Below are 55,064 nucleotides of genomic sequence, written 5' to 3'. Positions count from 1 at the left end.
AAACAAATAACAGGCTTATTTGACGTAGGAGATAGTTAAGAAATATGAATCTTAATAGGTACTGGTTCGGGGGCGTTGTAATCATTCCTTTTGCCTACATGATGCTTTTAAAGCCTTGGATTGATGGAAGGGGGGACTGGCAATATGTTCAAGCTGTATGGATGGATTGGCAGAGTCTAAATACTGGCGTTTTTGCTTTGATTGCAAGCTTCACTGCACTGTATGTGACTTCATACCGGCAGCGGCATGAGGATGAAAAGAATAAAAGGCTTGCAAAAGCATTGCTAGTAAACATTGCTGAAAATGTCTATGAGTTCTGCCTACTTAATGCCTCTATTTTGCTGAATGCACGAGAAAGTGGTGATGAAGATAAGGGGTATAGCACAGATAAATATGCATCGAAAGCATCTAGGGAATTACTCGAAGATTTAAGGTTCTCACTGACACATCTTGATGATAAAAATACAGATTTATTATCTGATTTAATTGGTCAAATTACGAACGCAACATTCAAAATAAACCAACTCTACCGTCCTAACAAGTATGCACAAAAATCTCTTGCGAAAACTTGGCCAGAGGATATTGATCACGCTTTTAAAGAGCTCGGTTATCTATTGATCATCGTAGATAAAATGTTTCAGTTTGTACGTGGTGAAATCGACATTTTAACGATGCCTATTCCTAATGAACACGAAAAAATAAGTGCCCTACGCGATCTTACAGACATGCATTCCGTTGCAGATGAGATGCTGAGAAGACGAGTTAAGAATGAAGAAATATCTAGTAAAATGAAACAGTATTTGGACGGAATAAAGGTACTAGAAGGGACAAAACCAAAATTTTGAGTTAACAGGCTAGTTCTAAGTTATTGTCGTTAGTTATGTGAATCATTAGTTTTAATTTATTAAATTTTATATTGAGAATTTAGATCTGGTTTTTTAAAGCTACAGATTATGCTGATGCTCGAAAGGCAAACCATGGTGATTGGCGAGACGACCGTCCGCCCCATGGACGGGGCGGTCGAGCATCCAAGGATGGACTGGCTGCGTGTCGTCGAGCCTGTACCATGGTTGGCCTCACTCCCACGGCAAATACATCAGTTCTATGAAAGGGTTGAGGCTATTTCAGATGGTTTTGTGGTAGTTGTGGCTGGCCTAACAGGGCAACGATGAGGATGAAGTCGTCTTCTTTTGTGAAGTAGGCGGTGTGTTTACCAATAGGAAAGTAGAAACCGTTGGGGTAAATATCGTTGCAGCTTCTGCCTAATCCGGGGTTATTGGCTAACATTTGCAAACCGGATATTAGGCTTTGTTTGTATTTGTGCCACTGCGACTCAGAAAAGTATTGAAGGGTGTAGTCTTTAATCTTTAGTAAGTGAGTCTGAGCTAACTTACTCAGTTTATAGCGTTTATTTTTCATGTAAGTTGCTACAGGGCGTTAAGAAAATCTTCACCATCAACAATATTACCTTTCGCTAAGTCTTCTTTAGCAGCGTTGAAGCAGTGTTTAAGGTAATCCGCTTTCATCGCCTCAAGTTGTTCGAAGTCGTGAATAGACATCACAACAACCGCATCTTTACTGTTTTTGCTGATCTTGATGGGTTCACGTTGAGCGTTTAGCAGTAACTCACCGAAATTTCGTTTGGCGTCATTGGCTGTTAATGTTTGCACGATTAAGTCCTCTTATTTGGAAATACAGTGGCAGTATAGTGTATTGTGCGAAACGCTCAAAACGATTAAATCGTGCGATATTTTCCGAAAACAAGCGCGTCATAAATTGTTGTCGCCAGTAAAAGGCACAGGCTACAAGATCAACCACGTTGTGCGGCATTCTGCGGGGAGCTCTCTAAGCCACCCACTATAAATTTTTCCTTCCCATACTCAACATTATGCAAGCCAATATAAAAATGGCCGAGGATAAGCTCGGCCATGATTTGTTTTATTAAGCGTTAAACGGGCAGGTTTAGTAGAATTTCTTCAGGTAGCTTGCCGCATATTTTTGCAGTTTTCGGTTTGAGCTTGTGGTCGCAATATTCTCAATCACGTCGCGGTAATCTGCGTTGCCTGAACTGGCTAGGGCTTTTGCCATGTTGGCATAGGTATCGATGGCGAGTTTGTCATCGGCCATTAAGCGTGGCGTTTTCAATTCGTTACTGAGTACGGCTAGGATAAAGTCATCGTACTGACGACCATCCATGATGCGTTTAGCCGCCAGGCGCATTAACTCTAAATCATCGCTGCGTAGGGCATTGGCAAAGGCATTATTTTGCTGACTTTGGTCGGCAGCATATTGGCTTTTATCCCCAAGAATGGTATTCCACTTTTTATATTGCGCTAGATTTTCATTGGCTTGAGATGCGTATTTTTTGAGTTTTTTGTGATAGTTGCCATTCACAATGCTGTTGATGGTTTCGCTGTACTTGTCGTTACCCGAGTAGGCTAAGCCTTTGACTAACCAAGCACTGTAGTCGATGGCATTTTTTTCAGTCGCTTGGGGTAAAGAGGCAAGCAGTTTAGCTTCGAGCACGTCGTAAATTGCAGGATCGGATAAGCCTGCAAGGCTTAACGATTCGATGGCTTGCTTCTGCTTAAATTCGTTGTCGCCCTTAAAGACTTCTTGGTAGGTTTCTACCGTGTATTCTTTGGCAAACAGTGGTGCGGTTAATAAACTGATGCTCAGCAGCATCCCTGCAAACAGTGGTTTCATTGCTATGTCCTTATGTGGGTTTTAGGTGTTATCTAGTCCAGCGTTTAAAAATCAGCGAGGTATTAATGCCGCCAAAGGCGAAATTATTACTCATCACATAATCTGTGTCGATTGGGCGCAGTTCGTTGCGGATATAGTCCAAATCGGCGCATTGTGGGTCGATACTTTCAAGATTGAGTGTCGGCGCAAACCAGCCCGCATTCATCATCTCAATACTCACCCAAGCTTCTAGTGCACCGCATGCGCCTAAGGTGTGGCCCGTGTAGCTTTTAAGGGATGAAATTGGCGTATCTGCGCCAAACACCGCGTGAGTCGCGTGACTCTCGGCGATATCACCACGGTCGGTGGCTGTGCCGTGGGCGTTCACATAACCTATGGCGCTAGGCTCAAGCTGCGCATCTTTGAGGGCTAATCTGATGGCTATTTCCATGGTCTGCGCATTCGGTTGGGTGACATGTTGACCGTCGGAATTTGTGCCAAAACCGACTAACTCAGCATAAATTTTTGCGCCACGCGCCTTGGCGTGTTCGAGCTCTTCGAGCACCAAGGTACAGGCGCCTTCGCCAATGACGAGGCCATCACGATCCGCATCAAAGGGGCGCGGCGTGAGTTCGGGCGTCGAGTTTTTAGTGCTGGTGGCAAACAGGGTATCGAACACGACGGCTTCGGTGGGACAGAGTTCTTCGCCGCCGCCCGCCAACATTAAGGTTTGCTGACCGTATTTGATGGCTTCATAGGCATAACCTATGCCTTGGCTACCCGAAGTGCACGCGCTGCTGGTGGTGTGAATTCGGCCCTTTAAGCCGAAGAATACGCCGACGTTCACCGCTGTGGTGTGCGCCATCATGCGGATATAACTCGTTGCGGTGATGCCCGACATATCGCCCGTTTTCAGCATATCGCCAAAGGCGGTAATAGGATCGGTACTGCCCGTGGATGAACCGTAGGCGATGCCCATTTCACCCGAGGACACGATAGGGTCATCCAGTAATCCCGCATCGAGTAAAGCCAGTTCACTGGCCCGGGTTGCCATAATGGAAACCTTGCCCATGGAACGAATTTTCTTGCGCGAATAATGGCTTGGCACTTCAAAGTCTGTAATTGGTGCGGCTAAACGGGTATTGAGTCCGTCGTATCTATCCCAGTCACTCATAGTGACGACGCAGTTTTTCTGCGCCTTAAGGTTCGCCGCAATGGTCGGCCAATCATGACCTAGGGCGGTAATCCCGCCAATGCCTGTGATGACCACTCGTTTACAGCGTGTTTGATTTGTCGCCTCGCTCATTTAGATCATACCTCCATTGACCGATATCACTTGGCGAGTGATATAGGCGGCATCGTCAGACATTAAAAATGCGGCTAAGGCTGCGATTTCATTGGGTTTACCCATACGGCGCATCGGCACTAATTGCTCGACCATGTCCTTAGGGATATTGGCCACCATGTCGGTTTCAATCAAGCCCGGGGCGATACAGTTGACGGTGATTTTGCGTTTTGCCAGTTCTAATGACAGTGCCTTAGTCGCGCCGATAATACCCGCTTTGGAGGCGCTGTAATTCACTTGGCCACGGTTGCCCGCGATCCCAGATACCGAGGCTAAAGTGATGATACGTCCACCTTTTCGGCCTTGTACCATAGGCATCACGCAGGGATGGATCACATTATAAAAACCGTCCAAGTTAGTGTGAATGACGCTGTCCCATTCGCTTTCTGTCATGGCGGGAAAGGCGGTATCGCGGTTGATACCGGCATTGAGGATCACGCCGTAATAGGCACCATTGGCCTCGATATCGGCTTCGATGGCGGCTTTAACGGCCGCGCGTTCAGCAACATCAAATTTCAGCAGGCTCACATTGACGTCAAGCGCGCGGATTTGCGCCGCAGTGTCATCGGCCGCCGTTTGGTTACTGTGGTAATGCAGGGCGATATCTAAGCCTGCAGCGGCAAGTTTTAGGGCGATGGCTTTGCCAATGCCGCGGCTCGAACCTGTGACTAATACTCTGTTATTCATCTGTTTTCTCCACCCCATTTTATCGTTATGCGTCGGTATGGGGCTGCATGTATTTATGGTAAAAAGCTGCTTGCTAATGCGCTTAATGTAACGTTTTTTATCGACAGGCTAATTCAGTTTGCTGCGATTGCATGGTCTCAGCATGCTCTCTGCATGGCCTCGATATTTGTGTCTAAGTTAGTGCCCAAGGCTTCTATTGGCTAGGTCTTGATTGCCAGCAAGGTAGGCTTGCGTGTCCTGAGGTTGGAACACGTTCACATTGGCTGTAGCCACTAAGATTTTTTCTTGATCGCTTCCGGCCTCGGGTAGCAGATAAATCTGGCAGTCAAATACTGCTAACCCCGACTCCTCTTGATAGAGGCGGCTGACTTGGGTGCGATAGGTGCGGCCGAGTTCATATTGCTTGGCATGGAGCGCTAATTTACGCGAGCCCAATAGAAAACCCACGCGGATTTTATCATTGCGCAGCTTTGCTTCTACTCCGGCCAGTGCAGCAATACTTTGGGCCATATATTCGATGCCGACATAATTGGGTACGGCTTGATGTTTATCATCAAAATAAGGGCTCTGGGTTGTGATAGTGACTTCGGTCTCTAGGTTATCACGGCGATAGCCAATGACTTTATCGAGCAAAATCATTGGTGCCCTATGGGGGATAAAGTCGGCAATATCTTGTTCGGCAAAGGGTTGGTTAATTTTAAGTAACTGCATGGTACTAGGCCTCGTTACGGCAAAAAATCAGGCTGGCATTGCTGCCGCCAAAGGCGAAGGAATTACTCATCACATAATTAAGTGTGCCTTTTGCGGCGACTTGATGGCGTTCGACTAAGGCAATGGACGGGTCCTGTGGATCGACTTGTCCGTCCCATTGATGGGGCGGCAGGGTTTGGCCGTGATTATGTGCCGAAAGCAATAAATAGCAGAAGGCGGCTTCGATTGCGCCAGCGGCACCTAAGGTATGGCCGACTAAGGGCTTTGTCGAGCTGCAGGGCGGGGTGTTGACGCCAAAGACTTTAACCACAGCGCGGCTTTCCATCGCATCATTTTTGGGTGTCGCTGTGCCGTGTAAGTTAATGTAACCAATATCTTGTGCCGCAATATTCGCATCTTGCAAAGCCGCTTGCATGGCGGTGATTGCGCCAGCGCCTTCGGGGTGTGGCGCCGAAATATGATGGGCATCGCTCGACTCGCCAATGCCAGCCAGCATCACATCGGACTCGCCCGCCGTCAGCACGAATAAGGCCGCGCCTTCGCCGATATTGATGCCATCACGGTTGATACTAAAGGGATTGCAGTGGCCTTTTGACACAGATTCCAAAGCATTAAAACCATTGACTGTCAGTTGGCACAAACTGTCGACACCGCCAACAATCACCATGTCGCAGAGGTTAGCGCTGAGTAAACGCTTGGCACTGGCAAAGACTTTTGCGCTGGAGGAACAGGCGGTTGAAATCGTATAGCAAGGGCCATCTAGCTCAAAATATTGGCGCAAAAAGTCGCTAGTGCTGCCGAGCTCCTGCTGGAAATAGTGGTAATCCGCCGGAAAGTGGCCGTGTTGATTGCGATAGCTCAGGGCCGCTTCACCTTTAGAAATCCCCGAGGTGCTCGTGCCTAGCACAACGCCAATGCGAGCATGGCCCAAATCCCGTTTCGCTTGTTCAATCGTGGCGGTAATTTGCTGCGCCGCGCATAGGAGTAACTGGTTATTGCGGCAATCGAACTGAATGAGCTTTGCAGGAATCGCCGGCAGCGCAGCCGTTACTGGCGCAACTAAGGTTGGGTGCTCGAACAGGAGTGTGTCACTGCGCTGCATCGCGCTGGTATCACCCGCGATCAGGCGGTCTAAAACCTGCTGGGGATCTTGCCCTAGCGGGGTACACAATCCAATCTGTGTAATGGCTACTCTGTTCATCATAGCGTATCGTTTTTTTACCATGGCACAGCGAAGTGCGGGTGTTAAAAGGTTAAATAGGTTCGATTTCTAGCTCAAACTTGGCCTGTGGCATAGTTAAGCTGATGTGGGCTTGCCATAGGGCGTCGCCGACATTTTGTTGATAACGGATTTGCACCACATGGGTTTGCAGGGCGCTTTTACTGATCAAGGTATCTTGGCTATAGATCTGGCGACAGGGGATTGTAATTACTCGGGTATCGACAAGCGTGTCGCTCTGATTTCCCCCAACCGTATCGCAAAGACCAGTCACTAAATGGCCACCTTCCAAATGGGCGCGAATACTCTGCTCAGGCCAATAGATCAGTTGCATCATCGCCATTAAATACTCGGCTTTAAAATTGTCGCCCAGCAGCACGCTTTGCTCACTGCTGAGTGTATTCCCATCATAAACCAAGGTAAACAAAGCCTGTCCGAGTGGCGCTAAACCCACGAGCGTTATGCGCTCGCCCTCTAACTCCAATTGAGTGAGCAGTTCGTGGGACTCTTTCCCCACTTTAATACTGACTTTTTGGCTAAAGGACTGGGGTGAAGATACGCCAGTATTGCTGTCGGTTTGCTGACTCGCCATGATGGCGGGCTTAGTTGTAGACTCAGTCGCGGGCTGTATCCTAGGCTGAGTCAACGGCTTATCGGTCGCGGGAGCAAAGTCATGGGGCAGTGGAGCCAAACAATAACGCATATCCTTAGTGAGCCCGACACAGGTCTGCCTGAACAGCAGTTCACTACAGCCCGTCAGCCCAAGGCTTGCGAGCAGCAGGGCGGTGATCACTAACCATTTAGCGTTAAGGTTTAGCGGCATGCGGTTAGACCTCTGCGAATGCTGGAGTGGCGGCTGGGTTTCTGCACAGTTCGACTATCATGTTCAGGCGGCGCTCCGAGTCTTTAACGAAGGGATTATTCGTATCCCAAGCATAGCCCGCCAGAATAGAACAAATCATCTGCTTGATACGCTCGTTCGGTTCTTCATAGAAGATCACGTCCTGAAAGCGGCCATCATACCAAGCTTGCACATAGGTACGAAAGGCATTCACGCCCTGCATCAAAGGCGTTGAGTAATCGGCTTGCCAGTCAACCGTTTCGCCATTGAGTTGTTTCGTCAGGCATTTTGCTGCCATAGACGCCGATTGCATGGCGATAGTCACACCGGAGGAAAACACAGGATCGAGGAACTCGCCCGCATTACCCAGTAGGGCGAACTTGTCGGTCGCAAGGCGTGACACATTGGCGGAATAACCTTTGAGCGTGGCGCATTCCTGCACCACTTTAGCGTTTGCCAGCAGGGCTTTTAGCCCTGGTTCTTCATTGACTATGCTCATCAATTGTTGCTCAAGCGAACCTTGTAAACGCTCAAGTAACTGCGGCTCAGCCACCACGCCGAGTGAACAGCGGCCATTGCTAAAGGGAATGAGCCAATACCAAATATCTTTATGTTCAGGGTGGACGCTGATCAAAATCTTATTACGATCGAAGCTAGCATCGCTGATGTTGTCTTCCACATGCGTAAAGATGGCGCTGCGCGGAGGCAGGCAAGATGGACTTTCTAAGTTGAGCAAGCGGGGTAATACGCGACCAAAACCGCTGGCGTCGAGCACATATTGGGCATTGATTTGATAAAGCTCGCCCTGTTCATTGCGCACCGTTAAGCGTGGGTTCTCGGTTAAATCGATCGCCTCGACCGTTTCGCCGTAGCGGATGTCGACCCCTTGGCTTTGGGCGGTATCGGCTAACAGTTTATCAAAACTGGCGCGCTGCACTTGAAACGTGGTGCCCGGCCCAGGAGTAAATTTATCGGTAAAATCGAAGGTGGTGTAAGTTCCATTGCGACGAAAGGCGGCGCCATTTTTATGTTGGAATCCAGCGGCATTGAGCGCATCTAACATGCCCGCTTCTTCGATAAACTGCATGCAGCAGGGCAGTAAACTTTCGCCGATGGAGAAGCGAGGAAAATGCTGTTTCTCTAACACAAGCACGCGCTTGCCTTGCTGGTGTAGCAGGCTGGCAGCGATGGCGCCCGAAGGCCCTGCGCCGATAATGGCCACATCGACATCAAGTGAATTTGGTATAGCTGATAAATCGTGAACCTGTGTAGACATGTAAAATACGTTCCTTGTAGTCATCAGGACTTTTTTGTCGTTAGAAGCTGATTGGTGGTTAAAGCCAGTGTTGTGGTCAAAATCAACGGCGAAAGTAAAAAGGTAAACCCTATGCCCAGCGACAGGGTTAAACCAAAGTAGTGAATCGCTTGGGTCTGGCTAAAGGCAAGTAAACCAAAGGCCAATAGGGTCGAGCAGGCGGACATAAACACCGCCATCATCACTGCCTTGCCGTGGTTCTGGGCTGAGGCAAAAAACAAGCTATAGTCTATCCCAATCCCGAAAACTAAAATGAGCGCGAGTGCATGGAACAGACTCAGTGGTGAGCCCGTTAAGCCTAAGGTTGCAAGCGTGAGCAAGGCCGCAAGGGCCGGCACGGCAACCACAACCGCCGCTTTTTTAAAGCCGAAATTCAGGCTAAACAACAAGAGTGCGATACCAAGTGCAAGGGCTAACAGCTTTAGGGTTAACAATCGGTAATGGCCCATGACGGCTGAAATGTCCGCCACCTTGTCGATAAGCTGCACGCTTTCATCATGGGCAAAACGCGCCTTAAGGGCATCGATTTGCTGAATGCCGCCAAGGAGGACTATGGCTCCATAATCGGCACCCTGATCCGCGCTCGCCCTACCATCATTTAGCGCGCCATTGCTGACTGGACTATTAGCCTCATTTGGCGCGAGCCACAGCGGCGCGAGTTGCTTGCCTGCCCCTAGCGTAAAGAATGCTGCTGGCGTGATGTACTCTGTTTTTGCGGCCAAATAGGCGGCTTGCAGTTCTGGCTTTAGATTTTCATCCAACCCAAGGCTTGTAAGCACTAGCTCTAGCTGAGTTTGATAAATTTTGCCCTGTAAGCGGTAAGCCGTGTCTTGTTTTTGATGACTAGGCAGATAACGGCTGAGGCTGACATAGTTGCCTAACTCTTGGTTTGTTATGGCGGCATCAAGCATGGGTGACACTCGCTCAAGCTGTTGCAGCAGCGCTTCTTCGCTCGGTGCGCGCACCAATAAGAATTGATTGTCTGTGCCGCCACTGAGTAACTGGCGTAGCTGGTTTTCTGGCTCAGTCACGCTCGCAGGGCTTTGTTGCAAATGGCGAATATCGTCATCGACGGTTAACTTTGTTACGCCAACCAGACACCAGACTAGTATCACCAAAGCAAACATGCCCATGCCTAACGGCGTGGTAAATCGTTTCGATAACTGAGTGAGACAGGCAAGGTAAGTCCCCGCGAGCGCTAACGGGCGGGAGCCTTCAGGCAAACGACTTCCTGCTAACAGTGGATAGGCGAGAATGAGGGTGAGATAGGCCCCGAGCAGCCCCGCGGCGCAGAAAATCGCGACTTGCTGCATACCGGGAAACGGCGCTAAACCTATACCGACGTAAGCCAAGGCGCTGGTGATAAAGGCGAGCGTCACCGTTGGGAAGATATACGCCACTGTGGCCTTTGCGCTCCGCTCGCTATCGCTTAAGCGCTCGCAGTAAAAATGAAAGCTGTAGTCGATGGCAATGCCTATCAAGCTAGTGCCAAACACTAAGGTGAGTAAATGCAGCTCGCCAAACACACTTAAGGTAAAAGTCACGGCCAGCAACAGCCCGCTGGAAATAGTCACGATTGCCAGCAGTAGCGGCATCACTGAGCGAAACGCCAACCAAACTAAGGCTATCACCCCAAGTAAGGATGCTAGGCCGAGGATCGATATTTCACTCTTAGCCGTTTGCGTTGCCGCAAGGGCATGAAACAGGGCGCCAGCTTTGAGCACGGTAATATCTGGGTAGCTTTGTTTAACGGCATCCAATCCTTGGGTTAATGCCGTCATCTGCGCTAATTGCGCATTGGGATTAAAAGCACTTTCTCGTCCCTTTGCCATGACGACCGCGGCAACATTATCGCCTTGATTCGCAAGCAGTATCCCTTGGCTGGCTCTGACTTTTGAACTCGGTGCGAGGGTGAGTAAATTGGCTGGGAATAACAGTAGCGGATCTTGGGCGAGCAAGTTGCTATTGGCGTAACTGAAGGCGTTGTAAAGCTGCGCTGTGGCCGCCTCAATCAGACTTCCAATATCTTGATTTGCTAATGCCTTCGCTTGTGGTTCTGTCAGTAATTTAAATCTGTGGGGGAAATAGAATTGTCCTAGCGCTTCGCCGAGCTGCATATCGGCGCTGCGGATATCCGTTAGCGCGCCTTGCTTACCCCTTGCCACAAGGTCAGCTTCAAGCTTTTGCATCAAAAGCTTAGCCGCAGCGATTGCCGTGGTTTCATCCTTGGCGACGAGCGCAATATAGACTTGGTCAGCGAGCGTGGCTTCTACTTGGTTAAGGGCGCGCTCTGTGAGTTTATCCTGCTGTAAATGCGGCAACATGGCGAGAATATCGCTCTGCACCCGTGCGCCGTTTTGCCAAAGTTGCAGCGTCCACAAGCTTGCTGACAGCATCAATAGCAACCAAACGACGAGGCGCCACTTAGGGGAAGATTGCATCAAAGCTTGATTGGCGCGCGCGGCGAAGTTGGAGGCCATGGCTAAGGTTTACTCGCCTCGAGTGCCAACGCATACTGCGCCAATTCGGTTTCGCTGAGTGTGCCTTGGGAAAGCGCACTAAAGTCGATACGGGTCATATCCTGTGGTGTCACATTCGGCGCGGCGCTCAGCAGCACTAAGGATTGCAACACATCGCTACCCTCTAATACCATATTGGCGATGGCTTTTTTCATTAAGGGATCTTTGGGCGTCAGGCCTAATTGCCATTGGCCGTCTTGGCTCAAGCTTTCTGGGCTTAACTTTTCTGTGTTTAACTTGTCTGTAATGAGAAAGTGCAGTTCGAAGTTTTCGCTTAAACCGGAAATATTCCCGCCCAGCATAGCGCGCACTAGGCTGGGTAATAAATCGCCCATAACGGCAGCGCTCGCCGAGGCATCGGCCTTGCTGATCTGCACTCGACCTTGGCTATCACGCTGAATCAGTTGCTTATCCTTTAAAATCAGTAGGGATTCGAAGGGTTTTATCTGTTGCCAGATCAGCCCTTGCTCTTTGTCGAAGATAAACTGACCTTGGCTTATTAACGGCTTTTTGAGCACCTTTAACTGCCGAGATTGCACAAAGTGACCTCGCACCGTTTCGCCCAAGTTAAGTTTTTGGCTTAAGGCCACAAGCTGCGCGGTATCTGCACTTTGGCTAAAGAGTGTTTGATAAGCGCCGGGCGCGGCTAAGGTTTCAGCCTTGAGTGGCAGGCTTATCAAAGCAAAAGCTAAGCAGAGAAATAATGCACACTTTGTCAGCGCAGAGCTCTTGGCGAGTACAGAGTTCATTAGTCTTCCACCTTAGCGAGCAGGGTAGCGATTTTGTCACGGAACACCTCTGGGGTAACAAAGCACAATTCTTGGGTGCTCATATCGACCGCCGCCTGAATGGTATAACCCTTAGTGATGCGCGCACCGGTTTCGACATCGCGAATTTGATAATTGATCTTTAAGCGGTTTTCCCACTCAACTAACTCGGCGCGCACTGTGATTTTTTGCTCGAAGGTGCTGGCTTTGACGTATTTAATCTGCAAATCGATAATCGGCCAAGCATAGTTAGATGCTTGCATTTGGCGGTAGTTGTAGCCCAACTCATCGAGCAGTTTACAGCGGGCTATTTCGAAATAGCGCAGGTAATTGCCATGCCAAGTGATCCCCATAGAATCCACATCGTGGAAGGGAATTTGCATTTCCATATCGATAGTGAGCAATGATTTCATCGGCACACTTCCCATTCGCCCGCTTGGATTTTAGCTATGGTTTGGCGCAGCACGGCTTCGAGCGGCCTATCTTCAATTAAGGTTTCAAAATCGGCGCGCACTTGAGCGAGGGTTTTCGCCAATGAGGGTGTGAGCGAGGCTTCGCTCAGTTCATTCTGTGCGATACGCAGGCCAATACCTTGGGTCATGGCAAGTAATGCAGCCGCTGCGACTTGTTCGGTCAATTGCAGCACGCGCATACAGTCGCGGGCGGCGATAGTGCCCATGCTGACTTTGTCTTGATTGTGGCATTCGGTTGAGCGTGAGAACACGCTGGCGGGCATAGTGTGTTTGAGCGCTTCTGCCGTCCAAGCCGACACGCCAATTTGCACCGCTTTAAAACCATGATTAATCGCGCGGCGCGGACCGGTTGAGCCGGATAAGTTGGCAGGTAAGCCATTGTTAAACTTAGGGTCCATCACTAGCGCCATTTGGCGATCGATAAGATCGGCTAAGTTGGCCACAGTATTTTTCAGTGAATCCATCGCAAAGGCGATATGACCGCCGTAGAAATGACCACCGTGGAGAATATGCTCGCCTTCGCCGTCGACAATCGGGTTGTCGTTGGCGCTGTTGACTTCGGTTTCGATAAACTGACGCATAAACGGCAGAGCATCCTGCAACACGCCGATAATGTGCGGTGCGCAGCGGATGGAATATCTGTCCTGCAGACGATCAGAATTACGTGGATGTTCGTGGTGATTCAAATCTTCACGGATCCAAGTGGCGATTTGGTTTTGCCCTGGATGCGGTTTGGCGGTAAATAAGATTTCATCAAAATGGTTCGAGTTGCCTTTTAGGGTTAACGAAGCCATAGCGGTAATGCGGCTACTTAAGCGAGCAAGATATTGCGCGCGATCGAAGGCTAAACAGGCCAAGGCCGTCATCACAGCCGTGCCGTTCATCAAGGCTAGGCCTTCTTTTGGACGCAGAACATGTGGGATGATGTTGAGCTTAGCGTACACATCTTGAGTCGCTTGGCGCTCACCTTGGTAAATCACTTCGCGCTCACCGACTAATACAGCGGCTAAATACGACAGCGGCGTTAAATCACCACTGGCGCCGACCGAACCTTCCTCTGGGATCACTGGCACTATGTTAAGATTCAGCAAGGTTTCGATGCGCTTTAATAGCTCATAGGTCACGCCAGATTTGCCAATGGCTAAGGAGTTTAAACGGCAAGCCATCACAGCGCGTGCCTGCATTATGCTTAAGGTCTCGCCTAAACCGCAGCCGTGGAAGCGGGTTAAATGCAGTGGTAACTCGTGGACCAGATCTAAGCTCACATTGACTGTGCAAGAGTCGCCATAACCTGTGGTTACGCCATAGACCACGCCTTCTTCGTGCAGCAGGCTATCGATAAAGCGCGCACCTTTTTGGATATATTCTTGATAATCCGCATCGTCACAGAGCTTGACTGGCGCGCCCTTGGCGACGGCAACCACTTGTTCTAATGTGAGATATTGACGGCCGAACTCAACAGTCTGTAGGTCTGATTGACTCTCGGAGTCGGCTGCTTTGGTGTGGCTCATGAATGCTGTGTCCTGTCTGTCTTGTGATCCTGCTCTGGGATCGGCGATGATGCTGAAGTTGTCGGTAACGGATTAGGCGGTACTAAATGCGATGGGGTGCGTTGTAGCTCGCTGTCTTTGCGCCAAAAATCGAAGAAGTTAAACCATTGCAAAGGCTCGCGTCTGGCAAAGTATTCTAAACGTTCGCTGTAGCGGTTCACGGCCTGCTGTAATCTGTCCATTCTGCCCGCTCTTGGGCCTTTCAGCGTTTCGGCGAAGCGTTCTAAATGCACCCGATAACGCCCTTGTTCCCGCAGGCAAAACATTAAAAATACGGGACAATCGAGTAAGCCCGCCAAAATAAACGGCCCCTGTGGAAACGCGGCATCTTGGCCCATAAAGGGCGCATACATGACGCGGCCTTGGGTATTGGATGAGGTTCTATCGCCCGCGATCACCACCAGTTCACCGTCTTCTATCTTTTGCTGCAACAGCATAGACGTTGCAGGATTCAGCTCGGTCACTTGAATAAGATTGAGCGTGCTATCTGGGTTTAACTGTTTGAGCACCTTATTGAAGTTTTCCGCATGGCTAGTTAGCACCATGACGTTCACTTTGACTTTGCGCTGGTGGATTGAAATGGCGCGGCAAAGTTCTAAATTACCCAGGTGCGACACTAATAACACCGCGCCTTTGCCGCTTTCGAGCTGGTCGGCCAGCACTTGGCGGTCGGGGAAATCCACTTGGCTCAATTGGATGCGATCGCACCAGGCATCGATTCTATCGAGTGCGGCATTGCCAAAGGCTAAAAAGTGATTCAGGCTATCGCGCCAGCCTACAGGCTGATTGAGCTTAGGGTGTTGCGGCTCAAGTTTTTGCACGCGGCGCAAAAAATCTAACGAGGCTTCACGGGTGACTTTACCTGTGAGGAAAAAATAGCAAATCACCGGATACATAATGGCGCGGCACAACCAATGGCCGCCAAAGCGATAGCTCTCGGCTAACAGTTTGATGCCCCAGTAACTGCCGCGCTCCTTCATGCCAGACCAATGGGTAGCTGAAGTTGATGATGTTGCTGAAATCGATTGTGTTGCTGACGAGCAATGGGAAGTTTGCACGGCTTGTTGCTGCGATTTACGCTGTGATTTACGCTTCAATAGCCAAGGCAGGCGTTTGAGCATGCCGAAAAATAACTTAGTGTGCAGCTTAGTGATGCGCACATTATCGGCCACACCTTGAAAGTGACTGACGCCGCCTTCGGGATAAATCACCTTAGTCGGCTGGAATAGAATCTCTACCCCTTGCCAGTAGAGTTTAACCAGGATTTCGATATCAAAATCCATTCGTTCCGTTAAGGCTTGCTGGCACAGTAATCGCTCGGTGGCGGCCAGCGGATAAACGCGAAAGCCACACATAGAATCTTGAATATCAAAGCTTAAGGTTTCGACCCATACCCAAAAATGGGTTAGATAACGGCCATAGAGCCTGCCCTTAGGCACGGATTCATCGTACTCAGGCTTACCCGAAATCAGCGCATCGGGTTTAGCTTGTGCCCTTGCTAACATAGCCGGAATATCAGCGAGATTATGTTGACCATCGGCATCGACCTGCAGCGCATGACTAAAGCCATCGCGGTAGGCACGGCGCAGCCCTGTCATCACGGCGGCGCCTTTACCACGGTTGTAGGGATGCAGCAGCAGCGTCACCCAAGGATAGGTTTGGGCTAAGGATTGCAGCAGATAACGGGTTTCATCATTGCTGCCATCATCAATTAAATAACAGGGCAGATTAAATTGGGCGAGTTCGGCCAAGGTCTGGGCAATCGCGGCGCTGTGATTGTAATTGGGGATCACTAAGGCGAGCTTGATGGGCGCCGACTCAACGAGGTCGCTGGGAGGCGTTAGCACTGACTTGCCTCATCGCCATTGTTGGTAGCAGATTTGCTGTTAACGGGCGTGCTATCAAAGGCGATACGGCCTGAAGCGTAACGGTTTTCACCATCGCAATAGGCGAAGGTGAGTTTTCCCTTAGCGGCATTATTGCTAATGCTTAAGGTGACTTCTTGGCCAGGCAGTATGAGTTGCTGAAACTTAAGCACTTCTAAGTTAGCGACCGCCTCTGAATAACCGAAATGTTGGCAGCCTAAACGCACCGCCCAATCTAATTGAGTCACGCCCGGCAACACGGCTTGTTCGGGGAAATGGCCGTTAAAATACTCAAGGTCGGCCGCCACTAACAGACGTAATTCAATGTTATCAATGCCGATATCGGAATGCAGGATCGGCGGTAAACTCGATTTAATCATGATCAAATAACTCGACTAACTGGGCAGTGACACGCTTACCCTGAGTGTTAAGCGGTAAAATATCCGGATAACGCCAGCGGCGTGGCAGCGTGACGCGCTCAAATTGGGTCAGTAAATGTGCTTTTAGGGCATTGTTAATACTGAGTTTACCCTGTTCTTGCAGCACGTTTTTACCGAGTTCAGACAAGGTCACCACTGCGCCAAGTTGGGATTTAAACTGTGGTAGCACTACCAGAGCGGCTTGCTCAACGTAGGCGTGGCTGCACATGAGGGTTTCCATTTGCGCCAGTGACAGGCGTTTCTCTTCAATCTTAACGATGCGATCGAGTCGGCCCTTGAGTCTAAATTGACCATTTTCGGTTGGTTCTATTTTATCTTCGCAGCGCAGCCATTCATCGTCGGCCAAATAGGGCGATTTTAGCAGCAGGGCGCCGTCGGTCGGATCTTGATCTATTGAGATGCGGTCAAACACTTGCCAAGGTTCATCGGCCTCATGCTGACGGCGATAGGCGATGCCGCCGGTTTCGGTGCTACCAAAAATTTCGATGGGCAGGTGACCATAGCACTGGTTGACGCCTTTGGCCGCGACAAAACTTAATGGGCCGCCAGAGCTAAATACTAAGCTCGGTGAGCGCAGTTGCCGCTCGTGCTCTAGCGCTTTAGGCAGGCGCGATAACTGGGCTGGGCTACTGATCAAGCACAGGTTTGGCAGCAAGGCAGTGTAATAACTTAGGGTTTCTGGATATTCAATTTGTTCGCTTAAAAACGGTCGACTGGCGGCGAGCGGCCACAAAATCTTGAATAACAGACCGTAAATATGCTGGTGGGAAACCGTGGATACCACGCTGCAATGGGGCAAATGCTCGGCAAAAGTATGTTCGAGCACAGACACTTCGACATCTAACTGTTCGAGTGTTTTACGGATCGCCTTAGGTTCGCCGCTGCTTCCTGAGGTAAAGAGCACTAACTCACCGATAGCCTCGCTTGCGGGCCAAGGTTTGTTGGGCAGGCTCAGTTCTTTTTTCAGCAGCACAAAAGCTTGGCATTCGCACAAAGGCTTGTCTGACAATATGCCATCAAACTGGTGCGTTAACTCGCTCAAGGTGCCGGTTTGGGTGTTGGGAGGCAGGATAATTTCTTTGCCCGCTAACAGCGCGGCACATAATCCGACGGCAAACAGATCGCTGGTATCACTTGCGAGCAGCCATTTTTTCTCGGGCGCGGCGAGCAGTTGCTCGTAAAAATACGCCACCTGATTGGTAAATAATGCACCTGTGACTATGTCGTGGTGATTAAAGCTGATCAGTTGTTGGGCAAATGGCCCTTGGGTTAACCAGTTTTTGAGTAGCTGTGTCATGTTTTCTTCAACCAAAAGCTGCGATATAACCATTCCCCACCGAGGAGCAGTCCCATGAGTACGTATGCAATCAAACCGTTATACAAGGTCCAGGTTGCTAAACTAGTAAAGCCAGCGGTATAAGCCGCCATTGAGCCATTTAAGATAAATAAGCCGCACCAAAGTAGGGTGACTTTTTTAAGATACGGAATGGCTTCATCCGGTAAATCGGGTTCTTTCAAGCGGGCTAAACGCTCTATCATGCATGGGCCAGTGTGCAGTGAATAACTGAACAGAGCCAGCATAGTCAGATTTATTACCACTGGGTAATACAAAAGCCAGTCGCTGCGCTTGGCAAGATAACTGCCTGCCGTAAGCGCAATACCTACCAACAGGGGCAATACTAACGTCTTAACCTTTTGCTTTTGTAGCATTAACCGCACAATCAGCAATACACACAGCACGAGCGCTATGGTGCCAGTAGGCAAATAATTCAGCCCGAAATACACGGCAACCGGATAGGCCAGCAATGTGAGGGCGGTTAAGACTTGTAGCAAGGCGCGCATTAGTCTTTAACTAAACCTTCGATGGCATTCACAACATCGTTGACTGTGCGAACTGATTTAAATTCATCGGGTTGGATCTTTTTACCCGTCAGTTGCTGCAGCTTGATCACTAAGTCGACGGCATCAATACTGTCGAGATCGAGCTCTTCATACAGGTTGGCCTCAGGCGTAATCGCCTCGGCCTCAATTTCGAATTCGTCCACTAAAATAGTGGTCAGCATAGCGAGGATTTGTTCACGATTTTGCATATTCCTCTCCTATGGACGCTGTGATTCGATAAAGCTAGCTAAGCTGGCAACACTGTGGAAATGGGCCTTAGTGGCATCCGAATTAGCTTCGATTTTGACATCAAATTTTTTCTTGATGGCTAAGCCGAGTTCGAGGGCGTCGATAGAATCTAAGCCTAGACCTTCGCCAAAGAGCGGCGCATCGGTTTCAATATCATCAATACTGACGTCTTCAAGATCGAGACAGTCGATGATTAACTGCTTTATTTCATTGTTTAAGTTCATAATTATTTTCGAGTTGTTGTTTATAGTAGTGTTCAAGATCCCGCGTCAGCTGCCGGGCCATTTTTGCATGCTCACCTAAAGCCGCTTGGTACTTCTGGTAAGAAACTGTTGCGCCGATTTCAACGGCCATCCCCATGGTTTGCCTTGGGATCTCATACCAAGGTTGCTCCTTTGTCAAACCACGGACATTGGTACGCAGCACCACAGGTAAAATATCTGCTTCGGCCCTTAAGGCAATGTTGGCGGCGCCGCGGGCAAAGTCGTTAATGGTCGCGCCGACAACCGTGCGTGTGCCCTCGGGGAAGATAATTAAATTGGTGCCCCTCGCGAGCACTTCGCGGCAATCCTCTAGCATAAGTTCGGCGCCGCGATTGGGAATATAACCCGCGCAGGACACGACACCACGCAAAAACGGATTACGCCATAAACCTTGTTTGACTATGCAGCCCGCATTGGGCATGAGGCTTATCAACACGACCACATCCACTAAACTGGGATGATTGGCGATAACGATAACGCCTCTGGCGTCATGCAGTTGTTGTGCTCTGTGGGTACTAACGTGGATCACGCCCGCCCAAGTGAGCATGGCGACAAAGCCTTTGAACATCAGATGCACTGCCTTTTGGACTCGAATAATCCGCGCCTCGGGTGTACCAGGCCAAAAACGTAGCAAAGGTAAAATGGTCAAGGAGCTTAATAAGCCGCCTAAGCCAAAGGCGATATAACAACTCACGCCGCCTAACCAACGTGACACATAATTCAGCCCAGCGCGGCGAATCTCCGGCGGGCTATAAGCGGCATTGTGCATTGAATCTTCATAACCCTTGGTGGCGTCATGGCTGTGGGCAGTATTAAACATGCTCAAGCTTCCAATGCCATTGGGATAAGTAGCCTGAAATATTTTGCGCTGTCGCGAGTGCGTGGAGCAAGGCGCCATAGGTCAAAGGATTTAATGCGCTTGACTCTGAGATGCGGCTCACTGTGAGCTTGACCGAAGCGGGCGCATCGAAGGGCGCGAGCTGTAGACCTAGGGCCAAAGGCAATTCAAATTCTTGGGTAAACTCGTCGTACACAGGTGGCACAGGATCATCACCGAAGACTAGCAGCAAGGGCTCTGGCGACTGGTGTAACTGGGCGAAGGCTTCAACCATAGCTTGTGACAGGGTTTCGGTACCTGCCGCAACTGAGGTCGATGGCGCGGTATTGGCCGCCACTATGCCAAAAATGCCGCTGGCGGTGTTGTGCACCGACTGACTAAACCCTAATGGCGATAAGGGCTGTTTGGCGATAATGTCTTCGAGCAGTCCTATGGTGCGCTGCAACTCTCCGTGGCGCGAGGCAAAAATAGAGCGGCAGTTCGCCGGCATATCGCACTGAAAACTCACTTCTAACATCATCTTAGTTAAGCGACTAAAACGGCGGCGTTGCATGGCGGGAATGTGTTTAAGTGCGGGAGCGGTCGTATCAGACTGTGGTGTGTCGAGATTTAATTCAGCCGAATTTTTGCACCAAGTTTGCCAACTTTGCGGGTGCTGATATTGAGGGGCCCAAGCGCCCCAAGAGAGAATGCTGAATGTTAGTTGCACTACTTTGCCTCGACACTAAATTTAAGCTGTCTTAGTTATCCCTAACTAAGTTAGAACATTGATGGATTGTCATACCATAGTGAGGTTTAAACGCGTTTGATGAATGACGCTGGAATGACCTCTACAGCGGGGTCATTCTACACTATGCCCCGCGTTTTTATGAAGCCATTTGCATTGTATGGGTTAATGCAATGGGATCAAGTGCTGCGATTTTCGGCAGTTAGATCGAATTTGTGTAACAAATATCGCAATGGCATTCTCATTCGACAGGCTTTTTTATCCTAGCGATTTACGGTCAAAATGAAAAAGGCGCACCGAGCGCCTTTTGTCTTCACCACGGCAAGGTTTTACTGCGCCAGTTGGTTCTCGAGTTTGCGTAGGGCTACTTTTAGCTTGCGGGTATTTTCTGGCCCCATACGGATCAGCAGTTTTTGCGCGCTGGGTAGTGCCTCTAAGTGAGGGTCAACAAATTGATAGTTAACGCTAATAGAGCTCAGCTCAATCGGATCTTCAATGATAGGCGCCGCGAGCAGTATTTTAATCGCTTGCAGCATTCTGTCGTTGAATTTGGCATTGCTGTAGCCGAGTTCGCTAAAGGCTTCCTCTAGCATAGGCGTCATTTGCTTATAGGTGGCCATTAACGTCTGTTCGTCCATTTTGGCAATCGAATCAACATAGGCATCGTATCGATGGAAACCTTCTGGATTTAAATACACTTTGTTGGTGATTTCAGAAACCGAGAATAGCTTTTCAGGCCCTTTGAGTGGGCTCACTTTGCGGGTTAATTCACCTTGAGCTAAGTTGTCGACAAACACCACAAATTGGCGTGCGAGATCTTGCTGTACTAGTGAGGAACTCAGCACATTGTTATTGATAATGGCGAGGGCTTTTCGTTGCACAAATGCATCACTTTCAGCCAGCGCGGGTACAGGTTCAACCACCACTTCTGGCTCAGTTACCGCAGGGGTTTCTGGGCTGTTATTGTCCGTTTCAGGGGCCACGGGGGTCGTCTCTGTGGTCTCTGGTTCTGGCGCACTTTCGAGCGTCATAGGCTCAGAGGGCGGTGTTTCAGGCAATACAATTGGCGCGTTAGGGATGAGTTTAGGTGAATCTGAGTCACCGCTGTAGTAATAATATCCTCCGACAGAAAGCAGCACGACGAGCACGATCGCAAAAAGCGCAAAGCGATTACTGCTAGAAGAAGTCTCTTGAGGTGTTATTCTATCATCTTGATTAACTTGCATTTTACATCCTTCGCTTGAGTGTCAAGGTAACGTGGTGAATACATGCAGCTAACATTAAAAGTGCAAGAGCGGACGATTGGGATGCCGCTGGTTCATTTTGCAAGTTTCCATGCGCTTGTCTATAGCGCTTAGCTGAACATAAACAATTTATTTTGAGTATCGAGGCAGATGTCACTCCTCGGCCTTTCCCCTTTACAGCCTAAGCCTGCACATAGTGCTGCTTGTGCCCCAGCCAACGTAAGATAATCGCATCGACTTTTTCGGGGGCCTGCGCCATCACGTGATTTGCCAGTTTTTGAATATGCGGGATCAAAGCTTGATCGCGCACTAAGTCGGCAATTTTCAGTTCGGCCAGTCCCGTTTGCTTAGTGCCAAGCACTTCACCCGGGCCACGAATTTCTAAATCTTTCTGCGCTATGATGAAACCGTCATTACTTTGTCTGAGTACACTCAGTCTTTGAGTGGCGGTATGGCTCAATGGCGCCTTGTAGAGTAACACACAATGACTTGCGATGGCGCCTCGGCCGACTCGTCCGCGTAGTTGGTGTAATTGCGCTAAGCCTAAACGTTCAGGGTTTTCAATGATCATCAGGCTGGAATTAGGCACGTCTACGCCGACTTCAATCACTGTCGTTGCCACAAGAAGATGAATGATGCCCGCCTTAAAATCGGCCATGATTTGTTGTTTCTCAGCGCTCTTTAATCTGCCATGCACGAGACCGATATTGAGCTCGGGTAGGGCGAGGCGCAGTTCTTCGGCCGTGTCTTCGGCGGCTTGGCATTCGAGCACTTCGGATTCTTCAATCAGAGTACACACCCAATAGGCCTGACGTTTATCTGTGATGACGGCGTTACGCACCCGTTCAAGCACTTCGTTGCGGCGTGAATCGGCAATCGCCACTGTGGTTACTGGAGTTCGTCCCGGCGGCAATTCATCGATAATAGAAGTGTCGAGATCCGCATAGGCTGTCATCGCTAGCGTGCGCGGGATCGGCGTTGCCGTCATGATCAATTGATGCGGATGGAAACCTTGGCTCACGCCCTTTTCCCGCAGACCTAAGCGTTGGTGTACGCCGAATCTGTGCTGCTCATCTATGATAATTAACGCGAGTTTATTAAAGACCACATGCTGCTGAAAGATGGCATGGGTGCCAATCACCATTTGGGCTGCGCCGGATTCAATATCCGCAAGGGATTGCGCTCTTGCCTTGCCTTTAAGTTTACCCGCTAGCCAACCGACTTTAAGCCCGAGTGGTTCAAACCAAGCGGCAAAGTTAGTTGCATGCTGTTCGGCCAATAGCTCTGTTGGCGCCATCATGGCAACTTGATAACCGTTTTCAATCGCTTGCAGCGCAGCCATCGCCGCGACTAAGGTTTTACCCGAGCCCACATCCCCTTGCACTAAGCGCATCATAGGGTGCGGCTTTTCTAAATCTTTGCCTATATCGGCCACCACTCTTTGCTGGGCGCCTGTGGGCTTAAAGGGCAAAGCGGCAAGGAAGGGATTGAGCAACTGCCCCGTGGCCTGCATGGTCACTGCTGCATCTAAATTACTGCGCTGCCTTAGGCGTAGCATGCTGAGATTATGGGCGAGCAACTCTTCCTGCACCAGTCGCTGCTGGGCTGGGTGTTGGCCTAACTCTAAATCGAACTGAGAGATCCCCGCAGGAGGTCGATGTAGCGTCTGCAGCGCTTGTTTAAGGCTGATGTTATTCGGTTGCAACTGCGGTGGTAGCAGCTCAGTTAAACCGCCATTTTCCAGTAATGCCAAAGCTTGCTCGGTCAGCTTTAGCCAACTCGCCTGTTTTAAGCCCTCAGTTGTGGGATAAATCGGCGTTAGGGTATCGCTCAGGTGAACATCTTCACCGGGATAGACGACTTTGTATTCTGGATGCACTATCTCGGCTTGGTGACCACCACGGCGCACTTCACCGTAGGCTCGGATCATTAAACCATTTTGCATGGCATTACGCTGGGCGACGGAAAAGTTAAAGAAGCGCAGGCTCAAGCTACCCGTATCGTCCCGCACATTGCAGACCAGCATACGCTTGCGGCCTTGGATGATTTGCGTCGATTGGATTTCAGCTTCTATGGTGCCGTAACTGCCGGGCATAAGGGCGGCAATCGGATAGATTTGGGTTCTGTCTTCGTAGCGCAGGGGTAAGTGAAACAGCAGATCTTGTACTGTTGTGATGCCGAGCTTTGCGAGTTTCTCCGCGACCTTTTTGGCGACGCCTTTGAGGTCGGTGATCGGAACAAGATCCAATTGCTGCAAGTCGTTAGCACTCAATCACTGTGAATTTATACATATATTAACAGAGAATAAGCGTAAGGCAATCTCAAGCAGAATGAGGGACTTATTTGCTAGCCTAACTAACGTCAGTTTGCGGCCCTTAGGTTTTAGCTAAGGGGCGCAAAAATTGTCGATATGAACGAAAGAGCGGTTAACCGTTAATCTGATTACAACCAGCCCTTTTGTTTGGCGATGCGTGCTGCATCGATTCGGTTGCTAGCATTGAGTTTGGCTATGGCTTCGGAGAGGTAGTTGCGCACTGTGCCTTCGGCGATAAAGAGGGTTTCGGCGATGTCGGCGGTGGATTTGCCTTCACTGGCGAGGCGAAGGGCTCGGCGTTCTTTATCGTTGAGTGGGTCGACGTCACCAATTGCCATCATGGCCAGTTCAGGATCAATTATCCGTTTACCCGCCATCACTTGTTGAATCGCGTTGACTAAGGTTTCCGAGGGGGCATCTTTAAGCAGAAACCCGCCGACACCGGCTTCGATGGCGCGTTTGATATAGCCCGCGCGGCCGAAGGTAGTAATGACCACAACTTTAGTTTGGCTATGTTGCTCCTTTACCCAAGTTGCCAGCTCAAGGCCTGTGCGCCCGGGCATTTCGATATCTGTTAGCAAGAGATCAAAATTTTGCTGTTTGAGTAGGCCTAGGGCCTCGTCGCCGTCACTCGCTTGGGTGATATTAAAGCCTCCCGCAAGCGTGAGGAGTGCGGCGAGCGCGCCTCGCACCATGGCTTGGTCTTCCGCCAATAAAATCTTCATTAATCTGTTGCTCCCTGCAAAGGTAAACTGACGGTAAATGCATATCCCTGTTCGAGATTATAGCTCAAGCTGCCACCTAAGCTGTCGAGACGTTCGCGTATCCCCGTGAGGCCATTGCCTTCGGCGATAGGTTTACTTGGACCGTTATCTTTGACCTCAACGACTAGCTTATCTGGTTGCTGAATAAAGTCGATAATACATTGGCTTGCGCCGCTATGGCGTAAAATATTATTCACCAGTTCAGTGACAATTAATCCCAGCTGGCTCTCCATTCTGGCGGGCAGTTTAGGGATATTGCCTGTCAGCTCGACACTGACTCCTTTTTCCCTCAATAGTTTACACAGTTGTGTCACGCTATCCGCGAGTCCTTTATGTTTGTAATCCGATACAGTATGGCGAATTTGGCTGAGGCTCTCGCGGGCGATTTGACCGAGTTCATTAAGCTGGATAGTGGCTAGTTGGTATTCTTGTTTTTCCAGCAGTTTTTCGGCCAGTTCCGCCTTAAGCGCAATCGAAGATAAGCTGTGGCCCATAATGTCGTGTAGATCGCGCGCGATACGCTCACGCTCAAGCATAGTGGCCAAGGTGGTAATTTCTTGGGCACTTTGCTGTTCTTTTAATTTATGCCGATAACGTCTGCGTTCGGCGACACCAAACATACCCACGCCGAGCACTAACCCCGAGCCGTAAAGCGGAAAGTAGTAACTGTTAAAGTGGTAAATCTCATTGAGGGCAAACAGTAGTCCGATGATGGCAGCAAGCGCCAATAGACAGGTCCTTAGAGGGTAAAAAAAGCCAATGAAAAAAGCCGCAAAGGTGAATAGTGAGATAGATCCTGGGTTGATTGGGGTGATCGCTATTGCTATCGCCACCATAATCAGAATGGGCCGATAGGCGCTACGGTTATTGCACTTATAGGTCCAAAAATAGCTGGCAATAAAAGGGATTAACACAGCAAAACTGAGGGCGATTTTCCAGCTTGGATAGGGATTTATGGCTAGAGGGATAAGATAAAACACTAAGTTTATCAAATACACCCAAGCAAGTTTTCGTTCGAGCTGAAGGGGAGTGCTCATCATGATGCCTCTGTGAAACTGTGTTGATTGTTCATAGTTGCCCCTTGAATGCTAAAGGAGGCATCTGCCTTGATTTATTCTGTTTAGGGGTTGGCGCTGGGGTCAGCGCCATCAGTCCCTGTTAACAATGGGATCTAGTTTGCACTTAATTGCTGATTTTGTTGAAGCAAAAATTTTGCCCAACCGTAATCTGCTTGCACTTTGATCGCCTGTTGCCAATCTTCAATCGCGCCTTGGGTATCGCCTAATTCCTGTTTAGCGAGTCCGCGCCAGGTATAAGCTTCGGCTTCGCCCCAACAAATGTCGTCGCAAGGTTGGGCGAATCTTTCTATGGCGGTAGTGGCGAGCGTCTTAGCATTTTGCATGCTGCCGCCAAACATAGCTGGGGTGTTATAGGCGGCGATGGCTTTCACCAATGCGACCCGCGGATTGTGAGGTGCTAATTGTTCGGCGTTGGCAATGGCATTGGCTGATTTCATCCCGAGCGTTGCGCCTTTGCTATTGTCTAAAGCGATTTGCATGCCATAAACCGACGATAACAGCGCTAGGGATTCGGCGTCAGCTTGGCTGGTTTCTAAGGCTTCCAGAGCCGTTTGCGCATTGGTCAGAGCACTACTGGCGAGGGCTTTTTGCCCCATGACATTGGCGCTGATGGCTAAGCGATAGTTCGCATAGGCTTTGTCGTAATCTTGGGTGCTGGCACTCAGTTGTTGCAGCTGCGCTAGGTTCATCGAGTTTGAGGCTGCATCTATGTTAGTGATGTTAGCGTTAGAGGGCGACGCTGCAAACGCGTGGCTGCTGATAAGCGCTAAGCTTGAGACGAGTAGAAATGTTTTCATGGTATTTCCTTATTGAGTGAGTTTCCCAGTGCTTGGGTACGGACTCATTATCAGAAATTCGTTAGGAGAAATGCAGACACAAAGGTCATGGCTTTCGCATGACAAATGTCATTAGTTGAAGGGTGTTAAACTTGTCTTTTTTAAAAAGTGCGAAACTCAGATAGCAAAACACCGGAGAGGCTCCGGTGTTTTAAGTGGGGATTACCGCTGAGTGTTATACCAAAGCTTGAGCGCTCGCTTGGTTGATCAGGTAACCCATATAGCCTAAATAGCTCAGTAGTAGTACAGAGCCTTCGCGGCGGCCGATGCGCAATCCCGTCCATGCAAAAGGCAGAATCACAACGGCTAAGGCTAGCATCACCATAAAGTCGAAGGGTTGGAAGCCGAGTGATGACACTGGATGCACTATGGCAGTAACGCCTAAAATGCCCAAAATATTGAACAGGTTAGAACCAACAACGTTGCCGATAGCGATATCGCTTTGGCCTTTTAATGCCGCAATCACTGAGGTCACTAACTCTGGCATACTGGTACCAATCGCCACGATCGTTAAGCCGATAATGACTTCGCTCACGCCGAAGGTTTTTGCTAAATCTACTGCGCCGTTTACAAACAGAATACCGCCGCCAACTAGCATGCTGATGCCGACTAGGATGAACAAGCCAGAAAGTAGTGGGTTATTCGGCCCCGCTTCAATTTCTTCCTCATCATTGCTGTTTTTCGAGCTGATGTAGCTAAAGGTTAAATAACCAAACAGCAGTGAAAGCAGTATTACACCGTCAATTAGGCTGAGTTCACCGTCTAATAAGAGCCCCCAGAACAGCATAGAAGCCAATATCATCAAAGGGATATCGCGCTTCACCACTTGGGATTGCACTTGGATAGGGCGGATTAGTGCCGTGATCGCTAGGATTAAACCTATGTTGGCAATGTTAGAGCCGATAACGTTACCTAAGGCGATACCACTGTTTCCGGCGAGGGCAGATTTGACACTCACAGCCAGTTCTGGTGCGCTAGTACCAAAGGCAACAATAGTTAAGCCTATGATAAGTGGCGTAATACCTAAGCGTAGGGCGATAGAACTCGCGCCACGGACTAGGGCTTCGGCGCCTAAGGTTAAAATAATAAAACCGCCAATAATCGAGAGTGTAATTAGCATCACGGGACTTTGTTAAACCTATATTGAATGGGAAAGTACAAGGGAATCATCCCTTAGCCGACAGACGCACATGATACGTGGTTTTATCGAAATTTGACAGAATATGTCATAAAAAAGCACGCCGAGGCGTGCTAGATTTGAGCCGATAACTACATTGGCTATCTCTATGTTTTGCTGAGTTATTTCTGTGTTAACTCATCTTCCCAGCGAACTTGAGCGCCACGAATACCATCAACGCGTTCGCTAAACGCTTTTTCAAGCACATGGCGTTTGATCTTCAGCGTCGGCGTTAGTACATCGTTTTCAATCGTCCAAGGATCGCTAACCACGACAATCGCATCCACATGTTCGTGTGACTCTAAGTGCGGATTCACGCTATCGAGTGTCGCCTTGAGTGAAGCGCGGACTTCTTCACGGGCCTGCAAACTAGCGCCTTCGGATAATTGCACTAATGCGATCGGATGCGGCAGGCCAGAGCCAATCACGCAGATCAGTTCAACATGCGGGTCCTGCGCCAATTTACGTTCAATCGGCACGGGCGCGACATATTTACCTTTGGCGGTTTTGAAGTTGTCCTTCACTCGGCCGGTAATCGTCACGCAACCATCGGCATCGATGGAGCACAAATCGCCAGTGTGGAAGAAACCATCGGCGTCGAAGGCCGCAGCAGTGGCTTCGGGCTGCAGATAATAAGCCGTCATCAACCCTGGACTCTTAAGCAGTAGCTCACCATCTTCCCCTTGGCGGATCTGACAATCCTCAACCGGGCGACCTACTGTGCCAATTTTACGGGCATCGAAGGGGTAGTTGATAATCGAGTAGGCGCAGTTTTCTGTCATACCCCAAGCTTCACAAATGTTCAGACCAATGCTGTGATACCAGTGGATCAGCGACGGCGGAATGGGCGCAGAGCCAGAGCCGAGTAAACGACAATGGTTTAAACCTAGGCCTTTATGGATTTTGTGCTTCACTAAGCTGCTGATTAACGGGATCTTCAGCAATAGATTCAGTTTACTAACACCAATTTTGTCTATGATGTTTTTCTGGAACAGGCTCCACAAACGCGGCACTGAGAAGAATACCGTCGGTTTTGCCCTTTGCACGTCGGCGACGAAGGAGTCGAGACTCTCGACGAAGGCGACCACGCTGCCGGAATAGAAGGATGAACCTTCAATCGCGACGCGCTCTGTGATGTGCGCTAAAGGCAAATAGGATAACAATCTGTCATTGCCGTCGGTGCGTAAATCACGCACTACCGCTTGGCAGGTCCAGCCATAGCTGGCGAAGGTTTGAATCGCGCCCTTAGGTTGGCCCGTCGAGCCAGAGGTATAGATAAGTGTCATCACTTGATCTGGCAGCGGCAGCGGCGCATCAACTAGGGGATAACCTAGTTTAAGTAATTGTTCCCATTGATATTGGGCTGGCATTGTATCGTAGGGCATAGCAAGGCGTAGCAGCTCGCCGCCGACACCGGCTTCTTGGTCGGCCCAATGGTCGAGCTTGCCGAGGAAAATGGCTTTTGCACCGCTGTGTTGCAGCACATAGCGAATAGTATCTGTGTTGGCCGTTGGGTAAATCGGCACGCTGACATAGCCGCCGTGCATTAACGCGAGGTCGGTGATAAACCATTCGGCGCAGTTTTTAGAGAGCACGGCAATTTTATCACCGCGCTCTAGGCCTAGATGCTGTAAGGCACCGGCCAGTTGTTGTACTTTTTCTTGAACTTCGGCCCAAGTAAAATCAAGGAATTGACCCTTGATAGGTTGGCGTAAATAGACTTGATCCCCCTGAGTCTTAGCCCAGTGCGCCAGCATTTCAATTGGCGTCTTAATCGCTGTATCCATTGGCAATTCCCTGTTCTTTATTGTTATTTTGGCTGCACCCAGTATGGCGAGTTTTGTGAGCCCGCGCAAATAGTTTACAGGATTGTAAAATATGAGAATGGAGCCCAAAGCCTACAAGCTGAGTATGAAAATAAGATGAAGAGAATGGCAAGCGGGAAAGAGGAGGGTGGCGGCAACAAAAAAGGCGCCGCAGCGCCTTTTCGTTGGTTGAAGGGGAATGCTTGAGCTTACAGCTCCATCACGCCATCCATTTCAACTTGAGAATCCTTCGGCAATTGCTTCACGCCGATAGCTGCACGGGCAGGGTATGGCTGGCTGAAGTAGCGGCTCATGATTTCATTCACTTTTGCAAAGTGGCTTAAATCAACCAGGAAGATGTTGAGCTTAACGATATCGTTGATTGAACCACCCGCAGCAGTACAAACTGCCGTTAGGTTTTCAAATACTTGCACCACTTGCGCTTCAAAATCATCGCTGACAATTTGCATTGTGCTTGGCACAAGCGGAATTTGGCCGGATAAATACACTGTGCTGCCGACTTTGACGGCCTGTGAATAAGTGCCGATGGCCGCAGGGGCGTTTTCGGTCGCTATAATGATTTTTTCTGCCATGACGCTCTCTCTAATGTTGAGTTAATTAACGATTACGGGACGTACGCAGCACTTCGGGCAGTACCCTAATTCGGCGCATCACGTTGGCTAAATGGATCCTGTCTTTCACCGAAATCCGCAGATTAATCAAATACACGCGGCCATCACGTTCTTCAGTGCTGAGGTTGTGAATGTTCGAACCTTCGGCGGCAATGATCGAAGTGATCTTCGCCAGTGCGCCTTGGTGGTTAACGATTTCGACCCGCAGGTTGGCTTGGTAATCAACGCCTTCGACATTATCCCATTGCACAGGAATATACTTGTCAGGCTCGCCTTGATAACCACGAATGTTAGCGCAGTTTTCCATGTGCACCACTAAGCCCTTACCTTGGCTCACGTGGGCAATTACAGCATCGCCAGGGATTGGGCGGCAACAGTTCGCGAAGGTAACGAGCATGCCTTCAGCGCCACGAATTGGCATCATGTGGCCGTCGCGGCTTTCTTGATTCTCAAGATTATCGCCAATCAAACGCTGGGCGATAACTATGCTCATGGCATTGCCAAGGCCGATGTCGGCGAGCAGTGAATCGAGCGTGGTATGTTTAGTATCGCGAATGACTTTTTCAATTTGCTCAGGCGGAATGCTGTCGAGCTTAGTCTTGCCGAGCGCATGGTTGAGCAAGCGGCGACCGAGCGCAATCGCGTCATCACCCTTAAGGCTTTTCAGCACTTGGCGGATTTTGGCGCGGGCCTTACCTGTTACCACAAAGTTCAGCCAAGCGGCATTCGGACGGGCGCCTTTGGCGGTAATGATTTCAACAGTTTGGCCTGAAATTAACGGCTGGCTGAGCGGATACGCTTGGCGGTTAACGCGGGCACCGACGCAGGTATTACCCACATCTGTATGCACTTCGTAGGCAAAGTCTACCGCGGTGGCATTCACGGGTAATTCCAGAATGCGACCTTCAGGGGTGAACACATAAATCTCTTCTGGGAAGAGTTCCGTCTTCACGTTTTCAACGAATTCGAATGAGGTGCTGGCGCTTTGTTGTAATTCCAACAAGCTTTGCATCCACTTACGGGCACGCACTTGAGTCGTCGTGCCTTGGCCTGTTTGCGCACCGCCTTTGTAGGCCCAGTGTGCAGCAACCCCTTTGTCGGCCATCTGGTCCATATCTTCGGTACGAATTTGGATCTCAACGGGCACGCCGTGTGGACCAAATAAAGAGGTATGAAGTGACTGATAGCCGTTGGCTTTAGGGATAGCGATATAATCTTTGAAACGACCGGGGCGAGGTTTATACAGTCCGTGCATGGCGCCGAGTACGCGATAACAAGTGTCGATGGAATCGACTATCACCCTAAAGGCGTAGATATCCATCACTTCTTGGAATTGCAGCTCTTTACTCTGCATCTTGTTATAGATGGAGTAGAGATTTTTCTCGCGGCCTTTAACTTTTCCTGGAATACCCGCATCGTTTAAGCGCGTATAAACAGCGGCTTCAATGCCTTGGATCAATTCTTTGCGATTGCCCCGGGCGGCTTTAACGACTTCTTTAAGCACCCGATATCGCATGGGGTAATATGCTTGGAAACCTAAGTCTTCTAACTCTGTCTTGATGTTATGGATACCGAGACGGTTAGCGATGGGCGCGTAGATTTCTAAGGTTTCACGGGCGATACGGCGACGTTTGTCGGGACGCAGGGCACCTAAGGTACGCATATTGTGGGTTCTATCGGCAAGCTTGATGAGGATAACGCGGATATCCTGCGTCATCGCCATCATCATTTTACGGAAGTTTTCAGCCTGAGCTTCTTTCTTGTCGCGAAATTTTAGCTTATCGAGTTTTGACACGCCTTCGACGAGCTCGGCCACCGCGACACCGAATAGTTCGGCTAAATCGTCTTTGGTGACATGAGTATCTTCGATAGTGTCATGGAGCAGTGCTGCCATCAGCGTCTCATGATCAAGACGCATGTCAGCAAGGATGCGGGCAACCGCAACCGGATGAGTAATATAAGGTTCGCCACTCGTGCGCATTTGCCCTTCGTGGGCATCGCGCGCAATCTGGTACGCCTGCTTGAGCAATTCTACCTGTTCGGGTTCTAAGTAACCGGAAGCAGACTCCTTTAGACCTTCAAACAGATACAAGTGGCAGCTCTCCTTTTACCTAAACAGGTGTTTACTCAACAACTCTTATAATGAACGGCCTTCAGCAATGGCTGAAACTGCTGCAATTTCAGCTGCTTCACGTTCACGTACCGTTTGACGCTCATCGGCATCTAAGGTGTGAGCGTTAACTAAACCTAGTTCGATTTCACGCAGGGCGATAACCGTTGGTTTGTCGTTCATCTCTTCAACCATAGGGTCTTTACCCTGCACGGCGATTTGGCGAGCACGACGCGCCGCAACCAAGATCATATCAAAACGGTTGCCGATTTGTTCTACGGCGTCTTCTACAGTTACGCGAGCCATGTGTTGAAACTCCAGTTTATCTAGGGAAAAAATGACGCAAAATTGTACACTATGACAGTTGGCCTGCCAACAGATCGTTAAGCATATCATTTTGCGCGTGGATCTGACTAGCACAGGTTAAGCGCTGACTGCGAATGATGGCACGCAAATCAGCTAACGCAGTGTCAAAATCGTCGTTGACGATAATAAAATCATATTCTTTATAGTGGGACATTTCCGATACGGCTTGTGCCATACGGCTGGCGATCACATCGCTACTGTCTTGTCCACGGCCAGTGAGGCGGTGTTCTAGCTCGGCTTTCGAGGGTGGCAGAATAAACACACCAACGGCATCGGGCATCACAGCTTTAACTTGCTCGGCACCTTGCCAGTCGATATCGAGGAAAACATCGATACCTTGGGTGAGCGTATGCTCAATCACATGGCGCGAGGTACCATAGTAATTGCCGAACACTTCTGCCCATTCAAAAAAGGCATTTTCAGCAATTAACGCTTTGAATTGTTCAACATTAACGAAGTGATAGTGTTGACCATCGACTTCACCTGGGCGTGGCGCGCGGGTGGTATGTGATACCGAAACTTGCATGTCAGCGGGCTTGTCTTTAAGCAAGGCCGAGATCAGCGAGGATTTACCTGCGCCACTTGGCGCCGACACAATAAATAAATTTCCGCGTGCGGTCATGAGCTAAATATCCAATTGGTTAACGCAAGAAGGGCCCAGAAAGCCGAGCATTATACCGATTTTGACCATAGAAATACTAGGGCTTGTAGGCCAGCAATTTAAGCCTATTTTAGATTTACTTCGATATTATGCGCATTTTTATCCGACTAGGGTCGTAGGCACTGACAATTGCGGGTAAATTGGTTACGCTCGTGCGAATAAGGCAATGAGTGTCTTTTTGTATCTCGTTTTTACAACAATAAAGGAAGGGTCGTGCTGTTAAAATCTCTTTTCTGCCTTCACGGGCGTGATTCTCGTCCCCGCTTTGTCGCAATCAGTGTTGGCGTTTACGTCTGTATTGCACTTGCCGCCGCTGCTTTTGGGGCTAATTTCTTGATGTATTTACTGGCATTGTTGGGCTTACCTTTATTAGGGCTCGCCAGTTTGCGTCGTTTGGCCGATGCCGATAAGTCAAAAGGCTTGATTGGCGTATTCCTATTACCCTTATTTATTTTCATCGGGCTGTTAACGGCCGATGTGCATATTGCCTTAATCGGCTTGAGTTTAGTGTTAGCCGCGGGGCTGACATTTTGGGGTTGGCGTTTAACGGCACCAACGATAGTGGATTATCGCTACGGTTATTTCGGCCCTGAGCTGGATGCGCCAACATCGCAGGCTATGCCTAGGCGCCGTGTGGAGCCGACTATCGTTCCAAAGGCGGCTAAAGAAATAGAAACTCCAGACGTTGCCGCAAGACAGGCAGCTAAATCGACCACCCATATTCAAGCGCAGCCTCAAGTTGAGCGACATGAACCGCATGTTGAGCTGTCGCATGCGCAGGCCATTAGCGCCGCAACGGCCTCTGAGCCAGTGGTGGATTTATCTGCCCATGTTGAACCCATTGCCGCTAAACCAATAGTCGCTGAATCAACGGTCGTAGAATCTACAGTCGCTGAACCTATAGTCGCCTCGACGATAAGCGCAGCGGATGCCGAACTTGAAGCCCAGCGCCAAGATGAACTGCGCTTCGATGCCCTTACTCGGATGACGCAGAATCCTGCCGATTTTGTGGTGCCCGACAGTCATGCGGATTTTCGCCCAGCGAATGCTAGCCGTATTGAGCAGACCAATATTGATTTAGTCGACGTTGATGTCGCCAATGTTGATTTAAAACATGTCGACTTTAACGCCGCCCAATTAGATCCTGCCGAACGCAGTACAGAACCCGGTTGGCGTTTTGCCGCCGAAGAAGATGACGAGCCGGGCAGCTTTAACGATCGAGATCATGCCGAAGAAGTGCGTCAGCGCCGCGCCGAAGCAAAAGATTCTGGTTCGATGACTGAGCTATTTCGCGGTTTATTTGAGTTTCTAGCGCCGCTGAAACGTTTCTTTGTATTGCCTAAGATTAAGTTACCTAAACTGGAACGCCGTTATTGGCGTCCTGCGGGGATTGGTTGTGGTGTTGTAGTCTTGTTCGCCTTGGTTTGGGGTCTTTGGCCAAATGGTGATGCTGAGACGGGTGATGGCGCTGAAGTGGTCACGGTTAACGCGATTGCGCCCTATGCAGGTGAGCGGGTGACGCTCGCGCTACCGGACGGCTTTTCTGTGGCGCTGGAGGATGACATTTTGATCATGCGTTGGCTCGGTGAGAAAGGTAAAGCGCAAAACCTGTGGTCCTTAGCGACGGCAAAAGGCGATAAAACCTGTAGCTTGTTGTCCTTTAACAATGGCACTGACTATCGCCCTGTGACTGTGGACTTGAAAGCCGACTCAGCAACCGAGGCGCGATTCACGCCACTCGACACCCAAGCCATCATAGTGGACCTTGCGCGCCGTGGCAGTATCAGCTTGTGTGGTTATAAGTTCAGTCTTAAGGGCAGCCAAGCGATATTGGAACAGAATCGCACTTTTGGTGATTACATAGCGCGTTGATTTAGACTGCAAGTTAGGTCGCAGCTTAGGTCAGCAACATAAGTCGATAAAATTTCTGCTTAAATGCTAGTCACAATTAGAGGGGTAGATTACACTTTTGCTCCTCTTTTTCTCAAACCGCGTTTTAAATGCGTTATGCCTTGGTATTAGGCGCGGTGGTTTGGGGGAAACATCTTTAAATTTGAACTGAATATATCAATCCAGCATGAATACAGAATTGACCTTAGTCATTATGGCTGCAGGGCTAGGTAGTCGTTTCGGCGGCGATAAGCAATTGGCAGCGCTCGGTCCCGCTGGCGAACCCATGTTGGTGTTATCGATCATGTCGGCCATTCGCAGTGGCTTTCAGCGCGCTGTGCTGGTGATCCGCCCAGAGTTAGAAACTGAGTTAACTGAGATACTGACACGGTTTTTACCCGCCGATTTCGCCTATCATTTTTGCTATCAAGCCTTAACGGATTTACCCGAAGCGGCGCAACTGGCGGATCTCAGTCACAGGCTAAAACCTTGGGGCACGGCCCATGCTCTTTGGAGTGCGCGCCATCTTGTTAAAGGACCAATGGCCGTTATCAATGCCGATGATTTTTATGGTGATAGCGCTTTTGCATCGTTAGCCAAAGGCTTAAGCAGGAGACCGACAGAGTGGATGATGGTGGCTTATCCCATAGAACTCACATTGTCGGAGCACGGCGGTGTTAACCGGGGTCTGTGTCTGGTGGAAAATGGTCAGCTTAAATCGGTTGCCGAATGGCTCAATATCGCCGATCAAGCTGGTCAATTGGTGGGTGATGGCCCACAGGGGCATGCGAGTTTGCCGCCAGCGTCCTTGGTATCTATGACATGCTGGGGCTTCTCCCCAAGCATATTTGATGTTATTAAACGTGAATTAACCGAATTTATCGGGCAACAGGGTCAACAACCTAAGTCTGAATGTTACTTGCCCGCCATAGTACAAGCGGGCATTGAGCAAGGTTTACCTGTCTATGTCGATGTTGCCTGTGAGCCTTGGCTCGGCGTGACTTATCCGCAGGACACTGTCTGGGTAAAACAAAAATTAACGGAGTTATTGAGTGATTGAACTCATCAGGCAGTCAGTGTTGCCTCATTTTGGTATTGAAGCCGCCGAGGCAAAAATTTCTGCCCTCGGTAATGGCCACATCAATGACACCCTTTTGGTGCGCTGGCCTGCGGGCGAATTAGTATTGCAGCGAATTAATACTGAGGTATTTAAAACGCCCAACGCTTTGGTCAGCAATGCCGATAAAATTAGCCATCATTTATGCGCTAAGTCGTTGCAGCAACAATACGGCCTGAAAGTCGTTAGCCCTTGTTTAACCCAAGAGGGCGAGTTGGCTATTGATTTAGGCGAACAAGGATTTTGGCGCGCGATCAGTTACTTGCCCCACAGTCTCAGCATCGAAGTGGTTAAGTCAGAGCAAGAAGCAGAAATGGCGGCCAAGGCCTTTGGTCATTTTGCCTCAGCCTTGAGTGACTTTGATGCGACTCAGCTCGAAGATGTGATCCCCCAGTTTCACCACTTACCGGGACGCATGGTCTTGCTAAAGCAGGCCGCAGAGCTTGATAGCCAACACCGTTTAGATCTTTGCCGTAATTGGGTCGATTACGCGTTATCTCAACAGGCTTTGCTGGATGAACTTGCGGAAATATCGCCAAAGCTGCCGCTGCGAATTTGCCATAACGACACCAAAATCAATAACATGCTTTTCGATAAACGCGATATGTCCAGCATGGCGATTATCGATTTAGATACCTGTATGAAAGGTCATCTGATGTATGACTTTGGTGATATGGTCCGCACTTTCTGCTCGCCAGAGGAAGAAGACTCAACGGCTTTGGATAAAGTCCAAGTGCGCCAAGATATCTTCGCCGCAATTTGCCGTGGCTACTTGAGCGAGTTGGGTGATGTCTTAACCGAAGACGAAAAACGCAGTCTATGGCTTGGCGCGCGAGTTATTTGTTTGATGATAGGCGTGCGTTTTTTAACGGATTATCTTAACGGTGATGTGTATTTCCATATTCACCGCGAAGGCCATAATCTGGACCGCGCCGCCAACCAGTTTACCTTGTACCAAAGCTTGCTCGACCAAGAAACGGTACTTAAAGCCCATTTCTAAGTCAGGATATGGATCTTGGTGATTGCGCCAGTTTTTCGATCCAATGCACTGATAAACAAAACGCCCAAGGCTTTGCTTTGGGCGTTTTGCTTTAATACGATTGCTTTAATACGATTGTTATAAGTTCTAGGCAGATGGCATTTCATCCGACATAATCGAGCAATATCCCTTAATATTATATGGATTTCTGCTTGGTATGGATTCACCTGTGGCGCAGCCGTTAGTCACTTGTTCACGGCGCAGCGAACGTAACTCTTGGTTAAGATGTACCCTGCGTCGCTCGCAGCAGGAGGCGGTTGCCTCGTCTATGATGACGGCGACCAGTGATAACTTCTTCAACGCCTACGCTATTTTTCTCGGTGCCAGCCTAGCGCAGATGGGCTTTGTCACGGGGTTACCTCAGCTTTTTGGCGCTATCTCCCAGCTTTTATCTGTCTGGCTCGCCAGCCATTTCTCCCGCCGAACTTTTATCGTATTTTGTGCCGCCTTTCAGGCCTGTGTTGTGCTGGCGATGGGCGCGTTAGCCGCTTTTGGCCCTGAACATGCGGTGTGGATCTTTATCGCTTTAGCTGTTGGTTACCATGGCTTTATTAATCTAATTCAACCCCATTGGCGGGCGTGGATGGGCTCTATTGTTCCCGAACGGCGCCGAGGCACTTTCTTCGCCGCGCGCACTCGGCTCACTATGGGCGCATCTTTGAGTGTGTTCTTTATTGGCGGCGGCATACTCACCTTAACCGATTCGATGCAGATGGCGTGGCTGGGCTTTAGTCTGCTGTTTTCTATCGCGGCGATGGGGCGGTTTGTCTCGGCTTGGCTACTGCTGCAGATGCACGATCCCGATCCGCGTGAGCCCAAACAGCGCGGCGTATTTTTGCAGACGATTGGTCATTTTCGTGAGGCGTGGAAGGATAAAACTTTTCGTCAGTACAGTTTGTTTGTCGCCAGTATGCAGGGCATGGTGGCGATCTCGGCACCATTTTTTGCCGTTTATATGTTGGAAGGCTTGAAGTTTACTTATCTCGAATTTGTATTCGCCAGTGTGGCTTCGATAGCGACTCAATTTGTCACCCTGCGATTTTGGGGTCGCTTTAGCGATCAATTCGGCAATCGTTTAGTGATGATCATCACCAGTTGTATGATCCCAAGCTTGCCGCTGATGTGGCTATTCTCGGATAACTATCTGTATATCTTAGCTATCCAAGCTTTCTCTGGCTTGGCGTGGAGCGGCTTTACCTTAAGCACGGCAAATTACCTTTATGATATCCGCCCCTTTCGCAGTGACTTTGCGACCTACGCCGCTTTGCAAGCAGCCTTGAGTGCGGCCTGTGTATTTGTTGGCGCGATATTGGGCGGCACTATTGCCTCCCATGCGGCGGACTTTTTAGTCTGGTCGGGTTGGGATAGCGTGTTATCGAGCGCTATCTTCGTGGTGTTCTTAGTCTCGACTGTGCTGCGAGCCTTAGTGACACTCTGGTTTATTCCGCGCTCGGTCGAACCTAAAGTGCGTCCAAGGCCGCAGTTACTGCAACTTATTTTCCGTATCCGCGGCTTTAATGCGATTTCGGGCGTGAGTCTTGATTGGCTCACTGTGGTGAAACGCCGCAAGCAATAGGGCGTACAGCTAAAGCGTGTAGTCGAAAAACTTACGGCTTTGCGGGCCAGCGCTATTACTGTTCACCTTATTGGGATGTTTATATTCATGCCAAGCCGCAACGTGTGTGCCAGCGTTTAATTTAGGGAAATCCAGTCCATGCTCGCTGGTGTTGACAGGCGGTGGTTGAACGGCCGCTTTTACCTGACTAGTTCCTTCCTGTGATATCTGAGTTGGTGCACTTTTTATTTGAGGATCCGAGAATGCCCTATCTGTCACTTGGCCTAAGGTTGGGCAATCCGTGGTTAACCCTAAAAATTGCAACAAGCGACTCAAACTTCCCGCATGGCTTATGTCGAGTGAGATAAAATCTTCTCGGCCATGAAAGTAAGCGAGCACTTCGTTTTGATGCCTTTGATAACAAGCAATAAGATGTGCCTCGTCTACGGGATCCGCCACTTTATCGATAGCAAACGTGTGCCGAAAACTGCGTTTCATAATCGGGTGGAATCGCCCCGATTTTGCTTCTAAATGCGGCAGCATTTTACCCAGCAGCATTTGCATTGAAGGCACCCACTTCGCAATATCACGCTCGAGGTAGACAAATTTGGCCTGCGGGAATAGACCATCAAGCTGCCGATAATCACTAAAACAGGGCACATCAGAAATCGCATCGGCCAGCATAAACGCCTGTTTAGTAAAGGCCATGTGCGCCACTTTTAGCCCTTGCTCCAACAACGCCACACTCACACTCGTAGTGCCAGTACGCGGCAAACCTATGATAAACACCTTCTGCTTGCCCACTCTTGCCTGTTCGTCACTGAGCGCACTCGACTGGGCTGGATGTGCCACATCTGGCGTGGCAACCTGTGAATGACCAGTGTGCTTTGCATTGCCAGTAGGTTGAACATGAGTAGTGATAGGTGAATTGTTGGCATTATCAGGCATAGATTGGGCTCAGAATGTGTGTGCAAGCGGTGCAGTGTAAGCAATGAGTTTTCACATCGGCGTTTCGCATTGGCGTGTCAAATCAGCGGCGGCAGTATATCTCAGCGCGAAGGCTTTGTCGGTGGCTATACATAAAAGTCACGAACAACAGTAAAGGCACCACAGTAAAGGCACCACCGTATTGTATGACAGCTGTACGATAAAATGGATGACCACAAGGCTTAGAAACGAGATCCCAGATTACTAACAAGGCTCATTTCCCTGCATTGGATAGCCATGTTGGTATTAATGAGGCGATTATTAGCGCTATTCGACTCATAATGTGAGGCGAATATATTTGTTAATCGCCTCATTATGTGAGTAGAATAGACTTGTTATTTGACTCGTGGGGTAAGATATGTGGATTTGGCAGCAAGCTGATTGGCCTAAGTTTCATTGGAATACCAGCAGCATTGATGCCTTGCTGCGTCAGGTCTATTTCAATCAGGGCCAGCTGCTTGGCAAGCAAATGCTAAGTCACGACGACAGTCTGTTAACGTCAGACGCTGTACTCGACACCTTACTCGCTAACATTATCCATTCCAGTGCCATCGAAGGTGAAAAGCTTAATGCTGCTTCAGTGCGCTCATCCTTAGCTAAAAAACTCGGCGTGACTGAGGAAAAACCGTATCCGACCACAACGCAAACCGATGGTTTAGCTGACATTATGCTCGATGCTTTAAAAAATTTAGAGACTGAATTAACCCTCGAACGGATATTGGGCTGGCATCAGCAGTTATTTCCGCAGGGTTATACATTGTTTAACCCCGTTATTGGTGGAACGCTACGTGGCGATACGCCTATGCAAGTTGTCTCAGGCCGCATTGATAAACCAAGGGTGCATTTTGAGGCCCCCTCTCGAGCGACTTTGGACGCTGAACTCTCGCAGTTTATTGAATGGTTTAATGCTTCACGGCAAGCGCAGGTTTTAGATCCGCTTATCCGTGCGGCGATAACACATCTTTGGTTTGTTACTCTGCATCCACTTGATGATGGTAATGGGCGCATCACGCGTTTATTGACTGATTTAGCTTTGGCGCAAGCGGAGAAACGCTCGATTCGTTTTTACGCTATGTCGGTCAGTATTCTTGCCCGTCGCCAAGCCTACTATGACATTTTAGAGTCCACTCAAAGGGGCGATGTAGATATTACTCCTTGGTTAGTCTGGTTTTTTGAAATCCTCAATGATTGCTTACTCAATGCGATGGCTGATGTGAACAAGACTCTGCGGAAAACGCAGTATTGGCAAAATGTTGATCAATCCTTATTGAGTCAAGAGCAAGCCAAAGTGCTCAATCGGATGTTAGATGGCGATTTTGAGTTAGGGATTAATAGTAGCCAGTACCAAAAAGTCGCGAAGGTGAGCCGCGCCACCGCCACCCGTCATCTTACGCAAATGGTCGATCAAGGCTTTTTAGTGAAAGCCGACGCCGGCGGCCGAAGTACGAGGTACTTATTGCCGAGTGGGAAGTAGGTTGTTTCAATGAGCTTAATTCGCTAAATAAATGGTTAAGCAACCTCAAGTTGTTGAAGCTAGCTGTTTGAGTTGCTTGGCGACGGATCATTTAGCTTAATAAGTGTTTCTTAACGACATGCTCAGTGTAATACAGCGGAAAAACGAGATGTTTTTGCTCAAGGGCCGACGAGCCTTGAGTTCCTGTCAACTTGATCGTTTTATGTGGATTGCATTTCTCTATATATGACTGTAGCGATTTAGCTCTTGTGCGTTTGCCACTTTTTACTTCGACAGGGATGATATCCCCTTCATCCGTTGCCAAAATAAATTCGATTTCGGCACGGGCGTCATTCCATGAATAACTTGGGTCAATGCCAATGGCGGTGAGTTCTTGCTGCACAAAGTTTTCTGCCACATACCCTTTGTATTCATAGTTTTGTTGCTTGATCTCTTTATAACTACTACCCAGCATATGATTGAGCAGGCCTACATCAAACAGAAACAGCTTGACCATATTTTCTTTTTTATAGGCCGCCAGAGGCGATTTCGGCAACCCTTCAATAGGATAGTTTGGCAAGGCTAAGCGGCAGCAGTTAAGCCAATGGATTGCGGTTTCAAAATCGCTATAACGAGATTTACGCTCATGCACATGTTTAAATTTAAAGCGTTTAACGGACTCATCGCTCACAAGTGATAGCTGCGCTGGAATGCTATTGAACACCGATTCAATTAGTGTGGCATCGACCTTGCCCGCGTATTTACCAAAATCGCGGCGATAACCTTCAACTAAATCGGCATGAATTTTAGAGACTTTTTCAACACGCTCTAAAATGCTTGATTCTTTAAACTGATACCAAGCAGAAACCGCTTCCGGCATACCTCCTGTAAAAAAATAGTCCGTCAGTTTCTCCATCAATTTAGTGTGTACTGCCGCCGTGCTTGCCTGGGCTTCAAAGGCTTTGATTAGCGTTTGTTCGTTTGATGCGTAAATAAATTCTTGGAAGGTCAGTGGTCGTAAATTGTATTGCTCTACCTTGCCAACGGGAAAGGTGTTGAGCAAACCAATGTTCGAGCCGCTGGCCGCGACAAAATAGGAAGGTGCTTTTTCAGCAAAATACTTTAGTGAGGTAACGGCACGTTCACATTCGCCAATTTCATCTAAGATCAGCAGATCGGTTTCTGGGTTGAACGTTTGGTTGGTCAACAGCTCAATGTTCATTAACAGCTCGTCAGGAGACAATGAGCCATCGAACGCTTGTTTGTAAGCTGGGTTTTCAAGGAAGTCGATACGAAGGACGTTGGTAAACGTATTACCAAACAACTCTTGCAGCAGATACGTTTTACCCGTTTGCCTCGCGCCATCGATCAATAATGGCTTACGCATAGGTTGGTTTTTCCACGCAATTAAGGCGTTGAGTAAGATGCGCTGCATTGTCTTTTCCTGCCTATTAAGATTGTTAATCGGCCTACACTATAACCTATTTTACACATTTATGCGCATAAAAGTGGGTTTTTTATCATTTTTATGCGCATTAAAGTGCGCATAGAATTCGTTTGATGATGGTAATGGGCGCATCACTCGCCTATTGACTGATTTAGCTCTGGCGCAAGTGGAGAAACGCTCGATTCGTTTTTACGCTATGTCGGTCAGTATTCTTGCCCGTCGCCAAGCCTACTATGACATTTTAGAGTCCACTCAAAGGGGCGATGCAGATATTACTCCTTGGTTAGTCTGGTTTTTTGAAACCCTCAATGATTGCTTATTCAATGCGATGGCAGATGTGAGCAGAACGCTGTCGAAAACTCTGTATTGGCAAAGTGTCGACCAATCTTTATTGAGTCAGGAGCAAGCTAAAGTGCTCAATCGGATGTTAGACGGCGATTTTGAACTAGGGATTAATAGTAGCCAGTACCAAAAAGTCGCGAAGGTGAGTCGCGCCACCGCCACCCGTCATCTAGTGCAATTGGTCGAACAGCGCTTTTTAGTAAAAGCCGACGCCGGCGGCCGAAGTACGAGGTACTTATTGCCGAGTGGGAAATAGAGGCAAGTTTACCTTTGTGGTGGTGCTCAATTATCACTTGCCGAACATTTTCCCGTGTGGAGTTACGGCCTTTATCGTAAGTAATCGATTAGTTTAAAGCCTAGGCTGTATTAACTCTCTATCGTAAAAGATAAAGCCATCCCACAAATCGCAATTTGAATCAAATTGTTATGTGATATATTCGCTACAACTTTGATTGTTAGTGTTGGGGTATATCTGGCTATGGAACAGGTCGGGATTTACGAAAAGCTTATTACTCAACTCGTTGAGCAGCGCTTAGATAAGGACATATTTTTTGTTGGAGAAAGGAAGCTAGAAGTTGCTGAGGCAAGTATTTGGCTCTCACGTTTTCTGACTAAAGTAATTGAATATGTGATTAATTCAGTTCCCGCCGATGAAAACCAAGTATTCAATCAAATCAGTTTGGCTAACCGGTTAGTGATGTGGCTCAAAGAGCACATTAACGATGATGATTTTATTGATGAAAATCTTATCGATAGCCAAGGCCGAATACTCACGGCTCTTTTTAACAAACAAAACCCGATAGCGACTGACTTACCTAAATATACGGCCGGCATATTTCCATTAACGGGGCTCACTCAAAGCGAGCTTTTTTGCGGGAGTAATGCGGGATTATCACTTGAAAGTGAGCTTAAACGTGAGATCCGTTCATCGGATAAAATCTATTGGCTGGTGTCATTTATCAAGTGGGCGGGGATTCGTATCTTCAAGCATGAACTTGAGGAATTTACACGTAGTGGTAAAGAGTTACGCATCATCACTACATCGTATATGGGCGCGACTGATGCTAAAGCCGTCGAGTTTCTAGCTGGTTTACCTAATACCCAAGTCAAATTAAGTTACAACACTAAACGCGAAAGGTTGCATGCAAAGTCCTATTTATTTCTACGAAATACGGGTTTTCATACCGGTTATATCGGTTCTTCAAATTTATCGCATTCTGCATTGACTAGTGGGCTTGAGTGGAACCTTAAGATCACCACCCAAGAAATTCCACACATCATTGATAAATCGCTCAGTACCTTTGAAACTTACTGGGAATCGAACGAATTTGAGCTTTTTAGCGGTGATGTGAGCAGCAAAGAAAAGTTAAACAATGCGCTCAAAGAAGCGAAAGGCAGTGGCACTGAACCGAGCTCATTTCATTTTGACATTAAGCCGTTTGCGCATCAGCGAGAAATCCTCGAACAGCTTGCAGTAGAGCGAAGCGTTCATGGCCGTTTTAAAAATCTCATCGTCGCGGCAACCGGCACGGGTAAGACGATTATTTCCGCGTTCGATTTCGCGCGGTTTTATAAACTGCATCCAGAAGCCAATTTTCTATTTGTTGCCCATAGGCAAGAAATTTTACAGCAAGCCCTCGGCGCTTATCGGGGTGTGTTAAAGAACAATCAATTTGGCGAGTTGTGGGTAGCAGAGCATAAACCTAATAGTTACAAACATTTATTTGCATCTATCCAAAGCTTGAATCTGCAACTTGATAACCTGCCATTAGTTGCTGATTTTTATGATTATATTGTGATTGATGAAGTCCATCACGTTGCTGCGAATAGTTACCGTGGGCTATTAGCTCATTTTGAGCCGACGATTTTACTTGGGCTCACGGCAACCCCTGAACGGCATGATGGTGTGGATATTTTGGCTGACTTCTGCGGTGTCATTGCCGCTGAAATACGTTTACCCGAAGCCATTAATCAACGGCATTTATGTCCATTTCAATATTTTGCGATCGATGATGCGACAGATCTTCGCAAGTTAAATTGGAGCCGTGGTCGTTATGACGTCGCTGAGCTGAGTAATTTATACACTCACAATGATCAGCGTGTGACGCGCATTATTCGCAGCCTAGCTGAAACCGTAACTGATATAGACAATATTAAGGCATTAGCCTTTTGTGTCACCAAGGAACACGCCGAGTATATGGCGAAGAAGTTCAATTTGGCTGGGATCAGCGCCGATGTGCTGACCAGTGATAATAGCGCTGAACGGCAACAAAAACGGCAGAGCTTGGTCAGTGGCAAATTATCCATTTTGTGTGTAGTGGATATTTTTAACGAAGGTGTCGACATTCCAGAAGTGGACACCTTGTTGTTTTTACGGCCAACGGAAAGCTTGACCATATTCCTGCAGCAACTTGGCCGTGGCCTGCGTCTCACCGATGATAAGCAGTGCTGCACAATATTAGATTTTGTCGGCAATTCACGCGATGAATATGATTTTTCTCAGAAATTTAGAGCGTTAGTCGGTAAAACCAATCAGTCGATTAAAGATGAAATTCTCAATGATTTTCCGCATCTACCGCTAGGGTGCCGAATTGAACTTGAGGAAAAAGCACAGTCGATGATTTTGCGTAATATTAGCCGCGCAACGCTCAATGCCAATCGATTAACCAGTCTAATGGCAAACTTTAAACATCAAACTGACTTGCCGCTCACGCTAGGCAATTTTTTACGCATGAATCCGCAAGTGAGCCTTGAAGATATTTATCGCATAAAGATTAATGGCCAAAGTGGATGGACCTTGTTAGTCGAGGCCGTTCAGGGGAATAAGATTGCAGAACCTGCAGTTCAGCCCGATTTAGCCAAGGCTTATTATCGCGCGATTAACTTCCACTTACTCAGCTGTACTTCATTATCCTATTTAAAATTTATCAAACAGTTATGCGAAAATGATTTTGTATTTGACGGGCAAGATCCTATTCAAAATCAGTTTGCCTTGATGTGCCATTACAACTTTTGGGATAAATCAGGTAAGGCTTTAAACGTTAAAAGTTTAACAGCTAGCTTGCAGATGCTACGCAACAAACCGTTACAGGAAGAGTTATTGGCCGTATTGGCGATACTGATCAACCGGATACACCATCAAGAAATGGATTTGGAATTGGCGCAGCCCAGCGCATTGAAAGTGCATTCTCGTTATACTCGTGAGCAAATTTTAGCTGCGATGGGTGCAAGCACATTTGAAGCTAAATCGCCTTCAAGAGAAGGTGTGCTTGCGATTAATGAGCAAAATCTTGAATGTTTATTTGTGACGTTAAACAAATCAGAGAAGCAGTTTTCACCGACAACCATGTATCACGACTATGCCATTAGTGAACATCTGTTCCACTGGCAATCGCAAAATAGCGCGCGGCCAGAACTAGGTAGGGGTCTTAGTTATATTGAGCAACAAAAGCTGGGGAAAACCGTGCTGTTGTTTGTTCGAGAGCAGTCAAAAGATGAAAATGGCCGCACTATGGGATTCGTGAATTTTGGCAAAGTGCATTATGTCAGCCATAACGGTTCACAACCCATGAATGTCACATGGCGATTAGAACAACCAATCCCTGATGTAATGTGGCATGACGCGGCTAAACTGGCAGTGGGCTAAGTACTACTTCCCCAGTCTTTCTGCTAACAACTCCATCAAAAACTCGATCAATACACTCACCTTAGTCGGCAAATATTTCCGCTGCGGATAAACCGCGTAGATGCCATGTTCTGGGAGGGGATGGTCTGCGAGCAAGGCTTGTAGGTGGCCTGTTTGTAAGTCGGTGTCGACCATGAAACGGGGCAGGTTGGCTATGCCTAAACCATCGAGTGTGGCTTGGTGGATGGCATCACTATTATTGACTTGGTAGTTACCGTTCGGCTGGATACGAGTGGGGCCCTGTGGGCTTAAGAAGGTCCATTCAACACCATCACGAAAATATGAGTAGAACAAACAGTTATGTTGGCTGAGTTGCTGTGGCGTTTGTGGCGCAGCGTGGCGAGCAAGATACTCGGGTGACGCGCAAATCACACTTAAACAAGGGGCAATTTTACGGGCAATAAGACTTGAATCTGGCAGTTCGCCGATGCGAATCGCCAGATCGAATCCGCCAGCAATTAAATCGGTGGTCTTATCATCCATCTGCATTTGCAGCTGTATTTTCGGGTAACGACGCAGAAACTCGGGGATTAAAGGGGCGATATGCAAGCGGCCAAATACCATAGGGACAGCGATGCGCAAATTGCCCTGAGGCGCTTGCTGTAGCTCTGAAATAGCGTCCAATCCTTCCTCTGCGAGTTTAACTGCAGGGCGAACATAGTCGAAGTAGCGGGCGCCCGCTTCGGTAAGACTCAAGCTGCGAGTGGTACGGTGCAAAAGTTGAATACCCAGACTTTGTTCTAATAGGGTAATGCGTTTACTCACCGCCGATTTACTCAGCCCAAGCTTTTGACTTGCCAGTGAAAAGCTACCGCATTCCACGATAGTGACAAAGATAGGTAGTGCCGAAAAGTGCTCCATGGTGTCCTTAGATTATCGCGTTCCCCTGCCATTATTGTTGATGATACCTCAACAGTCAGTTTTTATTATCGTGGTTATCATCGCCCTTGATGCAAGGTAGACTAATGCACTTGCTGATTGCGGGTGTCGACTGTGGAGCCTAGTTATTTTCGCGCTCATTGCTCATGTTTATCGCTTATCTTGATTACTGCTAGGCAGCTAGCCACAGCATTGCCGCAATCGCCGATGTACCATTCTCGATGCCACTGAACGGCATGGGATGGGTCTTAGCTATTTTGTCAGAAAGAGAGTTCCTATGTCCTTGCCTTACCAATGGATTTTGTTCGATGCCGATGAAACCCTATTTTATTTCGATGCTTTAAAAGGGCTTAAGTTGATGTTTAGTGAGTTTGGGGTCGATTTTACCCAAGCCGATTTTGACGAGTATCAGTTAGTTAACAAACCGCTTTGGGTCGATTATCAAGATGGCAAGATAACTGCCGCCGAGTTGCAGACCATACGTTTCGAGCCTTGGGCAGCCAAATTATCTGTCACGGCCATGACGCTCAATAGTGCCTTTTTATCAGCAATGGCCGAAATTTGTTCGCCGCTACCCGGTGCTCGCGAGTTATTAGCCGCGCTGCAAGGTAAAGCTAAATTGGGCATCATCACCAACGGTTTCACTGAACTACAAACCGTGCGATTGGAGCGTACAGGCTTGCAGCATCATTTTGATATTTTAGTGATTTCAGAAAAAGTCGGTATCGCTAAACCCGATGTGGGTATCTTCGAGCACGCCTTCGAACTCATGGGCCATCCTGAGCGCGATGCTGTGCTCATGGTCGGCGATAACCCGCATTCAGATATCCAAGGCGGTATCAACGCCGGTATTCATACTTGCTGGTATAACGTCCACGGCCACGACGTACCTGCCGGTATCGCCCCGAACTATCAAGTGAGCTCACACCAAGAGCTATATAGTTTATTGTTCGGGTAAGTCAACAGGCACTCAGCTTATGCTATGAAGTCACTTAGCGAGTCAGCACTTCACGGATCTTACTTGCTTTATTTTTACCTATACCACCCACTTGCATCAATGCCTCTTCAGATGCTGTTACGACTGCCTCGACACTGGCGAAATGGCATAAAAGTTTATTGGCGAGTTTAGGGCCTACCTCGGGTAGGCTTTGCAAGATGAATAATTGCTGATTTTTCTTGCGTTTGGGCTTACGTCCCGTGAGGGTTAATTCATGTTCTCTACGGTTTAACTGAGTGGCGCAAAAATACAGAATTTTGGCTGTTTCAGTTTGCGATAAACTGCGCAGTATTGGGATGTGGAAATTGATTGAAATCGAGCACAGCGCCCCGATTAACGCTTCTCTGCGTATCTGGTAACATGCGATATCTTGTGTATAACCTTCGATAAGCAGGGCGGTATGATTTGGGCTCTGGGCTAATCTGGCCACCTGTGAGAATAGGCGCCCATCGCATAAGGATTGCACGAGATCGGGCAACGTTTTACGCTCAATCAGCCAACCATTGAGTTGATAATCACCCAATTTTAGGCGTTTTTTGATGAGTGAGAGATTTTCGTGCAGTGACAGCTCATAGATGATTTTTTCTGCATGTTCTCTATCGTCATAAAAGAGAGGGATTTTAGCCGCTGCCAATTTTAACCTCAACCGAGTGACATATTCAGGATTGTTTATGAGTGTAGTCAGGCTGAACAACAAGCACAAAAGTTGTCTTCAGCTTTCTGAGTCGCCTAGTTAAAATTTAGTTATACCTATATCTGTTCGTTTGGCCTGCTGCATTAAGACAGCGCTAGAAAATCAATGTGAGTTAGCTATGAGTGAATATCAGTATTATCGATTCGAATGTGTTAACAGTAGCTTGTCGGTCCCGCAGCGGAATAGATTAAGGAATATTTCTAGCCGAGCAGAGATCACTAGCCACTCCTTTTGTGTTCAATATCATTACGGTGATTTAAGTGCCGATCCAGAAGCCTTAATGATGGATTTTTTTGATATTGGCTTTTATTACACCAATTGGGGGCAAGTGAATGCGTATCTTAAATTGCCAGCCGGTACAATCCCCTGTGATTTCAAGGTAATAAATGCTGACTTTTATGTGTCTTTTGTCGAGAATAAGCAGAGCCAATTACTGATATTTACTTTAGAAGATGATTATCGCTACCGCGACGATGAGAGTGCCGAATCCTTTATGCTGCATTTGGTGGCACTAAGGACAGAACTATTAACTGGCGATTATCGTGCTTTGTATTTTCATTGGTTAAGCCAAGCCAACGATGATATGGCCTTAGAGCCCTTGCCGCTTATAGCCTTTGATTTTCACCAGTTAACCCAGGCGCAATTGGCATTTACCACACTCTTTGACATCCCTTTACCATCGATACGTGCTTTACATCTTTTGCTGCAGTCAATGCCTGCACATGTTCCTCAAACCACAGTATTAACGGCACAGCAGCAGGTGGCTAAGCTAACGGATGCCGAGAAGGACGCGTTGCTTTGTCGCTTATTTGATGAAGGGAAAATATTTGCGGCGGATGCGTATGCGCTCCTCAGAACGCAAGAAACACCAATAGAGTACTCCCACTGGGTAACCGTTGCATCGTTGCATCCATTCTGGCATGTAGCAGAAAAAGAAGTGATGCAAGAAGATCGCATGGCTGAGGCCGAGCGTCTTGCCCGTGAGACGTTATTGCGTAATGAACATCTTGAAGCGGTTTATAAAGCGCATCAAAGCCATTGGGATAGTGCTTTTGAGGAGGCGGCTCGTGGGTGTGCCAGTGGCTATGATAATGCCAGCCGTACCTTGCAAGTGTTGTTCGATGCTTATCAACTAAAACAATCTTCCAGCGAGTTTAAACAAAATTTTGATGTTTTTATTAGCAAAAATAAACAGCGTAAAGCACTGATTAAGCGGTTAGAACCGTTACAGAAAATTATGCTATCGCTTTGATTTAGTTATTTTAATGCCAATAGTTATGGCGCTGTGATCGAGTGATGTGTTTTGCTTTATTAAAAGTGAATTAGATTGAGTTACCCAAATAAAAACCCTGATAAATCAGGGTTTTTATTTATTAGATTGCAGTTAAACACGACAACACACTATTCAACGTTTTGGATCTGAATATTGATTATTTTTATTTTTACTTTAAATACAGATTATTGTATTTGTGATTTGGTCTTTTTGTTATTTTAGTCACCAATTTAGTCCCGTTTTGATTGGTGTCTACAAAGCATTTAAGTTGGTTTCAATCTTTTGGTTTTAATACGTTTCGCGTTTTTGTCGTAAAGACATTCTTCTTTGTGTTGCTTCAAAATACCAGTTTTACCTGTTGTAGCGTGTAATTGTCATTTTACCGGTTATAGCGTGTAAGTGTTGAATTACCTGTTATAGCGTGTAATATGTGATTGTTGGTATCTAAGTTAATGAAGGGCTTGATATGAAAGTGACAACAGCTAAACAGCTAAGTAATTATCTTAAAGATACTCGTCTATCCTTGAAGCTTTCTCAAAGCAAAGTGGCTAATAAAGTTGGCATTCGCCAAGATACAGTATCAAGCTTCGAGCAAAACCCCGATTCCACAAAGCTGGAGACGCTTTTTAAGCTCCTGGCGTCGCTCAATCTTGAATTAGAGGTTAAGAAGAGAGGAGCTAGCATTGATAATATTCGCTTGGATAACACCTCATTAGATGGCCAAGACTGGAAAGAGGAATGGTAATGGCGGCGTTAGATGTCTACATGAATGGCTATCTAGTTGGCGAATTTATCAAAACTCCGACAGGTGCCCACCAATTCAAGTATCACGAGGATTGGCTTAAATTGGTAGGTAGTCGCCCCATATCACTATCAATGCCACTACGAAGGCAAGCTTATATCGGCGATGAGGTTTACAACTTCTTCGATAACCTATTGCCCGATAATCCCGAAGTTCGTAATCGGATTGTTGCTCGCCATCAAGCCGCTTCCTCGCAGCCTTTTGACTTGCTTGCAAAGATTGGGCAAGACAGTGTTGGTGCATTGCAATTAATTCCTCAAGGCGAGTTGCCCATTAATGTTAGGCAGATAGATGCTAAACCGCTGTCTTCTGCTGAGCTAGAAAAGGTATTGAAAGGTTATTTGTCTGGTATCCCGTTAGGCATGCTTAGGGAGCAAGATGATTTCAGGATCTCTATAGCAGGTGCCCAGGAAAAAACTGCGCTGCTCAATATAGATGGGAAGTGGTGTTTGCCGCTTAATGCAACACCGACAACACATATTATTAAATTGCCCATTGGTACTATAAAGGGTCATTCGTTTGATATAGATATGTCTGATAGCGTGGAAAACGAATATCTTTGTATGAAGATCGCTAAGGCATTTGGCCTTGATGTAGCTGGATGTAACATCATGAAAGTCGGTGATATTAAAGCGCTTGTTGTTGAGCGATTTGATCGACGTTTAGCATCCGATGGCAGTTGGTTAATGCGTCTTCCACAAGAGGATTTTTGTCAGGTTCTGAATGTACCACCAGCAAAAAAATATGAAAGCGATGGTGGGCCAGGAATCCAAGCCATCATGGCTCAACTACTGGGGTCCGCAATGCCAGAACGAGACAGGCATGATTTTATGAAGGCTCAAGTCTTGTTTTGGTTACTGGGTGCTATTGATGGTCACGCTAAAAACTTCTCAATTTTTATTGATGCTGGTGGCGGTTATCGATTAACCCCCCTTTACGATATTTTATCGATCTATCCGGCTCTTGGGGGTAAAGGGCCTAACATTCGCGATGTAAAGCTGGCAATGGCGTTGAAGGGCAGTAAAGGTAAAAAGGTATTGCTAGAAAGCATATTTCCGAGACACTTTATTCAGACTGCTAAAACTGTGGGATTTGATACTGACAGTATGATAGGGATTATGACTGAAATGGCCGATATGCTCGATTTTGTGATCATGAAAGTCAGCAGAGAGCTTCCCGATGATTTTCCTGTTCAAATACGCGATTCGATTATCAGTGGATTAAAGAAAAGGGCTCAGCGCCTGAGCATCGAAAATCTTACTCGATTTTAGAAAAGCTTTTCCTTAACAAAAAGTTACTTATCTCAGAACACGCAACTATTGGTGTTTGGAATATCGATAAGCGTAGTGGAGTAAGCGTGAAAAGCTTCGTTCTTTCGAACTACGGTTATACAGTTTGGCATTTTTATAATCGAACACATATAAATGTAGCTATGTTGAATGATTGTAAAATTATTAACATTCAAAGCGTTGGCTTAACTTTTATCATTGGAAGTATAAATAATTGTTATGAAGTTGACAAAAAACCACAAGCAAAGTCTTTACTTTCACAATCTATTTGAAAGTAAACCGCTTGAAGCTATATCTGGTAGAGACGACTTGAATAATATTGTCTCTGAATTCGTGAGATTAAAAAGCTTGATTCCCTTGCAACGGCCAGAGACAGGAATCAGAACTGCTGGGGTCCAACGACCGAAATGCTATGTTACAACCTTTGCGCATGCTTATGGACAGCTTGAGCGTGTTCAGAACGCCAGAACTGTAGTCGAGTGTTTGGAAGATAAGTTAATTAACTTCCCTGGTTCCACTGTAATTACAAGGGAATGCGTCCAAGCATTACACCAGGCTCATGAAGGGTATTGCCGCGCAATGAATCATCTACATTTACTCATTGGGGAGCATAATTGCACCGTCAATAATACTGACTTCATAGAGGCTGGCTATAAAAAAATCAAATTAGAATATCTAAAATCTACCTATGCCTATCAAGATAAATATCAACCAGCCTTGGCTACTCTTGCAATGATTTTATCAGATTTTTATAGTCAGGATGCTAACCTGCCTTATAAACCGGAACGAGTTATAGATGCTATTGAGGATCTTTATAATGAAAATGCCCCACCTCATTTATCGCCTGATCCCAACGGCAAAGATTCAATTTTTCCAAAAGATAGAAAATCAAAATTTTTCTCAGAGGTGGTTAAATCATCACTTCTTGATGTTCCAAAACAGTTTGAGTGGTCTGGAAGAACAAAAGAAGAGCATAAACATATAGATATGAAAAGTTTTTACAAAAAATATATAAGTTATTGCATATATCCAGACGCTAGGTAAAAGTAGTCGGTCGCCTGGCCAACTATCTATTATCAATATTTTTTCCATCACAATCACTCCTGAACTACATTAAACGGGAGTGAGCATGAACTCATTAAATAAACTATCTACAGATCGCATCGTTCGTGAAGCGGAACGTAAATCAATCACCTCAATTTCACGTACCACTGCATGGTCACTTGAGCGCAGAGGTCTTTTCCCCAAACGCAGGCAGCTCTATCCACAGAGTACTTCAGTAGGCTGGCTCTTATCAGAGCTAACTGAGTGGGTCGCCTCTCGTCAAACGGTCAATGGCGGAGGAAAGTGCTGATGCAAAACCCAAACGACGATCACTTAGCGCTATTCATTGATGAGTATCGAATAGTCAAAAAACCTGAAATCCAGCGACTGCTCGGCATCAGTCGGTCAACTTTAGGACGAAGAATTAAGTCCGGGCAATTCCCACAACCTACCTTAATCCAAAATGGACGTTCATGCTGGTGCTTTAAAGATCTTCATGAATGGCTATCACACAGATGAATGAAATAGCAGGTTTGGGCCTGCTTTTTTATCAATGCGGCTGACACACTTTGAAGCAATAACAATACAGAGAATAACACCCTGAAAAGCCTTCAACCTCAGACGAACAGTGTAACTAGTGCCAGGAAAAGTAGCTAAGTGAGGCGGATATTAAAGAATATATCGCCGCCTTACGAACTAAAAGTCAAACAAAAGACCGTTACAATGACCAATAAAATCTATCAACGTCTATCCAATAAACCTAAAGTAAAGCGACTTAAACAAGCTTTTTGTATCAATGAACATAACTCACTTTTATTTGCATACAAAAATCATGCATATCATGTTTATAAACCCAAACTTAAAGGCTTAAAGAAAAGTATCGTCAATGCCATCATTTCTGATTACGAAGTAATGCTTAGCTTTTACAGTCGAGTTCTAGTGTGTCGTATAGATCTGCATCCTGGTCAATGCTCAGCTGATAACCAACTTATTAATCAATATCTAAAAAAGCTAACACACTTGCTAACTAAGCATTACGACTGCAAGGTCTTGTACCACTGTGCCAGAGAGCAGAACACCTCTGAGGTTGAACACTATCATGTAGAACTTATGTTGAGTGGTCATAAGATTAATCACTCTGAAAAGTTACTATCGCAAGCTAAATCTATGTGGGAACAGCATTCGAAGGGAACGGTCTCATTCGTTGA

General features: G+C 47.7%; 51 protein-coding genes and 1 pseudogene. 16 read left to right on the top strand and 36 right to left on the bottom strand.

What is annotated here, in order from left to right; all coding sequences use genetic code 11:
- The first annotated feature begins 44 nt into the window (after nucleotides 1–44).
- On the top strand, nucleotides 45–845 hold the full coding sequence (locus Q4Q50_RS20060; protein ID WP_311900831.1) for a hypothetical protein: 801 nt from the start codon (nucleotides 45–47) through the stop codon (nucleotides 843–845).
- Between the two features lie 274 nt (nucleotides 846–1,119).
- On the opposite strand, the gene Q4Q50_RS20055 is transcribed toward Q4Q50_RS20060, so the two are convergent.
- From Q4Q50_RS20055 to gmk, 32 genes are all read right to left on the bottom strand, one after another.
- Nucleotides 1,120–1,419: a type II toxin-antitoxin system RelE/ParE family toxin gene (locus tag Q4Q50_RS20055; RefSeq protein WP_311900830.1), complete on the bottom strand. Its 300-nt coding sequence runs from the start codon at nucleotides 1,417–1,419 to the stop codon at nucleotides 1,120–1,122.
- An 8-nt stretch (nucleotides 1,420–1,427) separates the two neighbouring features.
- Nucleotides 1,428–1,670 (bottom strand): type II toxin-antitoxin system Phd/YefM family antitoxin, encoded by a 243-nt coding sequence (locus tag Q4Q50_RS20050; protein WP_011787680.1) that lies wholly within the window; start codon nucleotides 1,668–1,670, stop codon nucleotides 1,428–1,430.
- A gap of 292 nt (nucleotides 1,671–1,962) precedes the next feature.
- Nucleotides 1,963–2,706, bottom strand: a complete 744-nt coding sequence (locus Q4Q50_RS20045; RefSeq protein WP_311900828.1) for a hypothetical protein — start codon at nucleotides 2,704–2,706, stop codon at nucleotides 1,963–1,965.
- Between the two features lie 28 nt (nucleotides 2,707–2,734).
- Nucleotides 2,735–3,991, bottom strand: a complete 1,257-nt coding sequence (locus Q4Q50_RS20040) for a beta-ketoacyl-ACP synthase (protein WP_311900826.1) — start codon at nucleotides 3,989–3,991, stop codon at nucleotides 2,735–2,737.
- Nucleotides 3,992–4,717 (bottom strand): 3-ketoacyl-ACP reductase FabG2, encoded by a 726-nt coding sequence (locus Q4Q50_RS20035; protein WP_311900825.1) that lies wholly within the window; start codon nucleotides 4,715–4,717, stop codon nucleotides 3,992–3,994.
- A 177-nt stretch (nucleotides 4,718–4,894) separates the two neighbouring features.
- On the bottom strand, nucleotides 4,895–5,428 hold the full coding sequence (locus Q4Q50_RS20030; protein WP_012196546.1) for a hotdog family protein: 534 nt from the start codon (nucleotides 5,426–5,428) through the stop codon (nucleotides 4,895–4,897).
- A gap of 4 nt (nucleotides 5,429–5,432) precedes the next feature.
- Nucleotides 5,433–6,632, bottom strand: a complete 1,200-nt coding sequence (locus Q4Q50_RS20025) for a beta-ketoacyl-[acyl-carrier-protein] synthase family protein (protein WP_311900823.1) — start codon at nucleotides 6,630–6,632, stop codon at nucleotides 5,433–5,435.
- Nucleotides 6,633–6,681: 49 nt separating this feature from the next.
- Nucleotides 6,682–7,470, bottom strand: a complete 789-nt coding sequence (locus tag Q4Q50_RS20020) for a DUF3261 domain-containing protein (RefSeq protein WP_311900822.1) — start codon at nucleotides 7,468–7,470, stop codon at nucleotides 6,682–6,684.
- Between the two features lie 4 nt (nucleotides 7,471–7,474).
- On the bottom strand, nucleotides 7,475–8,764 hold the full coding sequence (locus tag Q4Q50_RS20015) for an NAD(P)/FAD-dependent oxidoreductase (protein ID WP_012586551.1): 1,290 nt from the start codon (nucleotides 8,762–8,764) through the stop codon (nucleotides 7,475–7,477).
- A 23-nt stretch (nucleotides 8,765–8,787) separates the two neighbouring features.
- Nucleotides 8,788–11,283, bottom strand: coding sequence for an MMPL family transporter (locus Q4Q50_RS20010; RefSeq protein ID WP_311900821.1), 2,496 nt, complete (start codon nucleotides 11,281–11,283; stop codon nucleotides 8,788–8,790).
- Nucleotides 11,284–11,285: 2 nt separating this feature from the next.
- The gene (locus Q4Q50_RS20005; protein ID WP_311900820.1) at nucleotides 11,286–12,071 is read right to left on the bottom strand and encodes an outer membrane lipoprotein carrier protein LolA; all 786 of its coding nucleotides are present in this window, start codon (nucleotides 12,069–12,071) and stop codon (nucleotides 11,286–11,288) included.
- Complete coding sequence (locus Q4Q50_RS20000; protein ID WP_006086613.1) at nucleotides 12,071–12,502, bottom strand: acyl-CoA thioesterase; 432 nt, start codon at nucleotides 12,500–12,502, stop codon at nucleotides 12,071–12,073. Before Q4Q50_RS20000 ends, Q4Q50_RS20005 begins: the two co-directional genes overlap by 1 nt.
- The gene (locus tag Q4Q50_RS19995) at nucleotides 12,499–14,073 is read right to left on the bottom strand and encodes an HAL/PAL/TAL family ammonia-lyase (RefSeq protein ID WP_311900819.1); all 1,575 of its coding nucleotides are present in this window, start codon (nucleotides 14,071–14,073) and stop codon (nucleotides 12,499–12,501) included. The genes Q4Q50_RS20000 and Q4Q50_RS19995 overlap by 4 nt, the downstream gene beginning before the upstream one ends.
- The gene (locus Q4Q50_RS19990) at nucleotides 14,070–15,959 is read right to left on the bottom strand and encodes a glycosyltransferase family 2 protein (protein ID WP_311900817.1); all 1,890 of its coding nucleotides are present in this window, start codon (nucleotides 15,957–15,959) and stop codon (nucleotides 14,070–14,072) included. Before Q4Q50_RS19990 ends, Q4Q50_RS19995 begins: the two co-directional genes overlap by 4 nt.
- Nucleotides 15,953–16,357: an ApeI family dehydratase gene (locus tag Q4Q50_RS19985; protein ID WP_311900816.1), complete on the bottom strand. Its 405-nt coding sequence runs from the start codon at nucleotides 16,355–16,357 to the stop codon at nucleotides 15,953–15,955. The genes Q4Q50_RS19990 and Q4Q50_RS19985 overlap by 7 nt, the downstream gene beginning before the upstream one ends.
- Nucleotides 16,350–17,714, bottom strand: a complete 1,365-nt coding sequence (locus tag Q4Q50_RS19980) for an AMP-binding protein (protein WP_126490999.1) — start codon at nucleotides 17,712–17,714, stop codon at nucleotides 16,350–16,352. Before Q4Q50_RS19980 ends, Q4Q50_RS19985 begins: the two co-directional genes overlap by 8 nt.
- Nucleotides 17,711–18,259 (bottom strand): COG4648 family protein, encoded by a 549-nt coding sequence (locus Q4Q50_RS19975; protein ID WP_311900814.1) that lies wholly within the window; start codon nucleotides 18,257–18,259, stop codon nucleotides 17,711–17,713. The genes Q4Q50_RS19980 and Q4Q50_RS19975 overlap by 4 nt, the downstream gene beginning before the upstream one ends.
- The gene (locus Q4Q50_RS19970; protein ID WP_006079822.1) at nucleotides 18,259–18,507 is read right to left on the bottom strand and encodes an acyl carrier protein; all 249 of its coding nucleotides are present in this window, start codon (nucleotides 18,505–18,507) and stop codon (nucleotides 18,259–18,261) included. Before Q4Q50_RS19970 ends, Q4Q50_RS19975 begins: the two co-directional genes overlap by 1 nt.
- 9 nt (nucleotides 18,508–18,516) lie before the next feature.
- The gene (locus tag Q4Q50_RS19965) at nucleotides 18,517–18,771 is read right to left on the bottom strand and encodes a phosphopantetheine-binding protein (protein WP_006079824.1); all 255 of its coding nucleotides are present in this window, start codon (nucleotides 18,769–18,771) and stop codon (nucleotides 18,517–18,519) included.
- Nucleotides 18,755–19,630, bottom strand: a complete 876-nt coding sequence (locus Q4Q50_RS19960) for a lysophospholipid acyltransferase family protein (protein ID WP_311900813.1) — start codon at nucleotides 19,628–19,630, stop codon at nucleotides 18,755–18,757. The genes Q4Q50_RS19965 and Q4Q50_RS19960 overlap by 17 nt, the downstream gene beginning before the upstream one ends.
- Nucleotides 19,623–20,357, bottom strand: a complete 735-nt coding sequence (locus tag Q4Q50_RS19955) for a beta-ketoacyl synthase chain length factor (protein ID WP_311900812.1) — start codon at nucleotides 20,355–20,357, stop codon at nucleotides 19,623–19,625. Before Q4Q50_RS19955 ends, Q4Q50_RS19960 begins: the two co-directional genes overlap by 8 nt.
- Before the next feature lie 347 nt (nucleotides 20,358–20,704).
- On the bottom strand, nucleotides 20,705–21,601 hold the full coding sequence (locus Q4Q50_RS19950; RefSeq protein ID WP_311900811.1) for a DUF3014 domain-containing protein: 897 nt from the start codon (nucleotides 21,599–21,601) through the stop codon (nucleotides 20,705–20,707).
- 199 nt (nucleotides 21,602–21,800) lie between these two features.
- Nucleotides 21,801–23,876: an ATP-dependent DNA helicase RecG gene (gene recG, locus Q4Q50_RS19945; protein WP_311900809.1), complete on the bottom strand. Its 2,076-nt coding sequence runs from the start codon at nucleotides 23,874–23,876 to the stop codon at nucleotides 21,801–21,803.
- Nucleotides 23,877–24,061: 185 nt separating this feature from the next.
- Nucleotides 24,062–24,658, bottom strand: coding sequence for a response regulator transcription factor (locus tag Q4Q50_RS19940; protein WP_311900808.1), 597 nt, complete (start codon nucleotides 24,656–24,658; stop codon nucleotides 24,062–24,064).
- Entirely contained in the window at nucleotides 24,658–25,737 is a 1,080-nt protein-coding gene (locus tag Q4Q50_RS19935) for a sensor histidine kinase (protein ID WP_311900807.1), read from the bottom strand. The genes Q4Q50_RS19940 and Q4Q50_RS19935 overlap by 1 nt, the downstream gene beginning before the upstream one ends.
- Before the next feature lie 131 nt (nucleotides 25,738–25,868).
- On the bottom strand, nucleotides 25,869–26,573 hold the full coding sequence (locus Q4Q50_RS19930; protein WP_261271683.1) for a tetratricopeptide repeat protein: 705 nt from the start codon (nucleotides 26,571–26,573) through the stop codon (nucleotides 25,869–25,871).
- Nucleotides 26,574–26,787: 214 nt separating this feature from the next.
- Nucleotides 26,788–27,732: a calcium/sodium antiporter gene (locus tag Q4Q50_RS19925; protein WP_106648355.1), complete on the bottom strand. Its 945-nt coding sequence runs from the start codon at nucleotides 27,730–27,732 to the stop codon at nucleotides 26,788–26,790.
- Nucleotides 27,733–27,911: 179 nt separating this feature from the next.
- Nucleotides 27,912–29,576, bottom strand: coding sequence for an AMP-binding protein (locus tag Q4Q50_RS19920; RefSeq protein ID WP_311900805.1), 1,665 nt, complete (start codon nucleotides 29,574–29,576; stop codon nucleotides 27,912–27,914).
- 227 nt (nucleotides 29,577–29,803) lie between these two features.
- On the bottom strand, nucleotides 29,804–30,187 hold the full coding sequence (gene ridA, locus Q4Q50_RS19915; RefSeq protein WP_311900803.1) for a deaminase RidA: 384 nt from the start codon (nucleotides 30,185–30,187) through the stop codon (nucleotides 29,804–29,806).
- A 25-nt stretch (nucleotides 30,188–30,212) separates the two neighbouring features.
- Nucleotides 30,213–32,318 (bottom strand): bifunctional GTP diphosphokinase/guanosine-3',5'-bis pyrophosphate 3'-pyrophosphohydrolase, encoded by a 2,106-nt coding sequence (spoT, locus tag Q4Q50_RS19910; protein WP_006079840.1) that lies wholly within the window; start codon nucleotides 32,316–32,318, stop codon nucleotides 30,213–30,215.
- Nucleotides 32,319–32,363: 45 nt separating this feature from the next.
- A complete protein-coding gene (gene rpoZ, locus Q4Q50_RS19905; RefSeq protein WP_006079841.1) occupies nucleotides 32,364–32,642 on the bottom strand; it encodes a DNA-directed RNA polymerase subunit omega in 279 nt (92 codons plus the stop codon).
- A 49-nt stretch (nucleotides 32,643–32,691) separates the two neighbouring features.
- On the bottom strand, nucleotides 32,692–33,324 hold the full coding sequence (gene gmk / locus Q4Q50_RS19900; protein WP_311900801.1) for a guanylate kinase: 633 nt from the start codon (nucleotides 33,322–33,324) through the stop codon (nucleotides 32,692–32,694).
- A 252-nt stretch (nucleotides 33,325–33,576) separates the two neighbouring features.
- Between gmk and Q4Q50_RS19895 the strand changes: the two genes are divergently transcribed.
- The 4 genes from Q4Q50_RS19895 (at nucleotide 33,577) to Q4Q50_RS19880 (ending at nucleotide 38,985) form a co-directional block, all read left to right on the top strand.
- Nucleotides 33,577–35,235: a hypothetical protein gene (locus Q4Q50_RS19895; RefSeq protein WP_311900799.1), complete on the top strand. Its 1,659-nt coding sequence runs from the start codon at nucleotides 33,577–33,579 to the stop codon at nucleotides 35,233–35,235.
- A gap of 205 nt (nucleotides 35,236–35,440) precedes the next feature.
- Nucleotides 35,441–36,313 carry an NTP transferase domain-containing protein gene (locus Q4Q50_RS19890; protein WP_012586567.1) on the top strand — a complete coding sequence of 291 codons (873 nt, stop codon included), beginning with the start codon at nucleotides 35,441–35,443 and terminating at the stop codon, nucleotides 36,311–36,313.
- Nucleotides 36,306–37,370: a phosphotransferase enzyme family protein gene (locus Q4Q50_RS19885; protein ID WP_311900798.1), complete on the top strand. Its 1,065-nt coding sequence runs from the start codon at nucleotides 36,306–36,308 to the stop codon at nucleotides 37,368–37,370. Before Q4Q50_RS19890 ends, Q4Q50_RS19885 begins: the two co-directional genes overlap by 8 nt.
- 196 nt (nucleotides 37,371–37,566) lie before the next feature.
- Nucleotides 37,567–38,985: an MFS transporter gene (locus tag Q4Q50_RS19880; RefSeq protein WP_311900797.1), complete on the top strand. Its 1,419-nt coding sequence runs from the start codon at nucleotides 37,567–37,569 to the stop codon at nucleotides 38,983–38,985.
- Between the two features lie 9 nt (nucleotides 38,986–38,994).
- On the opposite strand, the gene Q4Q50_RS19875 is transcribed toward Q4Q50_RS19880, so the two are convergent.
- On the bottom strand, nucleotides 38,995–39,912 hold the full coding sequence (locus Q4Q50_RS19875) for a sulfotransferase family protein (RefSeq protein WP_311900796.1): 918 nt from the start codon (nucleotides 39,910–39,912) through the stop codon (nucleotides 38,995–38,997).
- Between the two features lie 397 nt (nucleotides 39,913–40,309).
- On the opposite strand from Q4Q50_RS19875, the gene Q4Q50_RS19870 reads away from it, so the two are divergent.
- Nucleotides 40,310–41,425, top strand: coding sequence for a Fic family protein (locus tag Q4Q50_RS19870; protein ID WP_311900795.1), 1,116 nt, complete (start codon nucleotides 40,310–40,312; stop codon nucleotides 41,423–41,425).
- 91 nt (nucleotides 41,426–41,516) lie between these two features.
- Here the strand turns inward: Q4Q50_RS19870 and Q4Q50_RS19865 are convergent, their stop codons facing one another.
- Entirely contained in the window at nucleotides 41,517–42,839 is a 1,323-nt protein-coding gene (locus Q4Q50_RS19865; protein WP_311900793.1) for an ATP-binding protein, read from the bottom strand.
- Between the two features lie 124 nt (nucleotides 42,840–42,963).
- Here Q4Q50_RS19865 and Q4Q50_RS19860 point away from each other — a divergent pair.
- Nucleotides 42,964–43,449, top strand: a pseudogene (locus tag Q4Q50_RS19860) (Fic family protein); the annotation flags it as partial.
- Nucleotides 43,450–43,671: 222 nt separating this feature from the next.
- Nucleotides 43,672–46,839, top strand: a complete 3,168-nt coding sequence (locus Q4Q50_RS19855) for a DUF3427 domain-containing protein (protein ID WP_311900792.1) — start codon at nucleotides 43,672–43,674, stop codon at nucleotides 46,837–46,839.
- A gap of 3 nt (nucleotides 46,840–46,842) precedes the next feature.
- On the opposite strand, the gene Q4Q50_RS19850 is transcribed toward Q4Q50_RS19855, so the two are convergent.
- Nucleotides 46,843–47,739: a LysR family transcriptional regulator gene (locus Q4Q50_RS19850; protein ID WP_259521539.1), complete on the bottom strand. Its 897-nt coding sequence runs from the start codon at nucleotides 47,737–47,739 to the stop codon at nucleotides 46,843–46,845.
- A 295-nt stretch (nucleotides 47,740–48,034) separates the two neighbouring features.
- Here Q4Q50_RS19850 and yjjG point away from each other — a divergent pair, with 295 nt between their 5' ends.
- Entirely contained in the window at nucleotides 48,035–48,715 is a 681-nt protein-coding gene (gene yjjG / locus Q4Q50_RS19845; protein WP_311900791.1) for a pyrimidine 5'-nucleotidase, read from the top strand.
- Nucleotides 48,716–48,749: 34 nt separating this feature from the next.
- Here the strand turns inward: yjjG and Q4Q50_RS19840 are convergent, their stop codons facing one another.
- Nucleotides 48,750–49,388 (bottom strand): ERCC4 domain-containing protein, encoded by a 639-nt coding sequence (locus tag Q4Q50_RS19840; RefSeq protein ID WP_311900790.1) that lies wholly within the window; start codon nucleotides 49,386–49,388, stop codon nucleotides 48,750–48,752.
- 178 nt (nucleotides 49,389–49,566) lie between these two features.
- Between Q4Q50_RS19840 and Q4Q50_RS19835 the strand changes: the two genes are divergently transcribed.
- The 7 genes from Q4Q50_RS19835 to Q4Q50_RS19810 form a co-directional block, all read left to right on the top strand.
- Nucleotides 49,567–50,700, top strand: coding sequence for a hypothetical protein (locus tag Q4Q50_RS19835; protein ID WP_311900789.1), 1,134 nt, complete (start codon nucleotides 49,567–49,569; stop codon nucleotides 50,698–50,700).
- 487 nt (nucleotides 50,701–51,187) lie between these two features.
- A complete protein-coding gene (locus Q4Q50_RS19830) occupies nucleotides 51,188–51,466 on the top strand; it encodes a helix-turn-helix domain-containing protein (protein ID WP_208660398.1) in 279 nt (92 codons plus the stop codon).
- Complete coding sequence (locus tag Q4Q50_RS19825; RefSeq protein ID WP_311900786.1) at nucleotides 51,466–52,794, top strand: type II toxin-antitoxin system HipA family toxin; 1,329 nt, start codon at nucleotides 51,466–51,468, stop codon at nucleotides 52,792–52,794. Before Q4Q50_RS19830 ends, Q4Q50_RS19825 begins: the two co-directional genes overlap by 1 nt.
- Before the next feature lie 237 nt (nucleotides 52,795–53,031).
- Entirely contained in the window at nucleotides 53,032–53,856 is an 825-nt protein-coding gene (locus Q4Q50_RS19820) for a hypothetical protein (RefSeq protein WP_311900785.1), read from the top strand.
- Nucleotides 53,857–53,941: 85 nt separating this feature from the next.
- Entirely contained in the window at nucleotides 53,942–54,166 is a 225-nt protein-coding gene (locus Q4Q50_RS19815; protein ID WP_311900784.1) for a helix-turn-helix transcriptional regulator, read from the top strand.
- A complete protein-coding gene (locus Q4Q50_RS22410) occupies nucleotides 54,166–54,375 on the top strand; it encodes a helix-turn-helix transcriptional regulator (RefSeq protein WP_084294849.1) in 210 nt (69 codons plus the stop codon). The genes Q4Q50_RS19815 and Q4Q50_RS22410 overlap by 1 nt, the downstream gene beginning before the upstream one ends.
- Before the next feature lie 204 nt (nucleotides 54,376–54,579).
- The coding region (locus tag Q4Q50_RS19810) for a YagK/YfjJ domain-containing protein (RefSeq protein WP_311900782.1) at nucleotides 54,580–55,064 on the top strand (485 nt) is incomplete at its 3' end.

This window comes from Shewanella scandinavica (genome assembly GCF_031932065.1).
Classification (GTDB): Bacteria; Pseudomonadota; Gammaproteobacteria; order Enterobacterales; family Shewanellaceae; genus Shewanella; species Shewanella baltica.
The sequence above is the reverse complement of the archived record's forward strand: the minus strand, read 5'-3'. Positions and strand labels throughout refer to the sequence as shown.

Excerpts from the sequence above, each read along its gene's own strand:
- Q4Q50_RS19935 (WP_311900807.1), bottom strand. The coding sequence starts at position 25,737 with ATGATGAGCACTCCCCTTCAGCTCGAACGAAAACTTGCTTGGGTGTAT.
- Q4Q50_RS19975 (WP_311900814.1), bottom strand. The coding sequence starts at position 18,259 with ATGCGCGCCTTGCTACAAGTCTTAACCGCCCTCACATTGCTGGCCTAT.
- Q4Q50_RS19870 (WP_311900795.1), top strand. The coding sequence starts at position 40,310 with ATGTGGATTTGGCAGCAAGCTGATTGGCCTAAGTTTCATTGGAATACC.
- Q4Q50_RS20010 (WP_311900821.1), bottom strand. The coding sequence starts at position 11,283 with ATGGCCTCCAACTTCGCCGCGCGCGCCAATCAAGCTTTGATGCAATCT.
- Q4Q50_RS20060 (WP_311900831.1), top strand. The coding sequence starts at position 45 with ATGAATCTTAATAGGTACTGGTTCGGGGGCGTTGTAATCATTCCTTTT.
- Q4Q50_RS19960 (WP_311900813.1), bottom strand. The coding sequence starts at position 19,630 with ATGTTTAATACTGCCCACAGCCATGACGCCACCAAGGGTTATGAAGAT.
- Q4Q50_RS20000 (WP_006086613.1), bottom strand. The coding sequence starts at position 12,502 with ATGAAATCATTGCTCACTATCGATATGGAAATGCAAATTCCCTTCCAC.
- Q4Q50_RS19950 (WP_311900811.1), bottom strand. The coding sequence starts at position 21,601 with ATGCAAGTTAATCAAGATGATAGAATAACACCTCAAGAGACTTCTTCT.
- Q4Q50_RS19865 (WP_311900793.1), bottom strand. The coding sequence starts at position 42,839 with ATGCAGCGCATCTTACTCAACGCCTTAATTGCGTGGAAAAACCAACCT.
- Q4Q50_RS20035 (WP_311900825.1), bottom strand. The coding sequence starts at position 4,717 with ATGAATAACAGAGTATTAGTCACAGGTTCGAGCCGCGGCATTGGCAAA.
- Q4Q50_RS20020 (WP_311900822.1), bottom strand. The coding sequence starts at position 7,470 with ATGCCGCTAAACCTTAACGCTAAATGGTTAGTGATCACCGCCCTGCTG.
- Q4Q50_RS19855 (WP_311900792.1), top strand. The coding sequence starts at position 43,672 with ATGGAACAGGTCGGGATTTACGAAAAGCTTATTACTCAACTCGTTGAG.
- Q4Q50_RS19940 (WP_311900808.1), bottom strand. The coding sequence starts at position 24,658 with ATGAAGATTTTATTGGCGGAAGACCAAGCCATGGTGCGAGGCGCGCTC.
- Q4Q50_RS19930 (WP_261271683.1), bottom strand. The coding sequence starts at position 26,573 with ATGAAAACATTTCTACTCGTCTCAAGCTTAGCGCTTATCAGCAGCCAC.
- Q4Q50_RS19820 (WP_311900785.1), top strand. The coding sequence starts at position 53,032 with ATGAAGTTGACAAAAAACCACAAGCAAAGTCTTTACTTTCACAATCTA.
- Q4Q50_RS19925 (WP_106648355.1), bottom strand. The coding sequence starts at position 27,732 with ATGCTAATTACACTCTCGATTATTGGCGGTTTTATTATTTTAACCTTA.
- Q4Q50_RS19830 (WP_208660398.1), top strand. The coding sequence starts at position 51,188 with ATGAAAGTGACAACAGCTAAACAGCTAAGTAATTATCTTAAAGATACT.
- Q4Q50_RS19825 (WP_311900786.1), top strand. The coding sequence starts at position 51,466 with ATGGCGGCGTTAGATGTCTACATGAATGGCTATCTAGTTGGCGAATTT.
- yjjG (WP_311900791.1), top strand. The coding sequence starts at position 48,035 with ATGTCCTTGCCTTACCAATGGATTTTGTTCGATGCCGATGAAACCCTA.
- Q4Q50_RS19965 (WP_006079824.1), bottom strand. The coding sequence starts at position 18,771 with ATGAACTTAAACAATGAAATAAAGCAGTTAATCATCGACTGTCTCGAT.
- Q4Q50_RS19815 (WP_311900784.1), top strand. The coding sequence starts at position 53,942 with ATGAACTCATTAAATAAACTATCTACAGATCGCATCGTTCGTGAAGCG.
- Q4Q50_RS20055 (WP_311900830.1), bottom strand. The coding sequence starts at position 1,419 with ATGAAAAATAAACGCTATAAACTGAGTAAGTTAGCTCAGACTCACTTA.
- Q4Q50_RS19920 (WP_311900805.1), bottom strand. The coding sequence starts at position 29,576 with ATGGATACAGCGATTAAGACGCCAATTGAAATGCTGGCGCACTGGGCT.
- Q4Q50_RS19835 (WP_311900789.1), top strand. The coding sequence starts at position 49,567 with ATGAGTGAATATCAGTATTATCGATTCGAATGTGTTAACAGTAGCTTG.
- Q4Q50_RS19875 (WP_311900796.1), bottom strand. The coding sequence starts at position 39,912 with ATGCCTGATAATGCCAACAATTCACCTATCACTACTCATGTTCAACCT.
- Q4Q50_RS19980 (WP_126490999.1), bottom strand. The coding sequence starts at position 17,714 with ATGACACAGCTACTCAAAAACTGGTTAACCCAAGGGCCATTTGCCCAA.
- Q4Q50_RS20030 (WP_012196546.1), bottom strand. The coding sequence starts at position 5,428 with ATGCAGTTACTTAAAATTAACCAACCCTTTGCCGAACAAGATATTGCC.
- Q4Q50_RS20015 (WP_012586551.1), bottom strand. The coding sequence starts at position 8,764 with ATGTCTACACAGGTTCACGATTTATCAGCTATACCAAATTCACTTGAT.
- Q4Q50_RS19850 (WP_259521539.1), bottom strand. The coding sequence starts at position 47,739 with ATGGAGCACTTTTCGGCACTACCTATCTTTGTCACTATCGTGGAATGC.
- Q4Q50_RS19985 (WP_311900816.1), bottom strand. The coding sequence starts at position 16,357 with ATGATTAAATCGAGTTTACCGCCGATCCTGCATTCCGATATCGGCATT.
- Q4Q50_RS19880 (WP_311900797.1), top strand. The coding sequence starts at position 37,567 with ATGGATTCACCTGTGGCGCAGCCGTTAGTCACTTGTTCACGGCGCAGC.
- Q4Q50_RS20045 (WP_311900828.1), bottom strand. The coding sequence starts at position 2,706 with ATGAAACCACTGTTTGCAGGGATGCTGCTGAGCATCAGTTTATTAACC.
- Q4Q50_RS19970 (WP_006079822.1), bottom strand. The coding sequence starts at position 18,507 with ATGCAAAATCGTGAACAAATCCTCGCTATGCTGACCACTATTTTAGTG.
- ridA (WP_311900803.1), bottom strand. The coding sequence starts at position 30,187 with ATGGCAGAAAAAATCATTATAGCGACCGAAAACGCCCCTGCGGCCATC.
- Q4Q50_RS20025 (WP_311900823.1), bottom strand. The coding sequence starts at position 6,632 with ATGATGAACAGAGTAGCCATTACACAGATTGGATTGTGTACCCCGCTA.
- gmk (WP_311900801.1), bottom strand. The coding sequence starts at position 33,324 with ATGACCGCACGCGGAAATTTATTTATTGTGTCGGCGCCAAGTGGCGCA.
- Q4Q50_RS20040 (WP_311900826.1), bottom strand. The coding sequence starts at position 3,991 with ATGAGCGAGGCGACAAATCAAACACGCTGTAAACGAGTGGTCATCACA.
- rpoZ (WP_006079841.1), bottom strand. The coding sequence starts at position 32,642 with ATGGCTCGCGTAACTGTAGAAGACGCCGTAGAACAAATCGGCAACCGT.
- Q4Q50_RS20005 (WP_311900820.1), bottom strand. The coding sequence starts at position 12,071 with ATGAACTCTGTACTCGCCAAGAGCTCTGCGCTGACAAAGTGTGCATTA.
- Q4Q50_RS19890 (WP_012586567.1), top strand. The coding sequence starts at position 35,441 with ATGAATACAGAATTGACCTTAGTCATTATGGCTGCAGGGCTAGGTAGT.
- Q4Q50_RS19995 (WP_311900819.1), bottom strand. The coding sequence starts at position 14,073 with ATGAGCCACACCAAAGCAGCCGACTCCGAGAGTCAATCAGACCTACAG.
- Q4Q50_RS22410 (WP_084294849.1), top strand. The coding sequence starts at position 54,166 with ATGCAAAACCCAAACGACGATCACTTAGCGCTATTCATTGATGAGTAT.